Genomic DNA, 57,255 nt, shown 5'->3' with positions numbered 1-57,255 from the left:
CATCGCCGTCTGCGAGCGGTAGCCCGGACAGATGCGCAGCATCGCCTCCGGGAAATCATATCCAATGCGCCCTGTGGTGAGCTCCCCGGGGGCGGCGCAAAGCGCCTTGCCCGGGCTACGGGCCAGCAGACTGCTGTATACCTGTAGCCCGGCTAAGCGTAGCGCGAGCCGGGGGGAGGCCGCCATCCGGAGCGAGTTAAATGGTGACCATCCCGCGGACCCCTTCGGCTTCCATATCGCCGCCGTTGCCCTGCTGGATAATCGCGCCGCGCGACATCACCAGATAGCGATCCGCCAGACCGGCGGCAAAATCATAGAACTGCTCGACCAGCAGAATCGCCATATCCCCGCGGTTCGCCAGCTGACGAATCACCTCGCCAATCTCCTTAATCACCGACGGCTGAATGCCCTCCGTCGGTTCATCAAGAATCAACAGCTGCGGACGGCTGGCCAGCGCGCGGCCAATGGCCAGCTGCTGCTGCTGCCCGCCGGAAAGATCGCCCCCGCGCCGCTGCTTCATGGTTTTCAGCACCGGAAACAGCTGATAAATCTCTTCCGGTACCGCGCGCGCGTCGCGGGCGGGAAAGCGGGACAGCCCCATCAGCAGATTCTCCTCCACCGTCAGGCGCGGAAAAATCTCCCGCCCCTGGGGCACGTAGGCGATCCCCGACTGCACCCGCTGGTGCGGTTTACGGTGGGTGATATTCTTCTCCTGCCACAGCACCTCGCCGCTGCGCGCCGGGATCAGCCCCATCAGGCACTTCAGCAAGGTGGTTTTTCCCACCCCGTTGCGCCCGAGCAGGCAGGTGATCTCGCCCTGGCGAGCGGTAAAATCCACTCCACGCAGGATATGGCTGCCGCCATAATATTGATGTAGTTGATTAACCTGTAACATCCGCGCTCCTTAGCGTCCGAGATAAACTTCAATCACCTGTTCGTTGGCCTGCACCTCGCGCAGCGACCCTTCCGCCAGCACCTGTCCCTGATGCAGCACCGTCACCCTGTCGGCGATGGTCTCGACAAAGCCCATATCATGCTCGACCACCATCAGCGAATGCTGCCCGGCAAGGGTGCGGAACAGCTCGGCGGTATATTCTGTCTCCGCATCGGTCATCCCGGCGGCGGGTTCGTCCAGCAGCAGCAGATGCGGCTCCTGCACCAGCAGCATGCCGATTTCCAGAAACTGCTTTTGCCCGTGCGACAGCAGCCCCGCCGGCCGATAGCGTTCGCCCTCCAGCCGCAGCAGGCGCAGGGTTTCGCTGATTCTGTCGGCCTGGTCGCTGTTCAGGCGCGCACGCAGGCTGGCCCACACCGATTTATCACCTTTCATTGCCAGTTCGAGATTCTCTGCCACCGTCAGCGCCTCAAAGACCGTCGGTTTCTGAAACTTGCGCCCGATGCCCTGGCGGGCGATGGCGATGGGATCGAGGGTTGTTAAGTCCACCGACTGATCGTAAAGCGCCCTGCCGCTCTGCGGCCGGGTTTTGCCGGTGATGACGTCCATCAGGGTAGTTTTACCGGCGCCGTTCGGCCCAATCACGCAGCGTAGCTCGCCCACGCCAATCTGCAGCGACAGGTTGGTCAACGCCTGAAAACCGTCAAAGTTGACGTTAATCTCTTCCAGCTGCAGTACCGGATCGGTCTGCTCGCGAAAACGGTCCGTCGGCAGCTGGCGGGTAAATAGCTCTTCATCCAATGGCATCAGCGATCTCCTTTACGCAGCAGGCCGATAACGCCACGCGGTAAAAACAGCGTCACGATAATAAAAATCAGCCCCAGAAAGAGCTGCCAGTACTCCGGCATCGCCACGGTAAAGTAGCTTTTCGCGCCGTTGACCAGCCCCGCGCCGAGCACCGGGCCGATTAAGGTTCCGCGACCGCCGAGCGCCACCCAGATGGCCGCTTCGATAGAGTTGGTCGGCGACATTTCGCTGGGGTTGATGATCCCGACCTGCGGCACGTACAGCGCCCCCGCCAGGCCGCACAGTACGGCTGAAAGGGTCCATACCAGCAGCTTAAAGCCGCGCGGGTCGTAGCCGCAGAACATCAGGCGGTTTTCAGCATCGCGCACCGCCGTCAGCACGCGGCCAAACTTGCTTTGCGCCAGCAAATAGCCAATCCACAGGGTGAGCAACAGCAGCAGTACCGTGGCCATAAACAGCGCCGCCCGCGTGCTGATGGCGGTGACGGAGAAACCGAGCAGCGTGGTAAAGCCGGTAAAACCGTTGTTACCGCCAAAGCCGGTTTCGTTACGGAAAAACAGCAGCATCCCGGCGTAGGTGAGCGCCTGGGTCATAATCGAAAAATAGACGCCTTTGATTTTCGAGCGGAAGGCAAACCAGCCGAAAACCAGCGCCAGCAGGCCGGGCACCAGCACCACCAGCAGCATAGCCCAGGCGAAATGCTGGGTGCCCCACCAGAACCACGGCAGCTCGCTCCACGACAAAAACGACATAAAGGCCGGCAATCCGTCGCCCGCCGCCTGGCGCATCAGGTACATGCCCATGGCGTAGCCGCCGAGAGCAAAAAAGATCCCATGGCCAAGCGAGAGCATCCCGGCATAGCCCCAGACCAAATCCAGCGCCACGGCGACAATGGCGTAGCAGAGTATCTTGCCGGTCAGCGTCAGCAGCCAGGTGGAGACCGCCAGCGGATGCGTGGCGGGCAGCAGCGCCAGAAACGGCATACTTAGCAGGCCCAGCAGTAGCAGCACGCCGAACCAGCGCAGCGGGCGCGGCGCTTTGCGCGCCAGCGTTAAGGTAATAGGTTGGCTCATCAGTCAATAACCCTCCCTTTGAGGGCGAACAGTCCCTGGGGACGTTTCTGGATAAACAGGATAATCAAGACCAGAATCAGGATCTTACCCAGCACGGCTCCCATCTGCGGTTCAAGGATTTTGTTAAAGATGCCAAGACCAAACGCCGCCGCCACGCTGCCCGCCAGCTGACCAACGCCGCCGAGCACCACCACGAGGAAGGAGTCGATAATGTAGCCCTGGCCCAGCTCGGGCCCGACGTTACCGAGCTGCGACAGCGCGACGCCGCCCAGCCCCGCGATCCCCGAACCGAGGCCAAACGCCAGCATATCGACCCGTCCGGTCGGCACGCCGCAGCAGGCCGCCATCGCGCGGTTTTGCGTCACCGCCCGCACGTTCATCCCTAGCCGGGTCTTGTTCAGCGTCAGCCAGGTAAAGAGCAGCACCAGCAGCACGAAAACCAGTACCGCCAGACGGTTCCACGGCAGGATGAGATTCGGCAGAACCTGCACGCCGCCGGAGAGCCATGCCGGATTGGCGACCTCAACGTTCTGCGCGCCAAACAGCATGCGCACCAGCTGGATCAGCATCAGGCTGATCCCCCATGTGGCGAGCAGCGTCTCAAGCGGGCGCCCGTACAGATGACGGATCACGGTGCGTTCCAGCGCCATACCGATACCGCCGGTGATCAGGAACGCCACCGGCAGCGCAATCAGCGGATAGAAGGCAAGCCACTGCGGCGCCAGCTGCGCCAGCGCCTGTTGAACCAGCCAGCAGCTGTAGGCGCCAATCATCAGCATCTCGCCGTGGGCCATATTGATCACCCCGAGCAGACCGTAGGTGATGGCCAGACCGAGCGCGGCGAGCAGCAGGACAGAACCGAGGGAGAGGCCCATAAAAGCCTGGCCGAGAAGATCGCCCAGCAGCAGGCGGTGCTGGATTTTACTCAGGCTCTCCTGGGCCGCCGCGCGAATCGCCGGGTCCGGCTCATGCCGGGCATCGGTATACGGCGTCAGCAGCGCCTGGGTTTCCGGGTCACCGGAGTGGCCGAGCAGCGCGATGGCCGCCAGCCGCTGTGCGGGCTGAGGACTGACAAGCTGTAAACGGGCCAGCGCAATTTCCAGCTGCGACTTCACCGCGCCGTCGGTTTCCGCCGTCAGACGCTGCTGTAACAGCCCCGCCATCTCAGGCGTCGCTTCGCGCTGCAGGGTTTTCGCCGCCGCGGCCCTTTCCGTGACGTTGTCACTAACCAGGAGATGCGTCGCCAGCGCGCCTGCCGCCAGGTTACGCAGGCGGTTGGTCAGACGCACCGGTTTTGTTGGGCCGACGGGCGCCGGAACCGCGCCCAGCGCCAGCAGGCTGTCGCCCTGTTTGCTGAACGCATGACCGCCGCTATCGGATTGCAATGTTTCACTTTTCAGCGCCCGCAGCAGCGGTAAACGCGGCGCTTCGGGCGCGGCGGCCCACTGTTCCAGCAGCTGAGCCTGCTGGCTGCGATTGGCCGCCACAAAATCGTCGGCGTCCGCTGCCTGCGCCCGCCACGGTATCAAGACCATCAGCAGCGCGAAGTAACACATGAGGCGTAATGCGTTCATGGTCGTTCTCCTTTTCGGGGAAACCCGGGCTTCGGGCCCGGAAGACTGAATCATTCCCCCCGGCGCAGCGCCGGGGTCTAACGCTTAGTTGCTGACGGTTTTAACCGGGTGATCCGGCTTTTTATCATTCCCGGCAATCCACGGGCTCCACGGCTGGGCGCGTACCGGCTCTTCGGTCTGCCAGACCACGTTAAACTGGCCGTTGCTTTCAATTTCGCCAATCATTACCGGCTTGTGCAGGTGATGGTTGGTGGCATCCATGGTCAGGGTAAAGCCTGACGGCGCCTTGAAGGTTTGGCCGGCCATGGCATCACGCACCTTGTCGACATCGGTCGATCCTGCTTTCGTCACCGCCTGCGCCCACATGTGCAGGCCAACCCAGGTCGCTTCCATCGGGTCATTGGTTACCACGGTATCGGCGTTTGGCAGCTTGTGGGCTTTGGCGTAAGCGCGATAGTCGGCAACAAACTGTTTGTTGGTTGGGTTATCGACGGACTCGAAGTAGTTCCACGCCGCGAGGTTGCCCACCAGCGGTTTAGTATCAATCCCGCGCAGCTCCTCCTCGCCCACGGAAAAGGCCACCACCGGCACGTCCGTCGCTTTCAGCCCCTGATTAGCCAGCTCTTTATAGAACGGAACGTTGGAATCACCGTTGATGGTAGAGACCACCGCGGTTTTACCGCCGGCGGAGAACTTCTTGATATTGGCGACGATAGTCTGATAGTCGCTATAGCCGAACGGGGTATAGACCTCTTCGATGTCTTTATCCTGAATGCCTTTGGCGTGCAGGAAAGCGCGGAGAATTTTGTTGGTGGTGCGCGGGTAGACGTAGTCGGTACCGAGCAGGAAGAAGCGTTTCGCCCCGCCGCCGTCTTCGCTCAGCAGGTATTCCACCGCCGGAATCGCCTGCTGGTTTGGCGCCGCGCCGGTGTAGAAGACGTTCGGCGACATCTCTTCGCCTTCATACTGTACCGGGTAGAAGAGCAGACCGTTCAGCTCTTCAAATACCGGCAGAACCGATTTGCGTGATACGGAGGTCCAGCAGCCGAACACCGCCGCCACCTTATCCTGCGTCAGCAGTTGACGCGCTTTTTCGGCGAACAGCGGCCAGTTTGATGCCGGATCCACCACGACCGGTTCCAGTTTTTTACCCAGCACGCCGCCTTTGGCGTTGATGTCATCGATAGCCATCAGGGCGACATCTTTCAGCGGGGTTTCAGAAATCGCCATCGTCCCGGAAAGCGAGTGCATAATGCCGACTTTAATGGTGTCGGCGGCATAAACCTGTAAGGAGAAGCCCATGCTAATAACAGAGGCGGAGAGAGCAAAAGCTTTTAATAGTGTTCGACGCTGCATGTGTGTCACTCCTGAATAGCGCAAAAACAAAAAAATGAATTAACGACTCACCGGAAGTGATAAGGCAAAAACGATGCCAGGTTGTGAAAGCGTCTGAAAGCGCGGCAGAATACGGGGAAAATAAAGGCGGGTGCACAGCGTTGCCTTAAAATAGTGCAACGCTGCGCTATGGAGAGATTACCAGACCTGCGCGGCGATGCCGGTGACCAGGCGGACTTTATCCCACTGCTGGGCTTCGGTCAGAGAGTTACCCTCTTCGGTGGAAGCAAAACCGCACTGCGGGCTGAGGCAAATTTGCGCCAGCGGGACGTACTGCGCCGCCTCCTGCAGACGAGCCTTCACCCCTTCCGGGTTTTCCAGCTCCCCGTTTTTAGTGGTGATCAGGCCCAGTACCACCTGCTGATGGCCGGGGCGAACGTAGCGCAGCGGCGCGAAGTCGCCGGAACGGTCATTGTCATATTCGAGGAAGAACGCGTCGATGTTAACGCCGCCGAACAGCACTTCCGCAACCGGCTCGTAGCCGCCCTCGGAGATCCAGGTCGAGCGGAAGTTACCGCGACACACGTGCAGGCCAACGGTCAGATCCTCCGGCTTCCCTTCCAGGGCCTTATTCAGAACGCGGGCATAAATGCGCGCCAGCTCATCCGGGTCTTCGCCGCGCTCGCGCACCTGCTGTCGCTGCTCATCGGAGCAGAGGTAGGCCCAGACGGTGTCATCAAGCTGTAAATAGCGGCAGCCCGCATCGTAGAAGGCGCGAATGGCATCGCGCCAGGTGGTTGCCAGGTCATCGAAATAGTCGGCGAGATCCGGATACACCGTCGCGTCGATATCTTTCCGGCCGCCGCGGAAGTGCAGCACGCTCGGGCTGGGAATGGTCATCTTCGGCTGAGCGCTGCCGCTGATGCTCTTCAGATAGCGAAAATCTTCCAGCATCGGGTGATTGCCAAAGGCCAGTTTACCGGTGACGCGAACGCCGTGCGCTTTGGTCTGTACCCCGTTGAACTGAATGCCCTTTTCTGAATCGTAGCGCTCAACGCCCTGTAGTCCGTCAAAGAAATCAAAGTGCCACCACGCGCGGCGGAACTCACCGTCGGTGACCACATGCAGCCCGCACTCGCACTGCTGCTGCACCAGAACGCGAATCGCCTCATTTTCTATCTGCCGCAGCTGCTGCGCGTCGATGGTGCCGGCGGCCAGCTGCTGACGGGCCTGTTTGATGGCGTCCGGACGTAAAAAGCTGCCGACAATATCTGCGCGGAACGGGGCCTGATGACGTTGCATGGTGTCTCCTTAGCGGCGGGCAAAGTTAATTACCCACCGTGATAGTTCATTATTTGAATTTATAGACTTCTGGATGGCTATATGTCCAGATACTGGCATGCAGAGGTTTCATCGGCAAACGACAATATTTCATGGCACATGAAATAAATTCACTTTGCGAAAGGCAACCCTTCATCTTCCCAGCCGGTCAGGCCGCCGAGCATCATTTTTACCGGGCGCCCCAGCAGAGCCAGCTTCATGGCGGCGACGTCCGCCCCGTTGCAGTGCGGCCCGGCGCAGTAGACCACAAACAGCGTGTCATCAGGCCACTGCGCCATTCTGGTTTCATCAATTTGTCGGTGCGGTAAATGCAGGGCGCCCGGGAGATGACGACGGGCAAAGGTTTCTTCACTGCCGACGACGTGCAGCAGAACAAAATCCGTTTCTCCTTCGCGCATCGCGCTGTAGACATCGGCGCAGTCGGTCTCGAGGCTTAGCTTATGACGAAACCAGGCGACGGCGTCGGTAGAACTGGCGGGGGCAATAGCGGTTACAACACTCATGGCATCTTCTCCTTGTCTGTGATACCACTACTTTAATTAACCGCCTGCGCGACATCTGCCGAGAACCATGACTGAAAACGCTGAAATCCTGACAATCTCATCCGTGACGTTGTCACGCCACCGGGTTGTTGCCCTCGCCTACGATGGCCTGTGTACCTTTGAATTTGGCGTCACCGTTGAGATCTTCGGCCTGCCGCGCCCGGAGATGGGCGAACGATGGTATCGCTTTGCCGTGGCCGCCGTCGACGACGGTGAGCTGCGGGCAACCGGCGGAATTCGGCTCATGACCGACGGCGGTATGGCGCTGTTAGGCGAAGCGGATACCATCGTGGTGCCCGGCTGGCGCGGTATTGACTCCCCCGTGCCGCCAGCGCTGTGCGAGGCGCTGGTCGCCGCCCATGCGCGAGGCTGCCGGATAATTTCTATCTGCTCCGGGGTTTTCGTTCTGGCCGCGGCCGGGCTGCTGAACGGCCGCCAGGCGACCACCCACTGGCGCTATACCGACCAGCTGCGGGCGCGGTTTCCGCGCATTGAGGTGATCGATGACGTGCTGTACGTCGGCGCCGAAGGCGTCATGACCTCCGCAGGCAGCGCCGCGGGTATCGATTTATGTTTGCACCTGGTGCGCGAGGACTTCGGCGTCGAAGCGGCGAATCTTGTCGCCCGACGGTTAGTGGTTTCCCCCCATCGCGACGGCGGGCAGGCGCAGCAGATTGTTCGCCCGGTGGCCAAAGCGCGGGAGAGCCAGCGGCTGGGGCAATTATTTGATTTTCTGCACCAGAATCTCGCCGCTGGCCACACCGTGGCCTCGCTGGCGGAAAGAGCCGGCATGGGGCAGCGCACGTTTTTACGCCGTTTCGAAGACGCTACCGGCAAAACCCCCGCCCGCTGGCTGCTTGACGAGCGCCTTCAGCGCGCCACGCAGCACTTAACCCACAGCCGGCTGAGCGTTGAGCAGATTGCCGAGCTTTGCGGTTTCTCAAATACCAGCACCCTGCGCCATCACTTCCGCCAGCAGTTTGCCCTTAGCCCGTTGCAGTACAGGAAAAGCGCGCTGGCGGGTAAAAAGGGAGAGTGATTCACATGGATAATAGTCACGCTGGGCAATTTGTTAATCGTTTGTTTAGATTAGTCGGGTTAAGATGTATCCAACAACCGTAAACCCGTTCAATGAGGACAACATAGCGCATAGCAAAACTAATGGAGGTTAATCATGCTGGGAAATATGCATGTATTTATGGCAGTTCTGGGAACCATTCTGTTCTTTGGATTTCTTGCCGCATACCTGAGCCACAAATGGGATGACTGATGAACGACGATAATCCCCATCCGTAAACGCCCCCTGCTGCCAATGCACCAGGGGGCGTTCTGCTTTTGGCTTGCCGATCGATGAACCACCTTATACACGATAATTTATCGTATCAGTCACCAGGAGAAACTCCGTCCGAACATCCCTCAACAGCCCACTCGATGCTGATCGTTGATAGGCTATGTTATGCTTTGTCATCATGAGCAAGGAGGCAGAATATGCATATCAATACCAAAATGAGGCTTGCGGCGCTTTTATACCTAATGGCGGCGTACGCGGTTGCTCTGCCGGGGCTTGCGCTGTTTACAGACCTGGTGATAAACGGTGGCATTATTGATATGTGGAAAGGCGCGTATTCATTTATGGACCTGCTTGCCCGACGTAAAATACTTTATCTGCAGTTTGCCGGGCTGGGCGCTACTCTGGGTTTTGTCTACTGGCTGTTTTCTTCCGAAAATACCGCCATCACGATCCCCTCGATAAATATTTTAAATAGCGCCCGAGCGCCCGGCACGACGTACTGATTATGCCCGGTCAGCGAATGATGAAATCTGAGCCAGAAGCATTTCGCATACCTTACATACCATTCGCTGGATATCCGTCAGCTGCGGCGAGGCTTCCAGCCCTTTGCCAGGGTTCTATTTAGCCTGCAGCTCCCTGCGGATAATTTCCGCCCCGGCGCTTAGCGCATTGAGCTTGCCGCTCGCCACCGGACGCGATAGCGGCGCCATGCCGCAGTTGGTTGAAGGATAAAGCTTATCGGCATCCACAAACTGCAGCGCTTTACGTAAGGTCGCGGCGACTTCCTCCGGCGTTTCGATCGCATTGGTCGCCACGTCGATGGCTCCAACCATCACTTTTTTTCCGCGAATCAGTTCAAGCAGATCCATGGGAACACGTGAGTTATGACATTCCAGCGAGATGATATCGATGCTGGAGGTTTGCAGCTTAGGAAACGCTTCTTCATATTGTCGCCACTCTGTTCCCAGGGTCTTTTTCCAGTCGGTATTCGCTTTGATGCCGTATCCATAGCAGATATGTACCGCAGTTTCGCATTTTAGCCCTTCAACGGCTCTTTCTAAGGCCGCGATGCCCCAATCATTAACCTCATCAAAAAACACATTAAAGGCTGGCTCATCAAACTGAATAATGTCGACGCCGGCGGCCTCCAGTTCCCTGGCTTCCTGATTAAGTATCTTCGCAAACTCCCAGGCCAGTTTTTCGCGGCTCTTATAGTGATTGTCATAGAGCGTATCAATCATGGTCATGGGACCCGGCAGCGCCCACTTAATCGGCTGGCTGGTGAGCTGACGTAAAAAACGCGCATCTTCGACAAAAACGGGTTTTTGACGCTCGACGGCGCCCACGACGGTCGGAACGCTCGCATCATAGCGATTACGGATTTTAACGACTTCGCGTTTTTCAAAATCGACGCCGCTGAGGTGCTCAATAAACGTAGTAACAAAGTGCTGACGGGTTTGCTCGCCATCGCTGACGATGTCGATACCGGCGCGCAGTTGGTCAAATAAGGACAGGCTCAGCGCGTCTTTTTTCCCGGCAATTAACTCTTCATTCTGCAGTTTCCATGGGGACCACAGTTTCTCCGGCTCTGCAAGCCAGGACGGTTTCGGTAAGCTGCCGGCTGTTGAAGTGGGTAATAATTTTGTCATTATCGATAGCCTTATATATGCGATGTCTTAAAGAGCGTAATGAGCAGACCATTGCTGCAGAATATTTTTATACGGTTTAATAAAGTGCTCTTCGGTAAACTTCCCCTGCTCTACCGCCAGCTGGCTGCGCTCTTCACGATCGTAAACAATTTTGGTTAATGAATGGTCCTGATGATGCAGATCGGGCTGATAGCAGAGTCCTGCGGCAGAGTTGGCGTTGTAGATCTCCGGGCGGTATATCTTCTGGAACGTCTCCATCGTGCTGATGGTGCTAATCAGCTCAAGGCTCGTGTAATCGCTCAGCAAATCCCCTGAGAAATAAAAGGCCAAAGGCGCAACGCTGTTTTTCGGCATAAAGTAGCGAACCTTCAGGCCCATTTTGCCAAAATATTGCTCAGTCAACGATGAACCCTCTGGCCGGTATTCGAGCCCCAGGACAGGATGTTGATTTCCGGTCTGGTGATAGGTGTCTTTACTGGAGACGCTAAGGCAAATGACCGGTGATTTTTTGAAATTGGCCTTGTACTCCGCTGAATTGACGAAATGTTTAAATATGTTGCCGTGCAAATCGCCGAATCCTTCCGGAAGGCTAAAACCTGCGCGTCCTTTATTATGGTCTAACAGCAATACGCTAAAGTCGTAGTCGCGAACGTACGAAGAGAAATTATTGCCAACGATACCCTCAATACGTTCATCGGTCTTTTTATCAATAATGCTGGTTTGCAATATTTCAATCACCGGAAAGGTATCGCCGGTGGCGCAGATATTCATTTCGGCTGAAATAATTTCCAGCGCAACGGCATAGCGATCGCCTTTGGGGTTATCCCAGTGCGCCAGCGTATTGAAACGATTGTCAATCATGACTAAGGTATTGCGCAGATTCTCCTGGCGATTTTCCCCTCTTGCTAAATTAGCAAAGTTGGTTGTAATACGCGTATTTTCTGAGGGGTTATAGTTTTCATCAAAGAGAGTGCGTTTAATAGTAAAGGTAAATTGTTGATTCATCGCAGATGTGCATCCTAAGTTCTGAGATAAAAACTGCAGTCCTTTCTGATGGTTGCAGGCTGGCGCAGGCTTCCATAAGCAGTCTTCATCTTCATATTATCTATATCGAATACAGCATGTTATGCCAGAGCCATTAGATGAGTGAAAGCGAGTTAATTTCATTACAACATGAGCCATATTCATGGTCTGGCGTCAGCCCATGCTGTATCTCGTTGGACAGAGCCAGCCGCTCTTGCCAACGAGCTTGTCCTGCCGGTTAAACATCCGCACATTTTCCTGTTCGCCTGTATGAGTTGATGCTGAAGCAAGAAATATCAGAGGTCGGCCAGGCTAAACACGACCTCAAGCCTGGCGTCTTTCTTTTCAACAACCGCACTCTTCATGCTCCTTTGCGCTCTGTCGGGCGCGATCGTTGGAGGAATATGGAAGTGGGACCGGCGCGTTTTCATGCTTTACTTTGGTGATGCCCAAAACCTGACTAACGCTACCGATATTTTTTCTGGCATATTTATGTTCTATGGTTAATTCGGATTATCAACAGCGAATATAGCCATCAACAACCCGCTCTAACTTATTGATTTGAGGGATACAATGAATAATGTCATTCTCAGCATAATTGCTAAAATTTCCGCCATGGATGCCGAAAGTAAGCAGCTTGCTGCCCAGGTCGAGGCGCAGTCTTTGCTCATTAGCGCGCTGATGCTCGCTATCGGCAAGGAAGGCGGCGTCGCGGAATTAGTTAGCAGCGTAACGAAAGCGATAAATTCGGTACTGGAATCATCTGAAGACGTTCTGAAGACGGACGCAGAACTGCTTCTGACCAAGTTTCAGGAACAAATAGCGCTCACGCAGTTGATAAGCACCCACGAAGATGAAATCAGTCATGACAGGCTCGATGATTAACAAGGGTCAGTCTGTTATAGATTGAGAATATGCAGGGCTTGCGGTTAGTCATGAGCTTACCGGCCATCAGCGACTATTGGCCGGTTCAGCTTCAGAAAATAGGGATACTCCAGGCGGAATACGCAATGTCTACTCGCCTGCGCTGCTGTTGGAGGCAAACCGCTCGGTACATTAAGGCAAATCAGGCTTCACTTTTCCCCAGGCCAACGTATGTCACCGACGCCGTTGACTTTCGGCATGGCAAATAAAAAGCCCTGGAAACGTTTAATACCCGCAGATTCGAGCCAGCACCACTCCTCTATCCGCTCTATGCCTTCAGCAACCACCGCAATCTCAAGTTCACGGCAGCAGTTGATAATCGATCTTACCACCGCTTGTTTAGGGCCGCTCTGATGGATATCGGTAATAATCTCGCGGTCGATTTTAACTTTATCAGGCTGAATTTTTGTCAACAACGAGAGTCCAGCATATCCGGCGCCAAAGTCATCAATTGCCAGCCCCATACCAGAGACGCGCAGTTTTTTTATCGCGCTGCTGAACTGGCTAAAACCGGAGATCATTTCATCTTCCGTCACCTCCACGATCACCTGTTCGGGTTCAAGACCCTGTTTTTTTATTTCCCGCAGCAGGTATTCAATGGCATCAGGAATAACAACCAGAGACATCGGAAGGATATTAATGGATATTTTATGGTCGCCAATATTGATTTCTTTCGCCAGGGCAAAGGCAACTGATTTCGCTTTGAGATCAACTTCATAACGTTGCTCTGGCGGAATCGAGGCAAAGAAATTGGCGGGACTACCGCCGTCTTTATCACGAATAAGCGCTTCAAGCGAAGTGATATTCCCGGCCAACGGTTCGATAATGGGCTGGAAAGCAAACTGACAGCATTGACCGGCAAAAAACGATTCTTGCGGCGCATGAAATGCATGTTTCCGCGAATGAAGCGACCATTTGTCAGGCCGTAAAAAGGGTGACGGCGCGGCAGCGCTTTTTTGACTGATAAAAGTATGGATAAATTTATAGACGCGCTCTTCGGTGGAAAGATAACCTTTCAGTTGGCTAAGCTGGCGAACCTTTGTCAGGACGTCAGCGGTTTGCAGTTTATTCAGCTCAAAAAACATCATCCCTACGTTTTCAAAGCGCCGGCGCGGCGCGTAATCACGCATCAGCTCGACAACCTGATGGTGACGATCGTCTTGCTTGATCGTGCTGAATAGCTGCTCAAGCACGCACTCATCCCCCTCAAGTATCTGAAGGTAAACATTATCTTTTAAAAGAAGTATGCCCGTAATCCCGCGTGCTGCGTTCTCAGCATTCGCTTTTTCAACCAGCAGTATGAGATCGGTTTCTTGTGTTAAATGCATCTGACTTCTGTAAATCAGAGTTGTCAGCATAATCCCATCCAGATGTTTGCCAGGAGAATGGGACTGTGTAACACAGTTTACCCTTTTAACCCAGGCTATCTGTCATAATTAACTGGACCGGCTGTAGCCGACTAAGTTTATCCGATTATTTACGGCAGCAACCGGCAAGGGCCAGCGAAATAATCCTTAGCGGCGCGGGTAATGGTAGTGATTCATTCAGCAGCCATTTAAACCGTTTGGTAAATGCGTTTTTTTAAGCGGTATTTACTAGCCAACAAATCCCTGCTCGCGCATACGCGCTATCGCCTCTTCGCTGGCGCAGACCATGCCCGTGGTCAGCGTTTCAAAACCAAAGCGGCGATAAAAGCCGACTTTATCCACCACCGAGTAGATGAAGGTTTTGCCGAACGGCCGCAGCCGGTCGCTGACCGATTGCATCAGCTGCTGCCCGTACCCCTTTCCCTGACAGCGCGGGTGCACCGCGACATCTGCCAGATAGCTGCACCAGGTCAGGTCGCTAATCGCCCGGGCAACGGCAATAAGCTGCCCGTTTTCATAGCCAAACCAGCAAAAGGTACTATGGCGAAACGCGCGCTCCACCAGCGCGACGTCCCGCTGATTGAGACCTGCGGCGGCGATAATCTCCGCCACCGTCAGCCAGTCAACCGAGTCCACGTGCTCTTTATCTTTTAATATCATCATGACGTTGCCTTTCACTCGCCTGCTTTGGCTTTCAGCATAGCCGAATGGCGCTAAAAAAAGCGCGCCCTGCCGCCCCCGGTCAACAGCATTTTATGCTGGATAAAAAAGTATAAGCCGGGGAAATTTTCTGACACCGCGGCGTGAAAACAGCGCATTTATGCTTAACAGCGGCGAGTAATCGACCAGGAGGCAGAATTAAATAAAATAACGCCATATTCTAACGACCGAAAACGGGCAAAAAAAAACCGCCATGTGACTGGCGGTGAATGAATGCTTGCATGGATAGATTGTGTTTTGCATTTTTACGTTCAGGGCATAACCCCCTGAGTACGCTTGTCCGATAAGCTATCACGCGCAACATCAATGAAAGCTAAACGGACCGTTGCTTACAGCTTTTCCACCAGCGCTTTAATCTGCGCGACAAGGCCCTCTTTCTCCTCCTGCCTGGCGCCCGCGCAGGGCCAGGTGGATTGGCGGATAATCAGGCGCGTCGGCAGCAGCTCGCGGATCTTCATCTGCGGGGCAGCCATTAGCTGGATGAGCAGCTCAACCGCCCTTTTCCCCAGAACGTTAAAATCCTGGGCGACGGTGGTCAGCGGCGGCTGGAAGTAGAGGCTGTCCGCGGTATCGTCATAACCGGTGACCGAGATCGCCTGGCTGCCGGTGCGATTCAACTGCGCCAGCGCGCTCAGTACCCCGAGCGCCATCTGATCGTTAGCCACCACGATGGCGCTAATGCGCGGATGATGATGCAGGAGCTCAAACGTTTTGTTCCAGCCGCTGGCGGCGCTCCAGTCGCCAAACACCGTCACCGCATTACTGACGCCCAGCCGATGCAGCGCCTCGCGCCAGCTGCTCAATCGCATGCGCGCGGAGACCGAGCTCTCCGGCCCGGCCAGCAGGCCGAACTCCCGGTGCCCGGCGTCCCAGAGATGCCGCACGCACGCGCCGCAGCCGTCGCGATGATCGAAACGCACGCAGCACACGTCGGTCTCCGGCGAAACATCAAGAAACATGCAGGCGATATCGGGGTTTTCCACCACCAGCCGCTCCGCGAGGCTGCTTTCGAGCGGCAGGCTGATAATCGCGCCGCGAATATGCTGGGCGCGAAACTCATTAAGCCGCGCCTGCAGCGACGAATAGTCGACCTGCACCGGCATCGCAATCGAGACCTCAAGCTGATGCAGACCGGCGTAGCTTTTCACCGCCGCGGCGATTTGTGAAGGCGCGTGCAGCGTCAGCGAAGCGGTTATCAGCCCAATCGACGGCGCGGATTTCCCCGCCAGCAGCTGAGCGGAACGGTTCGGTACGTAGCGCAGCGCCTGCATCGCGCGAATGACCTTATCGCGGGTTCGTTCAGACACCACGTCCGGATTATTCAGCACCCGGGAGACCGTCTGCTGAGACACGCCGGCCTCGCGGGCCACATCGTCAAGCGTTGCCAGTCGACGCTGCATAGTGCACTCCTTCTGAATTAAAACCTCAATGTCGTCCGCTAACATTTTATGTTTAAAAGACGACAAAAATCAGCTGTTTTTCCAGCTTTTCGTGATCGCCAGTGGGTTTCATTTTCGCCAATATTGCGGCTATAGCGAAAATAACTGATAACAAAATTATATTGTCTAGCGAATGACATTTTTATCACTTATCCGTCAGGAATACGTATGCAACAACACGACTCTCATTCCGCCGCAGGAGAAACGTTCCATCAGATTCTCACCCGCGAAGACTGGCAGAACCAGACCATTACCCATCTCAACCGTTTACCGGCCCACCCGACTTTCGCCAGCTGGCGCGATACCGACGCGGCGCGAAAAAACCAGCCCTCAGCGTTCCGCCGCCGGCTTGACGGCCAGTGGCAGTTCTCCTGGGCCCGCAGCCCGTTTGACGTGGATGCCCGCTGGCTGGAAGACGATCTGCCGGACAGCCGCAGTACGCCGGTGCCGTCAAACTGGCAAATGGAAGGCTACGACGCTCCGATCTATACCAACGTCCGCTACCCGATCGACACTACGCCGCCGCGCGTACCTGAGGAGAATCCGACCGGCTGCTACTCGCTGACGTTCAGCGTCGATGAGAGCTGGCGAGCCGACGGCCAGACGCAGATTATCTTCGACGGCGTTAATTCGGCTTTTCATCTGTGGTGCAACGGCGAATGGGTCGGTTATTCGCAGGACAGTCGCCTGCCCGCGGCCTTCGATCTCTCGCCCTACCTTCAGCCGGGCGATAACCGCATCTGCGTGATGGTGATGCGCTGGAGCGCGGGTACCTGGCTTGAAGACCAGGATATGTGGCGCATGAGCGGCATCTTCCGTTCGGTCTGGCTGCTGAACAAACCGACCCTGCACCTCTGCGACGTTCAGCTCACGCCGCAGCTCGATGCGCTCTACCGGGATGCCGAGCTGCTGGTGAACTTAAGCGTCGCCGCGCCGGTCGCGCTGCTGGAGGCGCTGACGGTGAAGATCGAACTGTGGGATGACGATCGTCTGGTCGCCAGCCACCAGCAGTCGCCGGGTTCGCCGATTATCGATGAGCGCGGAAGCTATGCCGAACGCGCGGCGATTCGTCTGCCGGTAGAGCGACCGGCGCTGTGGAGCGCGGAAACGCCAAACTGCTATCGGGCGGTGGTGTCCCTGTGCCGCGGCGATGAAACGATCGAGGCTGAAGCCTGGGATATCGGCTTTCGCCGGGTTGAAATCAAAAACGGCCTGCTGCTGTTAAACGGCAAACCGCTGCTGATCCGCGGCGTCAACCGTCACGAGCACCATCACCAGCGCGGCCAGGTGGTGACCGAAGAGGATATGGTGCAGGACATCCTGCTGATGAAGCAGAACAACTTTAACGCCGTGCGCTGCTCGCATTATCCAAACACCCCGCGCTGGTACGAGCTGTGCAATCGCTATGGCCTGTACGTCGTTGACGAAGCCAATATTGAAACCCACGGCATGGTGCCGATGAATCGTCTTTCCGACGATCCAGCCTGGCTGCCGGCCTTCAGCGCCCGCGTCAGCCGGATGTTGCAAAGCAATCGCAACCACCCGTCGATTATTATCTGGTCGCTGGGGAACGAATCCGGCGGCGGCGGCAACCATGAAGCGATGTATCACTGGCTGAAGCGCAACGATCCCTCCCGCCCGGTGCAGTACGAGGGTGGAGGCGCCGACAGCACCACCACCGATATTATCTGCCCGATGTACGCCCGCGTTGAGCGCGATCAGCGGATTCCGACGGTGCCGAAATGGGGGATCAAAAAGTGGATCAGTCTGCCGGGCGAGCAGCGCCCGCTGATCCTCTGCGAATACGCCCACGCGATGGGCAACAGCCTCGGCAACTTTGCTGATTACTGGCAGGCCTTCCGCGACTATCCGCGCCTGCAGGGCGGGTTTATCTGGGACTGGGCCGATCAGGCCATCAGCAAAACCTTCGACGACGGCAGCGTCGGCTGGGCCTACGGCGGTGATTTTGGCGATACGCGGAACGATCGCCAGTTCTGTATGAACGGCCTGGTCTTCCCCGACCGCCGCCCGCACCCTTCATTAATTGAAGCGAAACACGCGCAGCAGTACTTCCAGTTTACCCTGCTTGCGCAATCCCCGCTGCGTATCAGCATCAGCAGTGAATATCTGTTCCGCGCCACCGATAACGAAGCGCTGCGCTGGCAGGTCCAGGCCGCCGGAGAAACCTTTGCCGAGGGTCAAGTGAAGCTTGAGCTGAGCCCTGAAGGCCAGGGCGAGCTGACGCTGTGCGATGCGCTGACGCTGCCCGTGGGCGCCGAAGCGGTGTGGCTGACGCTGGAGGTTGTCCAGCCGCAGGCCACCGCCTGGTCCGACGCCGGGCATCGCGTCGCCTGGCAGCAGTTCCCGCTCGCCGCCCCGCTGGCGCTGCGCCGGCCTTCCCCCGTCGGCACGGCGCCAGCGCTGGAGAGCAGCGACGCGGCCTGGACCGTACGCAGCGGCTCGCAGCAATGGACTATCGACCGGGAGAGCGGCCTGCTGACCCACTGGCAGGTAGAGGGTGTGGAACAGCTGCTGACGCCGCTGCGCGACCAGTTTGTGCGCGCCCCGCTGGATAACGATATCGGCGTCAGCGAAGTGGAGCGCATCGACCCCAACGCCTGGGTTGAACGCTGGAAGAGCGCCGGGCTCTACGGCCTCAGCGCCCGCTGCGTACAGTGCGACGCCCAGCGCCTGGCCCATGAAGTGGTTATCGATAGCCGCTGGCACTATCTGCGCGGCGACGAAGTGGTGATTGTCAGCCACTGGCGGATGACGTTTGATGGCGAAGGCAAGCTGCATCTGGCGGTCAATGGCGAACGCGCCGGCACCCTGCCGCCGCTGCCGCGCATCGGGCTGAATTTCCAGGTTCCGGACCAGCATCAACCGGTTTCCTGGCTCGGCTACGGCCCGCATGAAAACTATCCGGACCGCCGCACCAGCGCCTGTTTCTCCCGCTGGCAGCTGCCGCTGGAAGAGATGACCACACCGTACATTTTCCCGACGGAAAACGGCCTGCGCTGCGATAACAAAGCGCTGGACTGGGGGCGCTGGCACGTCGCGGGCGATTTCCACTTCTCCGTACAGCCCTACAGCACCGCGCAGTTAATGGAGACCGATCACTGGCACAGGATGAAGCCGGAAAACGGCGTCTGGATCGCGCTTGATGCTCAACACATGGGTATCGGCGGCGATGACTCCTGGACACCCAGCGTACTACAGCAATGGCTGCTGCTTGAGACACAATGGCAATATCAGTTAACGATTCATTTCCAATAATAATCGGGGGCGCCAGCCCCCAACCTTACAGGCATAATAATATGGAATATTCACAATGAAACTCTCTGAACTCGCGCCACGAGAACGGCATAATTTTATATATTTCATGCTGTTCTTTTTCTTCTACTATTTCATTATGTCAGCCTACTTCCCCTTCTTCCCGGTGTGGCTGGCGGAAGTAAACCATTTAACCAAAACCGAAACGGGGATTGTCTTCTCCTCCATTTCGCTATTCGCGATAATTTTCCAGCCGGTGTTTGGCCTGATTTCCGATAAGCTCGGCCTGCGCAAACATCTGCTGTGGACGATTACGATTTTATTAATCCTGTTTGCCCCCTTCTTTATTTTTGTTTTCTCTCCGCTGCTGCAGATGAATATCATCGCGGGCGCGCTGGTGGGCGGGATCTATCTGGGGATCGTCTTCTCCAGCGGCTCCGGGGCGGTAGAAGCCTATATTGAACGCGTCAGCCGCGCCAACCGTTTTGAATACGGTAAAGTGCGCGTCTCCGGCTGCGTCGGCTGGGCGCTGTGCGCCTCGATCACCGGCATTCTGTTTAGTATCGACCCCAATATCACCTTCTGGATCGCCTCCGGCTTCGCGCTGATCCTCGGCGTGCTGCTGTGGGTCTCGAAGCCGGAAAGCAGCAATAGCGCCGAGGTTATCGACGCCCTGGGCGTCAACCGTCAGGCTTTCTCCATGCGCACCGCCGCCGAGCTCTTGCGGATGCCGCGCTTCTGGGGCTTTATTATTTATGTCGTTGGCGTCGCCAGCGTCTATGACGTTTTCGACCAGCAGTTCGCCAACTTTTTTAAAGGCTTCTTCACCAGCCCGCAGCGCGGCACCGAAGTGTTTGGCTTCGTGACCACCGGTGGGGAATTACTCAATGCGCTGATCATGTTCTGCGCGCCGGCAATTATTAACCGAATTGGCGCCAAGAATGCCCTGTTAATTGCCGGGGTAATTATGTCAGTCCGAATTTTAGGCTCCTCTTTCGCGACCTCGGCGGTGGAAGTGATTATATTAAAAATGCTGCATATGTTTGAGATCCCCTTCCTGCTGGTTGGCACCTTTAAATATATCTCGTCGGCATTTAACCCAAAACTTTCGGCGACGCTGTTCCTGATCGGCTTTAATTTATCGAAACAGCTGTCGGGCGTTGTGCTCTCGGCTTGGGTAGGACGGATGTATGATACCGTCGGCTTCCATCAGGCTTATCTGATCCTGGGCTGTATTACCCTGAGCTTTACCGTCATTTCGCTGTTTACCCTGAAAGGCAGCAAAACCCTGCTCCCGGCGGCAGCATAACGCCAGGCCGCCGGAAACCCTCCGGCGGCGCGTCGGCAATACACCGTTAAGATGCCGCGTAAGGCAGTTGCCGCTAGCCGGCGATCCGCGTTTCCCCGTCGCTATTTTCCAGCCCGTAAAGGCGCGCTTCCGCCATCGATGAAATCAGCTCAGCCAGCTCGGCGGAGTGGCTGGTTAACCAGATTTGGCTATAGCGGGACGCTTCGACAATCAGCCGGGCCAGCGCCGGGAACATCTGGCGATGCAGGCTGTTTTCCGGCTCGTTAATGGCCAGAAATGCCGGAGGGCGCGGGCTTAATAGCGCCACCGCCAGGCACAGGAAGCGCAGCGTGCCGTCGGACATTTCCGCCGCCAGTAAAGGCCGCCAGACGCCGTTACGGCGCATCTTCATCGAGAAACGCGAGTTTTCGTTTTCACAATAAAAGGTACACGCCGGAAACGCTTCGCCGAGGATCTCATGCAGCAGCTCTTCGGCGCCGATTTCCACGATGGTCTGAAAGGCGGCGGCGAGGTTGTGCCCATCGCTGTCGAGCACCGGCGAGCGGTAGCCTACCGTCGGGTGTCGCAGCGGTGAGAGTCTGCCAATATTGAATTCGTGATAAAAGCGCCAGTGGCGCATGGTTTCCCTGACCCGCGAGACCTCAGGAAAACGGTGCGGCTCGCCCAGTTGGCCAAAAATCGATTCATTCTCGTAAATGGCGTCGGTAAAAGTACTCTTTTCGCCATTCACATCCACCAGGAACGCCGCCTGGTTTTTACGCTCCAGCACGCGCGATGAAGGACGTCGGGAAAATCCCGCCAGCCAGATCGACTCCTCTTTAACGATCGGATCCAGCTGAAACTGGGTAGGGTAAGGCAGCTTTTCCGGAAAACCCACCTGCAGCTGGTAGTCAAACTCGTCGGTCAGACAGCCAATCTGCAGCCGCCGCGGAAAGCGGTCGGTCGGCGCGCCTGGCCCGGACCACATAATGTTTTCCAGCCCGCCCTCATCGCTGATATAGCCGGAAAACTTCCCGTCGGCGCAGGCGGTTAACAGGTGGATGGCTTTATAGATATTGGATTTACCGCAGCCGTTGGGGCCAAAGACGATATTCAGCGCACCGAGTTCCAGCTCAATATCCCTGACCGATCTGAAATTTTTTATCCGGATATGGTTAATCATAGATTCCCGAAACTGATAAAAGCGTTTGGCGCTACTGTATCGGAGGCGAAAGGAAAACAAAACAGGCGCGGACCGGACGACGGCTTGCCGCCCGGCTCCGGCTTAGCTGAAGAGTTTTTTCATGCCGCGGGTCAGCGCGACTCTTTTGAGTTTGTCCGTATCCTCATGGCTCTCGTTGAAAACGCCGAAAAAATAGCGTTCATCGTCAATGGTCTGCGATACGATTCTGTAGCTCAGCGGCTGGCCGGATTTCGCGCCGTACTGCGCAGGCGTCACGGAAATCTCCGTCGCGTTATCGGCAACGCTAACCATCAGGCCGTCGCCTTTCCCTCCAACCAGCATCACCTTAATTAACGGGTGCACCATGTCCCTCCCGGGTTGAGGTCAATGATTAATTTTCGATGGCCGCAGGCTGACAGTTGGCCGTTGCACCGCCGTGGCCGGACTTGTCTTTAGCGGAGGCCGGCTGAGCGCCCTCTTTACCAACAACGGGCGGTAACGGCACGCCTTCTTTGTCCACCGCAGGCGACGCCTTCTGGCAGGTCGCCGTTTTCGTGGCCTCTGCGCCCCAGACAGGGGGTTGCAGACTCAGGATCGCCACGGGAGCAAGCAGCAACGTGTTCTTCAGTACTTTCTTATAGTTCATACCGGCCTTGAGTAAAAAAATTTCTTTCTTATGCTGAGCTAAGCGCTGATTATTAGGAGTAAAAGCTGACAAATGATGAAGGAAAAAAGAGGAATTGTGAACATCAATAGTTCTTATTTATGAATTGCTGCCTTTCCTGCCCCCGCGCCCGACGGATCTTATATCCAGGAATTACCTTAATCAATTGAAATGACGGCAATCCCCCCATTCTGGCGACGTTTCTTTTCGCCAGAGTGTAGCGCTTTTGTGGCAGAAACAGCGACCTGGTTTATATCCCGGACGTTGTGGAAAATTCCTGGAGTGAGGCTCACCGACGGCTGAGCATTTGTACTTCGCTTGTTAGCCACTAGACTTAAATAAGTCAAACGAAAGGAGACTCCCATGTCATCACAAGAGTATGAAAACGACGCGCAGAATCTGGCGGACAAAGTGAGCAACAAAGTCAATGAATTCGCCGGGGAAGCCCAGCAGCAATTTGGTGATGCGGTTGATTCGCCTAAACATCAGCTAAAAGGCGCGGCCCGTAAGTATGCCGCTCAGGCGTCGGATGCCGTCTCAGAGGTCTCCGAGCGCGTAAGGGAAAATCCGCTGACCGGACTGCTGGCGGCCGGCGCTATCGGGCTGGTGATTGGTTTACTGGCGGGACGGAAATAACCCATTATAAGGCCCTTTGGGCCTTAATTTTTTTGCCTGCGGCGCGCTTATGCTAACGCTGACTCAAATCGCCACGACTTCAGCTACGTTAAACTGAAAAACGTAAGGGTCGGACAACAGGTGGAATTGCTCATCATCCGCATAGGTCACTGCGACATGATACGCTTCACCGGCAAAGGCGATGACCGCATCCAGATTGTGCCAGTACGTTGCCAGGAAGAAGTGTTCCCACTCCCCCTGCGTTTCCCGTCTGACAAACGCCCCCGCGTTGCCGCTGATGCCCTGGGAATGCTGTACGCCTGTCGCCTGCAAATGAACCGCAAACGCATCGCCAAACTCAACGGGAACACAACCATGCCAGGTTCTGACAATCATCTTTACACCTCATAAAAAATCAATAAAGATGCATTTATAGCAAATAAATGGCGATAATAGTGATTTTTTATGCAATTGCTTTGTGCGAATCATACCGCCTGGTACATCCCGGACATTTGCAGGTATAATCTCACTCATTATTCAGCGGATTCAGACACGAAGATGACAAAACTCACCTTACAAGAACAAATGCTTAAAGCCGGGTTAGTGACCAGCAAAAAAATGGCCAAAGTTCAGAGAACGGCGAAAAAGTCCCGCGTTCAGGCTCGTGAAGCCAGAGAAGCAGTGGAAGAGAATAAAAAAGCGCAGCTTGAGCGAGATAAGCAGCTTAGCGAGCAGCAAAAGCAGGCGGCGCTCTCGAAAGAGTATAAAGCGCAGGTTAAGCAGCTTATTGAAATGAATAAAATCGATATTTCAAAAGGCAATATTGATTTTAACTTCACGGATAACAACTTCATTAAAAAAATCGCCGTGGATAAACTCACCCAGGCACAGCTGATTAGCGGCCGTCTCGCCATTGCGCGTCTGGCCGGCGATAACGACGGCGAGAGCAAATACGCGATTATCCCGGCGAGCGTCGCCGATAAAATCGCCCAGCGCGACGCCAGCAGCATTGTCTTAAACAGCGCGCTAAGTGCGGAAGAGCAGGACGAAGACGATCCGTATGCTGATTTTAAAGTTCCCGATGATTTGATGTGGTAAGCAATGCGGGCCTGCGCAGACCGGCGATTCAGACCTGGTCTGCGCAGGCGTTGTGCTTTACACTGCGCGCGGCAAAAATTGAGTAGATAAACGATTAACCAGGCGGTAACGGCGATGAACGGAACGATCACAACGTGGTTTAAAGATAAAGGTTTTGGATTTATCAAAGATGAAAACGGCGATAATCGCTATTTTCATGTGATTAAGGTTGCCAACCCTGAACTCATTAAAAAAGATGCAGCAGTCACTTTCGAACCCACCACCAATAACAAGGGTTTGTCAGCCTATGCGGTAAAAGTCCTGCCGGAAAGCAAATATATCTATATTGCAGGCGAGCGGATTAAGCTTACATCGATCAAATCTTTCCTGGTGTACAGCGAGGAAGAGCCCGCCGATGCCCGCATCGACAAAGAGAATGCGGTCCTTTCCGTAGGCCTGTTGATGGGAAATATCAGGCCAAAATCCACCGCTAAGCCTGGCGAAATGCGCTCGGTGAAAAAGCTGGCTATTACCACCTTCCAGGGAACCACCCTCATCTTCTCGGAAGATGAGATAGACATTGAGGCCACGGTAAAGCTGCTTAAGGTGTGAAAGCGTACGGCTCAACAAACCGGGCTCTGTGCCCGGTTTGGGAGTGATGACAAATCTGTTTAAACATCTTCCCCGGTTCTTCACCGGGTGGCGGTTGACGCCTTACCCGGCCTGCCAATACCAGAGTCACAACCTGCCGCGCAATTTCTTCGGACTCGTGCAAGCGAAGCGCTGTTAGGTAATTCCAGCCGTTCTGTTTTTTATCCGCAATGGGACGCCGGGCTCTGCGTCCTTTATTAACCAGATAATTTTTCTCCTCCCTCAGCCAATATCCGCCTGCCTCTCGGTTATTCCAGTCGCGCGCGCGTTATGCCCGTAAAAACATGACGCAAAATACGCTAATCCGCATTAGCTGTTAAAAAGATTATTACTACCCTAAATAATTCGAGTTGCAGGACAAGGCACTCCTGCCTTGAACAGCGCTTACGCTGGCCTCGAAGGGGCGAGGCCGCAGGCAGACATCATATTGAGCCCTGCTGATACCCTATTTTCATTTGCCTTGCGCACGGTGATGAGTAAGGTAAGTCCTAAAATGTTCCCGGCGGTAAACGGTTTGTTGGTTTTGCCCGCAGCGCGAGGCTAAAATTTTGCCGCTATGGTACTGCCTCCATAGCACATTGCTCACCTGCAGCTCTTGCATACGGTTTGCAGGTGAGCAGCCTTATCCGCAGTAAAATTTACTTATTCACATTTTATCCGCTGATTTCTTGATATATCGGCGATCCGTTCCATAATGAAGTCTACGCACATCGCGCCCTTCTTTAGGGGATACGCCAGTAGCAGCGCTTTTGGACATAACCGCTTCTGCAGCTAGCCCCCATCCGGCTTGATCATCGACATCTCTCAGTAACAGAGTTTTTGGATGTTATTCAATAGCTTATTCCTGTGAAGTCAGAAACGCGTTTTCTCAAAAAAATCTTGAAATGAGGATTTAAGCCCATGAAATATGTATAGTTACCTTGATATAGAAAAAATCAAAGCCAATCTTGAGTGGATTGTTAATCAATCTTCAGCAAACTCTGAGATGCCCTCAGTTTCCGATCGCAAAACAATCTACAGCCTTCTGGAGCTCATACAGACCTATGACGGACTGCTGGAGTTAATTGTCCAATACGGAATTACCGTAGTCGATAAGGAAATCATCGAAGGCTTGTCGCTTACAGAAGAGTTTATCGCTAAGGTCAAATCGAATGCGAATGCATTTTAACCATGCCCTGGCACCTCTACAGTATCACTTCCCCATCTTGATGAATGTAAGGCTTCAGTTTGGGAAGGAAAAACGGACCCGACGCTCGGTCCTCGTTACGTGACAATCGCCGGACTAACCCAGTCCGCGGTTTTCCAGCCTCAGCTCAATCTTAAGCGCGCGCTCGCGCCACTGGCGATAAAGCGCAGTTAAATCAAAACCCGTGCCGCGAGACAAAATGGCCTCGCGGAAGCGCTGCCCCTGTTCGCGGATTAAACCGCCCTGCTCAACGCGTCCCGGATAGCTACGCGGTGGAAGTATCAAATCAACGGCATGCATGCCGTTAAATAACGAATAGCTTCTCGCCCTATGATTCAATGGACGCCGCTAAAGATTAGCTTTGGATGCTATATTTATAATGATTTTATGAATAATTGCCGTTAATTAATAAAACCCATGAATACAAATTAAGACTGGCATAACAAATCTTGGCATTTAGTGCGATTAAAAACGCTGAAAAATAAGCAAATCACCTACGCAAGCCACTGATTTAGCAGCGATCTTTAATTAAAAGTAAAGCCACCCTTTCTTTAAACCTATTGCCATTATATTCAATAGGAAATATCCTAATCTCATCAGGCGTTACTTAAATAAAACATCATACGACGGTCGAAATTTTTTCCACCGCCTTTTTTAAAAATAAGAAAATCATGCTAAAAATCGCCATCATCACCAAAAATATTTATTTAGAAAAGGCCATAGAGGAACTTACCCAAGAAATTGCGAGCACCAAAGGTATAAGCGACCTTTGTTTTCAAAGCAATAACATAAAAGATCACTTCAAAAAACCAGACATAATTTTTACTGAGATGGAAGTTGGCGAGTATTTATTATGCCAGGAAATGAAAAGATATAAATCAGAGTGTCCAGCGGTGGTAATTTTCACCAAAAAAGAAATTACGTTTAATTCTTCCCTGCTGCCTTTATGCGTTCAAAATGCTGTCATTTTATTTCATAAAAGCAGCCTTGAAACGATCAAAAAAAACCTGTCCATTCTCTTTGATGAATTTGTCGCGGGCGATAAGAAACGTATAACGATAGAGAAGAATCGCTGTTTAAAATGCCCGCATCAGTCATTGAGTCGTTCGCAACTAAAAATCATTAATGCCATAAACCTTGGCCTTAACAATAATGAAACAGCAAAAAACCTTGGCATCGATCACAGAACCGTATACTCCCATAAATTGCGCATAATGAAGAAATTCCAGTTAGAAAACAACCAGGAGCTTATCAGATTCTCTTCCATCGTTATGCGAAGAACATCTCTCTATTTTAATTAGAATTTCATACGCTTGCTTTTAAAACTCAACTTTTGCTTTTTTCTGTCTTTAAAATACGAAAATCCAGAAATCAGTGAAACCAGCAATAAAAAAACCGCGAATACCAGAAGCAATATATTAGCCATACTTAATCCGTTCAATAAAAGATATGCAAGAGATAAGACAGATGATAGAGTGAAGAACATTCACAGAGCAAGTTCGCTTATTAAATTTAAGAAATCCATGCAACAATGTAAGTAAACTCCTAATATTGCCAGGAAGCTATATTTAATATATTAATATTATTTTTCGCTAAAAAACACTTTATGCCGGGCTTCATGTTTTTAAGCAAAAGTGGCCAGCGCGTCGATGCACGGGATTACCATAGCAGGACAAACCCTTCCGAGGGCGCTAAATTGGGCAGAGACGTTTTGCAGGGATTTTGGAGAAGGAAAAATTGGATAAAAAACCGGGCGCTGCGCCCGGTCCTGTTACGTGTCAACCGCGCTACTCACTCAGTCCGCGGTTTTCCAGCATCGGCTCAATCTGCGGATCGTGTCCGCGCCACTGGCGATAAAGTTCTGCTAAATCAGAACTATTGCCGCGAGACAAAATCGCTTCGCGGAAGCATCACGTGTATCTTTTTATCAGATCAGTGAGGATTCATCGGATTGAGCTGCCCCCTCTAGTCTCTTAACCGTCCACGGCAACGATAAATAAATCTCTACTAGCTACTGCCCTTGAGCTTTTCATGACCAATAGGTCCCCTTATTCAATGCCCGCATCATTCATGCTGTCGCCAGCATCTTTGACAAAGTCCGTCGCTTAGCGGGATTCGTTAAGATCCAATATGCTGCTCTACATAACCCTGTGCGCGGCTCAGAAAATTTCACTGAACGAGATAGCTGAAGTAAAAAAATCCCCGTATCTCTTTGATGTTAAAGTTTTTTATAGCCACTTACAGAAATAGTGTATTGATAATGCAGTAAATTTAGCCCAATGACCTATCAACATAGGCTTCGCCTATACATTCCCATTACATTTGCAAGCAATTGATTAACATAGATCAACAGAAGAAATTGCCAATTCGTTGGCTGGATTAATAATCCGAACTTTGCCGACAAGCATAATCTACGATAATAGAGGCCCCTGCCCTGTAAAAGCTCAAAAAACAACCTTGACACTGTGTTTATATACAGTATAACTAAGCTACTACTAACAAGAAAGGGGTACGGTATGAGGGTTTTATCTACAGATGACAATTTACGTGAGGATTTAAGTTCCAGCGAAGAAGGTAAGGGATCTTCGTTGGTAGCCCATCGTATTCGAACAATCCGAGAGCGATTTTACGATGAGGTAAGTGTGCTGGACTTCGGGACGGCCGATAAATATGGTACAGCCATGATGGCTGCCATCGATTTTGTGATGGAACAAGGAGGTGGGACTATTTTCGTTCCTGGTCGTTCTTACATACTTGATACAACTATAGAAAAAACACTCACTGCAGATATCCATATCAGAATGTCGAATGGTGCGAATGTAAATATCAAAAAAGCTATGGACGTGTATTCAATTACAAGTGGTAATAATCAATTCATAATAGAAAATGGAAAAACAACAGTCGCTATACTTGAAACGGACTATACTCATGCTGTAGTGAGAATGTCAGGTAAGACTCTGCAGCAAAATATTAAGGTAGTGGGTCATACTTTCCGTCGTTTAAATAATTTCAATCTTGGTTTTTTTGTTTACGGCGAAGGATTAAATGCTGCAGAATTCCTTCAAAACCATATCAGTGCTGCAGTTGTACCCTACCATCTTGAATCCTCGTCGGAAAATAGTAACTCAAGGCTTATTGCAAATGCAATGGAAGCTGAAATAACAGGCAACAAAATATATAATGCCGCTAATGCAATTGAAGTTATAAATAAAGGTTACTATGGTTGTGAAGGAGTGAGAATTAAAAATAACATAATGGTCTGTTCTAAAAATGCTATTACAGTCATAGCCGATTCATCTCTTAGAGCTGCATACATGCCCCCGTTATTCCAAATTACGGGCAACCATATTAATGCATATAGAGCGTTATATGCAGAAAAAATATCACGACTTTTTTTCACCCAAAATGACATACAAGCTAAATTCAAGGAAAATGACGAAATCCTTGGTGTTATTGAAATCTATTCAACTCAAGGATGGACTATAACTAACAATATATTCTCTGCTGTTTCACAGGATACATCTGCCAAGTCTAACATTAACCCTCCAATATATTTAGGCAAGCTTGATCCTGCGCTCCCTAATGCTTATGGAACGATCGATACGAACACATTTTGGCTTGACGGCATGGTCGAAAAAGCGATCAGTTTTGAGTCATTAGATGCATATACAGGTCAGAGCATAAAATACGGCATAAATATTATCCAATCATTGAGTGCTATAATTTCAAGAGCATACAGAAGTAAAATTATTATAGCAGAGATGAATAGTCTTACTGCGTATGATGCCGCAGAAGGTCTGGCGTATTCCTCATCTGACTCAAATTATACCTACGATGTTAACCAAGGAATTCTTTACATTAAAGGAAGATCGCCTGCGCGAAACGTTCATATTATTAGTAAAAACGTGTTGCCTGATGGTTCTATTATTAATCAGATTGTAGCTGAAAATACCTATGGCAAACAACTGATAATTAGGCTGACCGCCTCTGAGATTACCATAGTTCATGGAGCAAACTTAATTGCACCAGATCAGAAAACTACTAAACTTTGGTTGCCGACATATATTATTGTGGAGTTTTTAAACAACCAACAATGCCAAATAGTTGCTACTAGTGGTATTTCCTCACGACCAGTCGTATCTTCTAATCCTACAACTGGTGCCAGAGGTTCAACAGGAGATGAATATTATGACTCACAGTCGGGGTTATGGAAAAAATATTTCCCAGGGGTTGGCTGGCGTGTAATTTCCACTATGGAAAACAAATAAAACCTCGCTCACCAATAAATAGCTAAAGATATATTTAAGAAGAAATATATCTTATCGCTATTTCACCAATATTGTTACTAATGTGTTAGACATGAGTTATTATAAAATAAGGAGTAATTTTCAAAATGAATAAAATCCCTGAAGATAATTTTTCATATGTAAAGATGAGTTCTGAATACGCCGATAACATTGAAGCATTACGTGATATAATACCTAATAATGGAACACAAGTTCAAGTTAAAGGAGCATTATCCGTTGGCGACGGAGGGGGAGGCTTATGGATATTTAACGCCAATAATTTATCATATGAGGTTTCAAAATACCCTCATCTTTTCATAGCCCCAAATGATGATAAAACTGGCAAATCAGGTGCGTGGCGGCTAGCTACTACAGATCGCATAAATGCCATCCAATATGGTGTAGGCTTAAAGCCCCTAGATACTTCAGTGGACATCTCTGACATTATCAAGCCAAAGGCACCAGAAGATCCAGCTGATGTAAATGAAATTAATGCATATAACTTGTCATTAGGTAGATATAATTCTGCCATTTTCACACGACAAGCAACAGAAGCAGCTGCTTTTAACAAATCCGTATTAGACGAACTAGTATATTTTGCGAACAGTAAATATTACATTCACCTCCCCCCAAAGCCTATATACATTTCACATTTAAAATATGAGGGAGTGGTACCTAAGTTCAAAGGAACTTTTGCGACAAACAGACAACAAGGCACTATGTTTGTTACTACTGATGCGCTAAGCACCGAACCTGTTATCAAAGTAACTTCCAAAATGGATCTTTCTGTAAACAGAGTTACAGGTTTGTTTATGGAGGATATATCCACTGTTTCTATGGACTTCTTTTCAGTTCCCAACTACAACACTTTCACAGATAATCGATCAAAACGAACATGTTATGATTTCAATTTCGCCGGAGCACAAATACATTTAAACAGACTTTACGCAGGTGGGTTTAAACAAGGATTTATCGCTAATGAACTCTGGGATGGATACATTGGAGAAATACGTATTCTTTATTGCTCCGACCCAATAGGTTCTGTACCAGCTGTTTTCTTTGGTTCAAAAAACAATGACAACACTAATAACCTTCAAATTGATCACTTACATGTTGAATTCTCCCCTTGGTCGCTTGAGTTAGGTTTTTGCGAACACGTTACATTTAATGTAGTGAAATGTGAGAGCTATCGTATTCTTGATGCAACTAATTACATTGTAAAAATAAATGCAGAAGCAACCAAGTTAAAAATAAATTCACTTCATGTCACCACGCAAAATGCAACTAAAACACATGCAATATATGATGCTGGACAGTTTACTGAAATTAATACATTGTGGTGTTCTGGTGGACAAAGTTTAGAATTCCCATACTCAGGCATTCATTGGTATTATGGTGTATCTTTAACTAATTCAAAAAAAGTTATAAGGAACGCTCATATGAATCAAATGTATGCGGCTGATGGCACTGATCCGTCTGATTACCCCATCATTTTAGCAAATTATCAACGTTTCGATGGAACTCTGCGTGTATCTGATACGTATAGTTCATCAAAGGGTACATTTGTTAACATAAACACAGGACTAATAGCAGTGGGTACACAGTGTGAAATATCAGACATACATTTAATAGTAGGCTCCGGAGTCAAATATGCTGGACCTATATTATTTTTTAAGGGGGATGGTTCTAATGTAGCACGGATAACACAGACTGCAGGCAATAAAATATTTAGGCTTGCCGGCGGAAGTAGCTTTAATAATCACATTGGTATCTTTGGTTCACAATTTCAAAATTCTGGCAATGAAATCATATATACTTATGGTAAGCGTATTGTTTTTATTACCTCACCAACCATGGTGTCCCAACTTTTTGGTATGGTTGGAGACTTAGTGACTATCATTTCTAAAGTCGAAGGAAGCTTTCTAGCATATAGTTCAGATAAAATCATCACTACCAATGGTTCCACCTTAGCAATGATAAAAGGAGTGCCTTATACATTTATTATGATTGCAAATGGAACGGCAGCACAAAAATGAAATTAACACTTCAAGGGGAAAGTATTTCACAACATTTAAAAGCGACTTAATGCAATTTCTCTCGACCAGGTAAATTTGTCAATTTAAGTTCCATTACGAGAAAATTTTCATATATTATCTTGATTGCTATCTCTAGTATCTGTGTTATCATCTGTGGGAAAATGTATTTGAGAACTGAAGTCCGAATCCAGTCTATTTGGGCCAGAATCAAGCACTACCAATAATGGCTCAATACCATCGAGCATTACAATTTATATTGGCGCAGCGTAAAAAACCACCTGCATAGCAGGTGGCATTGATTTCGCCCCATAGGGGCGCACTAAGTCCAGACTCAGAGAGCCTTCCCTTCACACTTCTTTCAGTGGAAGCTGGCTCTCTTCAACTTCATGTTTTTCCTGATACTTCACGTACTTTCTTATCATTTCTTCGTTTATACCTACGGTGTCGACACAATAACCTCTTGCCCAAAAATGATTCCCCCACAGCTTGTTCTTACGCAAGTAGGGAAATTTACTGAACAATCGAAGGGCTGTTTTACCCTTTAAGTGGCCTATTACATGGGAAATCGAAAGCCGTGGAGGCACTTTTACCAGCAAATGGACATGGTCTATCTGGACATTCAGCTCCACTACTTCTATCCCGAGCTGCTCACTTGAGATCCTTATCTGCTTATAGACCTCTTTACCAGCATTGTTCCTAAGGATGCGAAATCGGTACTTGGGTGTCCATACGATATGATATTGACAACACCAGAGCACATGAGATGCTTTCTGGAATCTACTCATGGTTAAATCCTTATCAGTTATGGGGATAACAGATTCGGATTTTCCCATGAGTAGCATTACTGGCAGAGCCAACTTATTGCTGACCACCTCCATAGGAGGTGGTGTTCATGCAGGGATAAAAAAGGCGGGTTAACATACCCGCCTTAAATCACTCTTTCATGTTCTACTCTGCCATTTCGACGGAACCGGGTGCATGTGTGAGCTGAAAGCTCTGCTCATGGTAGTGTTTATTCGCTTCAAAAAAGTCGCGCCGATACTCTACTCATGAGCAGCGCTCGCTGTCCGAACGTCTGTACGAGGCACAGGGAATCAACACCCAACAGCTGTTAGGGCACTCATCGGAAAAAATGACCGCGCAGTATCATAACGATCGAGGTCTCGACTGGGTGAAAGTGAAGGTGTAGCTACGTGAAAAATTGGGCCGTACCCCCATGCAAATTTAGCAAAATTTAAAGATTTATTTTGGGGAAAAGTTTTGCAGGGATTTTGGGGAAGAAAAAATTGGATAAAAACCGGGCGCTGCTGCGCCCGGTCTTCTTCTGCTCGTCAAAACGCTCGACTAACTCAGCCCGCGGTTTTCCAGCATCGGCTCAATCTGCGGATCGTGTCCGCGCCACTGGCGATAAAGTTCTGCTAAATCAGTACTATTGCCGCGAGACAAAATCGCTTCGCGGAAGCGCTGGCCGTTTTCACGAGTTAAACCACCCTGCTCAACGAACCACTGGTAGCCGTCGTCCGCCAGCATCTGCGTCCACAGATAAGCATAATAGCCCGCGGCGTAACCGCCGCCGAAAATATGCGAAAAGTAGCTGCTGCGATAGCGCGGCGGCACGGCGGCCAGATCCATATTCTCCGCACGCAGGGACGCGGCTTCAAACGCATCGACATCATCCGGGAGTTTATCCTCCCTCACGCTATGCCAGTGCATATCCAGCAGCGCCGCTGCGAGCAGTTCGCTCATGTCGTAGCCTTTATTAAACTTCGCCGCGCGGAACATGCTGTCGCGCAGCGCGGCCGGCATGATTTCCCCGGTTTGATGATGCCGCGCATAGTGGGCAAATACCTGCGGCTCGCTGGCCCAGTGTTCATAAATCTGTGAAGGAAACTCAACAAAATCGCGCGGCGTATTGGTTCCCGACAGGCTGGCATACTTCTGGCTGGCAAACAGGCCGTGCAGGGTATGCCCAAATTCGTGAAATAAGGTGATGACCTCATCCCAGGAAAGCAGCGCGCTATGTCCGGCCTTGGGTTTCTGGTAGTTACAGACGTTATAAATTACCGGATGCTGCGCACGCAGGGTGGATTGTTCAACAAATACGCCCATCCACGCCCCGCCGCTTTTGCTGTCCCGCGAGAAGTAGTCGCCGTAGAACAGCGCAATGCCCTCTCCGTTAGCGTCGATAATTTCCCATACCTGCACGTCCGGATGATAAACCGGAATATCGAATCGCTCGACAAAGCGAATACCGAACAGCTGTGTCGCCGTCCAGAACACGCCGTCGCGCAGGACGCGGTCGAGGGCAAAATAGGGCTTGAGCTGCGCTTCATCGATGGCAAATTTCGCCCTGCGCACCTGCTCGGCGTAATAGAGCCAGTCCCACGCCGCCGCGCGGAAATCACCGCCTTCATTATCAATAACTTGCTGAATATCCGCCAGCTCCTGCTCGGCCCGCGCCTTCGCCGCCGGAGCGATTCGCCGCATAAAGGCAAACGCCTCTGCCGGATCGCCCGCCATCTGATCGGCCATTGACCAGCTGGCGAAGTCATCAGCGCCCAGCAGCTGCGCTTTGCGCGCGCGGAGCTCCGCTAGCCGCAGTACCAGCTCGCGAGTGTCATTCGCATCGCCCTTCTGATTTCGCGTCCAGCCTGCTGCAAACAAATTCTCTCGCGTCTGCCGGTCCTGCAGCGAAAGCAGCGCGGGCTGCTGGGTCGTATTGAGTAAAGGCAGCAGCCAGCGACCACCTAATCCCTTCTCCTGCGCGGCTTCTGCCGCTGCGCTTATCTCATCGTCGCTAAGCCCTGCGAGCTGATGAGCGTAATCCACCACCAGACCACCAGATTTTACCGCCGCCAGCAGGCGCTGCTGAAACTGGCTTTGCAGCGCTGCCGCCTCGGTATTCAGCGCGCGAAGCGCCGCTTTTTGATCGTCCGCAAGCGTGGCTCCCGCAAGGGTAAAGCGTTGCCAGGTCACCTCCAGCAGACGTCGGGATTCGGCGTCAAGGGAGAGCGACTCTCGCCGCTCCCACACCTGCTTCACGCGTTGAAAAAGGGCATCGTTGAGCCAGATATCATTCGCCAGTTCCGCCAGCTCAGAGGAAAACTGCTCATCAAGCGCCTGAATGGCCGGATTGGTCTCCGCGCCCGCCATAGCGAAGAAGACGTTGGTTACCCGAGCCAGCAGCTGGCCGCTCTGTTCCAGGGCTTCCAGCGTGTTGGCAAAATCAGCCGGCTGCGGGTTATTCGCGATAGCGGCAATCTCTGCGCGCTGGCGACGAACGCCCTCGTCGAAGGCCGGACGGTAATGACTCACGTCAATCAAATCGAAACGCGGCGCCTGATAAGGCAGCAGACTGACGCTAAAAAAAGGATTGTTCTCCGACATCTTCATCTCCTGAACACGATTATTCTGTAAGATTAGGCAACTCATTGATTGACCGCAATGATTACTCTGTTCACCGCCGCGTTCGGCGGGGAGGTCTGGTGATTTCCATTACCCGTCGCCGGGATCGCGTGCTATGGTATGAAGACACAAAAATCGTTGAGGAACAGTAAGATGATTATCCTGGTTACCGGAGCAACAGCGGGTTTTGGTGAAAGCATAACTCGCCGTTTTATCGCTAACGGTCACAAAGTGATTGCCACCGGGCGTCGCGAAGAACGCCTGAAAACGCTTAAAGATGAGCTGGGCGAGAACCTTTATACCGCCCAGCTGGACGTGCGCAACCGTGCAGCCATTGAAGAGCTGATTGCCGGACTGCCGGCAGACTGGCAGGCGATTGATGTTCTCGTCAATAATGCCGGGCTGGCGCTGGGACTGGAGCCCGCGCATAAAGCCAACATTGAAGACTGGGAAGACATGATTGACACCAATAACAAAGGGCTGGTGTATATGACCCGCGCCGTTCTGCCGGGAATGGTTGAGCGTAATCGCGGCCACGTAATCAATATCGGTTCGGTCGCCGGCGCCTGGCCTTATGCTGGCGGTAACGTCTACGGCGCGACCAAAGCGTTTGTGCGTCAGTTCAGCCTCAATCTTCGTACCGATCTTCACGGTACCGCCCTTCGCGTGACCGATATTGAGCCCGGTCTGGTCGGTGGCACCGAATTCTCTAACGTGCGCTTTAAAGGTGATGACGCTAAAGCCGAGAAAGCTTACGAAAATACCCAGGCTCTGACTCCGGAAGACGTCACCGAAGCGGTCTGGTGGGTCGCAACCCTGCCAAAACACGTCAACATTAATACCCTGGAAATCATGCCGGTCAGCCAAAGTTTTGCCGGACTGAACGTGCACCGCCAGGGCTAAGCTCTGTAACCCGGCCCGCGGGCCGGGTCTGGGCTGGAAGACAAAAAACGCGTAAAATAGCGCAAATACCTCATATAAAAGTAATCATCCATGGCCGCAGAAGCACAACTGAATCCGACACAGCCCGTTAATCAGCAAATTTATCGTATCCTGCGTCGGGATATCGTCCATTGTCTGATCCCGCCAGGCACCCCTCTTTCGGAAAAAGAAGTCTCCGTGCGCTTTGACGTTTCCCGGCAACCTGTACGCGAAGCTTTTATCAAACTGGCTGAAAATGGCTTAATTCAGATCCGTCCGCAGCGCGGCAGCTATGTGAATAAAATCTCGCTCTCGCAGGTGCGTAACGGCTGTTTTGTCCGCCAGGCCATCGAATGCGCCGTGGTGCGACGCGCCGCCGGAATGGTGAATGATGAACAGCTCTACCAGCTTGAGCAAAATCTCAATCAGCAGCGTACGGCGGTGGAGCGGCAGCAGTTAACGGATTTTTTCCAGCTGGATGACGAATTTCACCAGAAGCTCTCGCAAATCGCCGACTGCCAGCTCGCCTGGGATACCGTCGAGAATATTAAAGCCACCATTGACCGGGTGCGCTATATGAGCCTCGATCATGTGACCCCACCCGATATGATGCTGCGTCAGCACTATGATATTTTCCAGCCGCTGGTCGCCCGCAATCCGGATGCGGTTGAAAAAGCCATGCGCCTGCATCTGCAAGAAATTAGCGAGTCCGTGCTGCTTGTTCGTCAGGAAAACAGCGACTGGTTCAGCGAGGAATAAAACGAGTTGCGGCAGAACAGGTTATCTGCCGCGAGAAATTGACTTACCTGACAACCAGAACCGGTATTTTAGCGTGACGTAAAATCGACTCAGCGTTTGAACCAAGAAGATGAGTGGATATACCCGGCTTGCGGGAACCAATAACGATAACGTCAAAATCCTCATTGCCGCTCACCGCCAGAATTTCATCGCGCACGTTGCCAAAGACCACTCTTGAATGAATCCGCTCGGCGGGAATGGAGAACAGACGGGATATCGTCTTCATCTTTTTCTCAGATTCCTCACGCATATAGGCCTCAAACTTACGTATATCGGCCGCAAAACCGCGTAAAATTGAGCTGCTGCTGTTCGGCAGAACGTTGAGCAGCGTAATCTCCCCTTCATCCGCTGATGCTAAAAACTCAGCATGGCGAACCGCTTTGTCACTTAAATCCATTTCAAAAACGTCTACGGGCAGCAAAATTTTTTTGTACATAGTCCGTTCTCCTTTTTTCTGAGGAAACTTAGTAAGTTAACTCATCATGCCATATTTACTTCACCAGGAGAATGAATAATCACCCAGATAAATATTTAATTCATTAAAATAAACATCAGTTATTTATACTTAACTGTTGTTAGATAAAGTTATGTATATTCAACGATCTGGATCAAAGATTGCGCCTGACGGGAAATATATTTCTGGCGGGAAAAGCGTTCAGGGATAAAGCATGAGGGCAATGCCGCCGGGACCGGCGGCACGCGGGTGAAATAAATTAGTTTGCCTGAGCCCAGGCCGCTACGGTCGCTTTTGCGCCGTGCTGCTGCAGGGATAAATAAGCGCGAACCACCGCGTTCACGAAACGGCTCTCCTGGGGCAGGCTGGCACCGAAAATAGCCTCAATACCCAGCAGCGCGCGCACGCGTTCTTCGCCGTCTGCGCTATTCTGTACGGTTTGCGCAATTACCGGCAGTAAAGGATCGGAGATTTCAATCGCCTGCCCCTGGTCATCCACCCCGCTGACATAGCGCATCCAGGCCGCGACGCCCATTGCCAACAGCGTAAAGTCGCCGCCATGCGCCAGGTGCCAGCGAATCGAATCCAGCATCCGCTGCGGTAGTTTCTGACTGCCGTCCATCGCTATCTGCCAGGTGCGGTGCTTCAGCGCCGGGTTGCTATAGCGCTCGATCAGCAGACCGGCATAGCGTGCCAGATCCACACCCTGTACGTTCAGCGTCGGCGCCTGCTCCTCCAGCATCAGCGCACGCGCGGCGCGACGGTAGTTTTCGTCCTGCATACAGTCATTAATATGCTGGTATCCCGCCAGATAGCCCAGCCAGGCAAGAAACGAGTGGCTGCCGTTCAGCATGCGCAGCTTCATCTCTTCAAAGGGCAGCACGTCCGACACCAGCTCAGCGCCGGCTTTTTCCCACTGCGGACGACCGGCGACAAAGTTGTCTTCAATGACCCACTGACGAAACGGTTCGCAGGCGACGCCGGCCGGGTCGCGAACGCCGGTGAGCTGTTCAATTTTCTCCAGCGTTTCGGCCGTCACCGCCGGTACGATGCGGTCAACCATGGTAGAAGGGAAAGTGACACTGCGCGCAATCCACTCGGCTAATTCGGCATCGACGGCGCGGGCATAGGCGCAGACGACATTACGCATGACGTGACCGTTTTCCGGCATATTGTCGCAGGACATCACGCTGAAAGCCGGCAGACCTGCCGCCTTGCGGCGTGCCAGCGCTTCTACCACCACGCCCGGCGCGGATTTCGGTTGATGAGGGTTTTGCAAATCGGCAACAATCAACGGGTGATCTAACTGCAGTTCACCGCTGGCCGGCGAGTGGCAGTAGCCTTTTTCGGTAATGGTCAATGACACAATAGCGACCTGAGGCTCGCACATTTTTGCCAGCACGCTTTCCAGACCATCGACCTGGGCATGCATCGCCTCTTTGACCACGCCAACAATGCGGGCGGTCCAGGCATCCGCCGACATTTCGGCGACGGTGTAAAGTAAATCCTGCTGTTGCAGATCGGCGATTTGCTGCTCGCCACCGATCAGGTTCACTTCTGTATAGCCCCAGTCGCTGCCGTGTTCTGTCGCCAGAATATCGGCATATACCGCCTGGTGAGCGCGATGAAATGCGCCAAAGCCCAAATGAACGATGCGCGGAATAAGACGGTTGCGATCGTAAGCTGGCAGCGTGGCGTTCGCTGTTAATAGCATATGTTCCATGGTGGCTCTCATACTTATGATTTCTGGATCCCCACGGTAAGTGGGAACCGGCTGGTGAAATAAACCATCTCATGCAATTGGTATGATATCTTTGACTTTTATCAACTACCATACAAGAAGACGGGCGAGTTATACTTTCGGTATTTCTGAGTATAAAAGAGTGAAAATGCCGGGCTAATGGCCCGGCATAATGTTATTTACGGCGATCATCATTCGGTGCGGAGTTTGTGTTTTTTAAATATATTGCCCGTTACCCACCGCTTTATTCTGCGGCGCGCAGTCTGCGGCGTCATTCAGCAAGCTCAGATCGCGGTCGCGCACTTCAGGCATCAGAATGGCGGAAATTAAGCCAATGATGGAGTAGCACACCAGCATCACAACAATGGGCATCCAGGAACCGGTCATATTGCAGAAAATACCGGCCAGCACCGGGCCAAAGCCTACGGCGACTAATCCCCCCGCCTCTTTTGAAATTGCCATGCGGGTAAAGCGATTACGTGAACCGAACATTTCCGCCATGGTGATGTTTTCCAGCGCAAACAGACCCAATACCGCGATATTATGAATGACGATCAGTGACGCCATGATGGTGCTCGCGCTATAGCTCTTATCCACAATAATCGACAGCATGGGGTACGCCAGAATAATGGCTGAAATATTAATGATAATATAGGGTAAGCGACGCCCCACTTTATCTGACAGCCACCCAAGAAATGGGATGGTAATAAAGCCGATAACAGAGCTAATCATTAACGCATCGGTAGGGATAGCTTTATCAAACAGTAATGTTTGTACCAGATAGCCCGCGAGGAAAGTTTGCAACAATCCTGAATTTCCCGCCTGTCCGAAGCGCAGACCCGTCGCCAGCCAGAAGGACTTACTTTTCAGCATGGCGCTAAAGGTACCTTCCTGGGTTGCTATCTCTTTCTGCAGGACGCTGTCTTCGCTCACTTTCTCAAAAACCGGGCTCTCTTTCAGATTGAGACGCAGCCAGATGGCAAAGATCATCACCACTACGCTTGCCAGGAACGGCACTCGCCATCCCCACGCGACGAGCTGTTCACGGTCCAGCACGAAGAACATCACCGCCCAGATAGCCGTGGCGCTTAACGTGCCGCAGTTGGTGCCCATAGCCACCAGCGAAGAAATAATTCCACGCTTACCTTTCGGCGCATATTCCGCCAGCATGGTACCCGCACCTGATATTTCAGCCCCGGCGCCCAACCCCTGAATAATACGTAAAGTCACAAGCAACACCGGCGCTAAAATACCGACCTGGGCATAGGTTGGCAGCACGCCAATAAGCGTGGTACAGATCCCCATCATGGTGATGGTAATAAACAGAACCTTCTTGCGCCCGATACTGTCGCCCATTTTACCAAAAATAAAGGCGCCGACGATCCGCGCAATATAGCCCGCACCGTAGGTTCCCATTGCCAGAATCAGCGCCATGGCGGCGGATTGCTCCGGGAAAAAAATCTCATGGAATACCAGCGCTGCGCCAAGGGAATAGAGTTGGAAATCCATAAACTCCAGTGCCGTGCCTAACCAACCAGATACGGCTGCACGAATGAGATCGGAAGTGGTTCTCTCATTTTTTACGGTAGTCATAATGATTATCTCTAATTGTAGAATACAGAGTCCGCACCTGTTGTTATTGGCTGAAGGTTAATAAAACCTTACAGCAACGTTTCCTGTCATTTTCAAAAAGCTCCAGTGCATCGATAACATGTTGATAAGCAAATTGATGAGTAATCAGCTCCTCCGGGTTAATTAAGCCTTGTTCCAGCCACTTTATGACCACCGGGAATTTATTGGCGTTAAGACGCGACGAGAAAATAGAGAGCTCTTTGCCAGTAATACCCTGCTGTGCAACCTGCGAAGGCTCCGTCGAGAATCCCATCAAAACAATTCTCGCCGCCGGAGAAGCCAGGGTGACCGCCTCTTGTAGAATCGAGGGATGACAGGCCGCATCGATAATCAGCGTCGGTAGTACCCCCTCCGCCTTCAGCGTATCCGTCAGAGGCACGACGCTGTTATTAATCACCCAATCCGCGCCGTTACGCTGGGCCATCTCCAGGCGTTCATCAATGCGATCGACCACGATAACCTGCTTAACGCGATACACCCGCTTCAGCACCTGAATGGTCGTCAGGCCCATTGGCCCGGCGCCGTAGACCAGCGCGATATCCTGATCGGTTGGCGAAACGTGCCCGGTAACGTTGGCCGCGATAGTGAAAGGCTCAATCATCACCGCATGTCTGTCCGTCACGTTGTCCGGAACCTGCCAGGCATTTTTCGCCGGCACCACCGCGTACTCGCTAAAGCCGCCATCCCGATGCACGCCGAGCACCACCAAAGAGGTGCAAACGTTTGGTTTGCCCACCGAGCAAGGATAGCAATGGCCGCAGCTGATGACCGGATCAACGCTGACCCGCTGGCCGATGGCTTTGTCGGTAACCCCTTCTCCGATGGCGTCGATAACGCCAAAAAATTCATGGCCAATAACGCGCGGGTATTTGGCAAACGGATTGTGGCCGCGATAAATATGGCTATCGGAACCGCATATCCCCGCCAGCTTAATTTTTACCCGCACTTCGCCCGCGGCAGGCTGCGGGATAGGACGATCTTCAATCACCAGTTCGTTGGGCTGGCGAATCACGATACTTTTCATTTTGACTTCCTTCTTTACCAGTTCCACAACGTGCCGTCTTCCAGACGCGCTACAGGCAAATAGGCCGGTTCATAGGGGTATTTCGCGGCCAGTTTTTCATCGAACTCAATTCCCAGCCCCGGTTTTTCACCCGGATGCATATAGCCGTTATCAAACGTCCAGCTGTGCGGGAAGACTTCCAGCATCTGTTCGGAATATCCCATATATTCCTGGACGCCAAAATTCGGCACCCACAGGTCGAAGTGCAGCGCGGCCGCCATGCAGACCGGAGAAAGATCGGACGGCCCGTGTGAACCGGTGCGTACCTGATAAAGCGAGGCAAAATCGGCGATCCGACGCATCCCCGTAATCCCGCCTGCGTGGGTAATGGTGGTGCGGATATAGTCAATCAGCTGCTCTTCGATCAGCTGTTTACAATCCCAGATGCTGTTGAAGACTTCTCCGACGGCAATCGGCGTGACGGTATGCTGGCGAATTAAACGGAAACACGCCTGATTCTCCGCCGGGGTCGGATCCTCCATCCAGAACAGGCGGTAATCTTCAATACTTTTGCCAAAACGCGCCGCTTCAATCGGCGTCAGGCGATGATGCATGTCGTGCAGCAGATGCTCGTTAAAGCCAAATTTTTCGCGTACCGCAGCAAACAGCTGTGGCGTAAAATCGAGATACTTCTCGGTAGACCACAGCTGCTCTTCCGGCCACTGGCCTTTGGTTGCCGGCTCGTAGGCCTGTCCTTTACCTTTCGCCATCCCGTAGGTGGTTTTCATCCCCGGCACGCCGCACTGCACGCGAATCGCTTTAAACCCCATCTCTTTGTGGCGCGCGTAGTCATCCAGCACTTCATCGATGGAGTGACCCGTAGTGTGGCAGTAGACCATCACTCCTTCGCGCGAAGCCCCGCCCAGCAGCTGGTATAGCGGCATGCCTGCGGCTTTCGCCTTGATATCCCAGAGCGCCATATCGATAGCGGAAATCGCCGACATCGTGACCGGACCACGACGCCAGTAGGCGCCCTTGTAGAAAAACTGCCAGATATCTTCGATGCGATGCGCGTCGCGGCCAATCAGCTGCGGACAGAGATGATCCCGCAGATAGGACGCAACGGACAGTTCGCGACCGTTTAGCGTCGCGTCACCTAACCCGACGATCCCGTCATCAGTGGTGACTTTAAGGGTGACGAAGTTGCGCCCCGGACAGGTGACGAAAACTTCAGCGGCAACGATCTTCATTTCTCATTCCTTACTTCTGTGCGGTTAGTGGGTAAAAGTAAACCATCAGACCTACTACCATACAAGTATAATGATCGAAAAAGACGCGGCAGATCACAGTATCCCATCGGGGATAAAAGCGGCGTGAACAGAGAAAGCGAGCGAGAAGGCAGGAAGAGATGGGCCGGGACAGCATCACCTGGCCCGGATCACTCAGTAAAAGAGGCTATGCGCGTCCCCAGCCGGCCACAATAATCAGCATGCCGCACAGCGCAACCAGCGCGCCGGCCCAATCATAGTGGCTGAGTCTGACACCATCGATAAAGCGCAGCCACAGCAGCGCAGTACACACGTACACCCCACCGTAAGCGGCATAAACCCGTCCGCTGGCCTCGGGGTGCAGCGTCAGAAGCCAGACAAAAAGCGCCAGCGCCAGGGCCGTCGGCATCAGCAGCCAGGGCGTCGCCCCGCGTTTTAACCAGAGCCAGGGTAAATAGCAGCCAATGATTTCGCACAGGGCGGTAGCAAAGAAAAGCAGCGTGGTTTTTAACATGCAAAGCGTCGTAAGTTGAACAAGCGTTAACGCATTCTACGCAATAATGGCCGTCGTTTACTCTGTTTTGTCGGGTATGCCGTCGAAAGGAGATGTAGTAAACTCAATCCAAGGGAATCGCTTAAAGGAAATCGTGATGAACACAACACTGAACAAACGCTGGTGCCTGACTGCCCTACTGGCGCTGAGCGCGGTGGTCTTTACCGCATCGTCATTCGCCAAAACGGACAAGCTGGTCATCGAATCCGGCGACAGCGCCCAGAGCCGCCAGCAGGCCGCCATGGAAAAAGAGCAGTGGAATGACACCCGCACTTTACGCCAGAAGGTCAACAAGCGCGCCGAAAAAGAGTGGGATAAAGCCGACGTGGCTTTTGACGCCCAGGACAACTGCCAGAAGAGCGCGAACGTCAACGCGTACTGGGAGCCTAACACCCTGCGCTGCCTTGACCGCCGCACCGGTCGCACCATTACCCCGTAATGAATGGCGCCCGCACGGGCGCCACAATCACCAAAACTTCGCTATAACACACAGGTACTCCCATGACTGACGCTTATCACGTCAAACTCCGCCCGCTTGAGCGCGAAGATCTTCGCTTTGTCCACCAGCTCGACAACAACGCCAGCGTTATGCGCTACTGGTTTGAAGAGCCCTATGAAGCCTTTGTTGAGCTTTCCGACCTGTACGACAAACACATTCACGATCAGAGCGAACGCCGCTTTGTCATTGAATGCGACGGCGAAAAGGCCGGACTGGTTGAGCTGGTTGAAATCAACCACGTGCACCGCCGCGCCGAGTTTCAGATCATTATCTCTCCCGATTATCAGGGAAAAGGTCTGGCCACCCGCGCCGCTAAGCTCGCGATGGACTACGGCTTTATGGTGCTCAACCTGTATAAGCTCTACCTCATCGTCGATAAAGAAAATGAAAAAGCGATCCACATCTACCGCAAGCTCGGATTTATGGTGGAAGGCGAGCTGATTCATGAATTCTTTATTAACGGCGAATACCGCAATACCATCCGCATGTGCCTGTTCCAGCACCAGTATCTGGCCGAGCATAAACCGCAGGGCCAGACGCTGCTGAAACCGACGGCTCAGTAATAGTCAATAGTGCTTTTGATGGTGTAGTGGCGGGTTAACGCAGGCTGCACGCTGTCGTCGACAACCTTAAGCTCGCAGCTTACCGGGTTGTCGTGACTGTCGTAATCGCAGGTCTGGCTTACGTTGCCCAGCGCGCGGTCATTGAAGGTGCTCACTGCGGTGTAGTCCATTTTTTTGCGCGGATCGGATGACGGCGTTGAGGCCACCGTAAATTGTTCACCTTTGGCTATGGTGGTTTTGCCCAGCGGATAGCCTTCTCTATCGTAGCGGTACGTCGCTGTACTCTCCTTGCCGCGAGCGGTGACGACAAACCCGTTATCATCGGTTTCCCAGGAGACCCCCGCCGAGGGCATTTCCGCCAGCTGACATTTGCCTTGTAAACGCAGGCGCTTTTCGTGGCTTTGCGCATCCAGGTAGTAGTTAGCGTCCAGCACCAACGCCGCGCCGGTTTTATTCTCCCGATCCTCAAATGCCAGCAGGTCAAAGCACCCTTCGCTGGATAAACGCCCTTTAACCCACTTCACCACCTGATCGTGTTCGTCATACAGCGTCTGGCTAAACGCTTTCACCGGCCCGCGCAGCGGATCGAACTCAAATTCGTTAGAAAAGCTGGCCATTTCCGGGGTGAAGGCCTGCGGCGCGCCCTTTTCATCGCAGGCGCTAAGCGCCCCGACAGCCAGTAACAGCAACAACCGTTTTTTCACGCGCGATTCCTTTTGTGCATAGTACAATCATATTAGCAAATACAATTGTTTACACCACTTCTGCTATGCTTAAGTCTGGATAACGTTAATAAGGAGTTTATGATGAAACTATCACCCTGGCTATGTGCGGCTCTGCTGCTGGGTTCGACGACTGCTTTCGCGGCGCCGGATTCCTGCGAGCGGGTAAAAAGCGATATTCAGCAGAAAATCATCAACAACGGCGTCCCGGAATCGGGCTTCAGCCTGACGATAGTCCCGAACGACCAGCCCGATCAGCCCGGCGCACAGGTTGTCGGCCACTGCGCCAACGACACCTTTAAAATCATCTATACCCGCGACAGCGGTGCGCAGTAACCTCGCCAAATGTCTGGAGAAGTCTTATCCCTCGGTTGACCAGGGATAAGATCTCTCTACTCCATTTTAAGTATCATTCCTCACTCTCCACGCCGACCTTACGAAGGCGTTGGCATTACGCCATTATAACAAAATCATGGAGTGAGCAATGTCTAACCAGGAACATACCGACGGCCTTACCCGTCGAACGCTAATCAAATCAACTGCCCTTGGCTCGCTGGCTCTCGCCGCCGGCGGTTTATCGCTGCCTTTCAGCCTGAGTCACGCCGCTGCCGCGGTGCAAGACGCCGCTCACGGCGAGGAGCGTATCGTCTGGGGCGCCTGTTCGGTCAACTGCGGCAGCCGCTGCGCCCTGCGTTCACACGTGCGTGACGATGAAGTCGTCTGGGTCGAAACCGACAATACCGGCGCGGATATTTATGGCGATCACCAGGTGCGCGCCTGCCTGCGCGGCCGATCCATCCGCCGCCGCATTAATCATCCCGACCGCCTTAACTATCCCATGAAGCGCGTCGGCAAACGCGGCGAAGGCAAGTTTGTCCGCATTAGCTGGGAGGAGGCGCTGGATACGATCGCCGACAATCTCAAACGCATCGTCAAAGAGTATGGCAACGAAGCGGTTTATATTAACTACTCCTCCGGGATTGTCGGCGGCAATATGACGCGATCGTCGCCCACCGCCTCACCGGTTATGCGCCTGATGAACTGCTACGGCGGTTCGTTAAACCAGTACGGGACCTACAGTACCGCGCAAATTGCCTGCGCCATGCCCTACACCTACGGCAGCAATGACGGCAACAGCACCTCCGATATCGAAAACAGCAAGCTGGTGGTGATGTTCGGCAATAACCCGGCGGAAACCCGCATGAGCGGCGGCGGTATCACTTATTATTTAGAACAGGCGCGCGAGCGCTCCAGTGCGCGGATGATCGTTATCGACCCGCGCTACACGGACACCGCCGCCGGGCGGGAGGATGAGTGGATCCCGATTCGCCCCGGCACCGACGCAGCGCTGGTGGCAGGTATCGCCTGGGTGCTGATTAATGAAAATCTGGTCGATCAGGCGTTCCTCGATACGTACTGCGTCGGCTACGATGAAAAAACGCTGCCAGCAGATGCCCCGAAGAACGGGCATTACAAAGCGTATATTCTTGGACAGGGCGATGACGGCGTGGCGAAAACGCCGCAATGGGCCTCGCGGATCACCGGCATTCCCGTCGACCGCATCATCAAGCTGGCCCGGGAAATCGGCAGCACCAGGCCGGCTTACATTTGCCAGGGATGGGGACCACAGCGCCAGGCTAACGGCGAGCTGACCTCCCGGGCGATCGCCATGCTGCCTATTTTGACCGGCAACGTCGGCATTAACGGCGGCAACAGCGGCGCCCGCGAATCCACCTATACCATCACCATTGAACGCCTGCCGGTACTGACCAACCCGGTCAAAACCGCCATCTCCTGCTTTAGCTGGACCGACGCCATCGACCGCGGCCCGGAGATGACCGCCACCCGCGACGGCGTTCGTGGGAAAGAGAAGCTGGACGTGCCGATTAAATTCATCTGGAACTACGCCGGCAATACCATCATTAACCAGCACTCCGATATCAATAAGACCCACGAGATCCTGCAGGACGAAAGCAAGTGCGAGACGATCGTGGTTATCGAAAACTTTATGACCTCCTCGGCCAAATACGCCGATATCCTGCTGCCGGATCTGATGACCGTCGAGCAGGAAGACATTATTCCCAACGACTACGCCGGCAATATGGGCTATCTCATCTTTATTCAGCCGGTCACCTCCGCTAAATTCGAGCGCAAACCTATCTACTGGATCCTCAGCGAAGTGGCAAAACGGCTTGGCGAGGATGTCCACCAGAAGTTTACCGAAGGCCGTACCCAGGAGCAGTGGCTGCAGCATTTGTACGCGAAGATGCTGGCGAAAGACCCGGCGCTCCCGAGCTACGATGAACTGAAAAAGATGGGAATTTACAAACGTAAAGACCCCAACGGTCACTTTGTGGCCTACCGCGACTTCCGCAAAGACCCGGTCGCCAATCCGCTAAAAACCCCGTCGGGTAAAATCGAGATCTACTCCAGCCGTCTGGCGGATATCGCCGCCAAATGGCAGCTGGAAAAAGACGAAACCATCAGTCCATTACCGGTATATGCTTCTACTTTCGAAGGCTGGGACGATCCTCTGCGCGAGAAATTCCCGCTGCAAATGTTCGGCTTCCACTATAAAGCGCGTACCCACTCCAGCTACGGCAACGTGGATGTCCTGCAGGCGGCCTGTCGTCAGGAGGTGTGGCTAAATCCGCTGGACGCCGAAAAGCGCGGGATTAAGAACGGCGATATGGTGCGCGTATTCAACGCCCGCGGCGAGCTGCGCATTCCGGCTAAGGTGACCCCGCGCATCATGCCCGGCGTGTCGGCGATGGGCCAGGGCGCCTGGCATGACGCCAACATGAATGGCGACCGTATCGATCGCGGATCCTGTATTAATACGCTGACGACGCACCGCCCTTCGCCGCTGGCTAAAGGCAATCCGCAGCACACCAATTTGGTCGAAATCGAGAAGGTTTAAGGAGTAAACCATGAGCGCTCAGTATGGATTTTTTATCGATTCCGCCCGCTGCACCGGCTGTAAAACCTGCGAGCTGGCCTGCAAGGATTATAAAAACCTCACGCCTGACGTGAGCTTTCGCCGTATCTACGAATATGCGGGCGGCGACTGGCAGGAGGACAACGGCGTGTGGCAGCAAAACGTCTTCGCCTATTACCTGTCCATCGCCTGTAACCACTGCGAAGACCCGGCCTGCACGAAAGTGTGCCCCAGCGGCGCCATGCACAAGCGCGATGACGGCTTTGTGGTGGTGAACGAAGCGGTGTGCATCGGCTGTCGTTACTGCCACATGGCCTGCCCGTACGGCGCGCCGCAGTACAACGCGGCAAAGGGCCATATGACCAAATGCGACGGCTGCTATGACCGGGTCGCCGAGGGTAAGAAGCCGATTTGCGTCGAGTCCTGCCCGCTGCGGGCGCTCGACTTTGGCCCCATCGAAGAACTGCGCGAAAAGCACGGTCAGCTTGCCGCCGTCGCCCCGCTGCCGTCCGCGCACTTCACCAGGCCGAGTATCGCGATCAAACCGAACGCCAACGCGCGTCCGTGCGGCGATACCACCGGCTATCTGGCCAATCCGAAGGAGGTGTAAAATGGGAAATGGATGGCATGAATGGCCGCTGGTGCTGTTTACGGTGCTGGGGCAAAGCGTTGCAGGGGCGATAATCGTCAGCGGGCTCGGCTGGCTTTCGCTGAATAATAACTCTGAAGCCCGGCAGCGCCTGGTGCGCTGCATGTTTTTTATCTGGCTGGTCATGGGGATTGGCTTTCTGGCGTCGATTATCCACCTCGGCTCGCCGCTGCGGGCATTTAACTCTCTTACCCGGGTCGGCGCATCGGCGTTAAGTAATGAAATCGCCAGCGGCGCGCTGTTTTTCGCCGTCGGAGGAGTCTGGTGGCTGCTGACGTTTCTCGGCAAAATGCCGGCAATCCTGGCCAAGGCCTGGCTTCTGCTCACCATGCTGCTCGGCTGCCTGTTCGTCCTGGAGATGACCCTGGTCTATCAAATTAATACCGTGCCGACCTGGTATAATGCCTACACCACCGCCGCCTTCTTCCTGACGATGGTGCTGTGCGGGCCGCTTTTCGCCGCCCTGCTGCTGCGGGTAGCCAACGTGCCTTTTAACGGCACGGTCTTCGCGTCGATGAGCGTCCTCGCGCTGCTGGCAAGCCTGGCCGTGGTCATTTTGCAGAACAGCGAACTGGCGGAGATCCGTAGTTCCGTGCAGCAGGCCAGCGCCCTGCTGCCAAACTACGGCTGGCTACAAATCCTGCGTTTAGCATTTTTGGCGCTGGGCCTTGGCTGCTGGATCTGCCCGCTGGCAAGAAAGAAAAACCCGCGCGTCGCCAGCCTGCTGCTCGGACTGATACTGGTATTACTCGGCGAGTTTATCGGTCGCGGCCTGTTTTATGGCCTACATATGACCGTCGGTACGGCGATTGCCGGTTAATGAATGGGGTGCCGCGGCACCCTCTGCAGTAAGGAATAGATATGATGCAATCGCAAGACCGCGATGCCGTCGCACTCACCGCCCGTACGCTGGGGGCGTTGTTCTCTTATGCTCCGGGCAGCGAGCAGGCTGCTCCGCTGGTTGCCGCCCTGCGCGACGGCAGCTGGCAAAGCCAGTGGCCCTGGCCGGTCGCGAACGGCCTGGCGGAGCAGTTCGCTATCGAAGACGATGAACCGCTGGCGGACGCCTGGCAGCGGCTGTTCATCGGCCCGTGGGCGCTGCCTGCGCCGCCGTGGGGCTCCGTCTGGCTGGATAAAGAAAGCGTGCTGTTTGGCGACTCTACGCTGGCGCTGCGCGAGTGGATGCGGGCTAACGGCATCGGTTTGTCTGAGCAACGCGCTGAACCGGAAGACCACTTCGGTACGCTGATGCTGCTGGCGGCCTGGCTTTGTGAATCCGGTCAGGATGAGGCATTTAACCAGCTTCTGGCCTGGCATCTTCTTCCGTGGTCGGGCCGCTTTCTGAGCGTGTTTATTGCCGGGGCGGGAAACCCTTTTTATCAGGCTCTTGGTCAGCTGGCGCAAGAAACGCTGACGCGATGGCGGGCGCGGCTGCCCTGCGCGGTCGCGGATAAGCCGCTCTACCGCTAATGCCCTGACGTTATGCCCGCCCGCCGGGCATAACGCACTTCGTGACAACGTCACCTTTAGTCTCTTTCGCACTTATCGCTTTTGCGTCTATGCTTATTCCCGGTAAAAATAAGCCCCATTCCCCGTTAACCGAATTCGCTGATGCATCGTCTTCACGCTTATCCTGATGTTCAGGTTATGTTTCGCCGCATGGTTATCGCCATGCTGGTCGGCGTCCTCGCCGCGCTCGCGGTTGCCCTGTTTCGCCATGCGATGACCGGTCTGGAAAGCCTGTTTCTGAGCAATGACAGCGGAAGCCTGGTGAACGCCGCCGAGTCGTTGCCACCATGGCGTCGGTTGCTGACGCCCGCGCTTGGCGGCCTTGCGGCTGGCGCCCTGCTCTGGCTCTGGCAGCGCCGCACCCTTGCGCGGCCCCGTGCGCCAACCGACTATATGGAAGCGCTCGAGACCGGCGACGGTGTGTTTGATACGCCAGCCAGCCTGGTAAAATCGCTGGCCTCTCTGCTGGTGGTGACGACCGGCAGCGCCATCGGTCGCGAGGGGGCGATGATCCTGCTGGCGGCGCTGGCCGCGTCGCTGTTCGCCCGCCGCTTTACGCCAAAAGAAGAGTGGAAGCTATGGGTAGCCTGCGGCGCCGCCGCCGGGATGGCCAGCGCTTACCACGCTCCGCTGGCCGGGAGCCTGTTTATCGCCGAGATCTTATTCGGCACTCTGATGCTGGCGTCGCTTGGCCCGGTGGTGATTGCCGCGGTGGTGGCCCTGCTGCTGACCAATCTGCTGAACGGCGATTCGGCTCCGCTGTATCACGTTGAATTCCACGAAACCCTGAGCGCGACGCACTATGCGCTGATGCTGGCGACGGCTCTGCTGGCCGGGCTTTGCGGGCCGCTGTTTATCTGGCTGATGAGCTATAGCCACCGGTGCTTTGTCCGGCTTCGCCTGTCACCCCCGTGGCAGCTGGCGCTGGGCGGCCTTATCGTCGGTCTGCTGTCGCTGCTCGCGCCGGCCGTCTGGGGAAATGGCTATAGCGTTGTGCAAAGCTATCTTCTTTCGCCGCCGCTCTTCAGCGCCATGATTGTGGTGTTTGTCTGCAAGCTGCTCGCCGTGCTGGCCAGCAGCGGTTCCGGCGCGCCGGGCGGCGTTTTTACCCCAACGCTGTTTGTTGGGCTGGGGATCGGCATGCTGTTCGCCAGCCTGACCGGGCTGTGGCTACCTGATTACCAGGCTATCGCGATAGTGGTTGGCTTAACCGGCATGGCGGCGTTTCTGGCAGCCACCACCCACGCGCCGATTATGTCCACGCTGATGATTTGTGAAATGACCGGACAATACGTTTTACTGCCCGGTTTACTGATTGCCAGCGTACTGGCGTCGGTGCTGTCGCGGACGTTACGCCGGGATTCTATCTACCGCCATCACCTCGCCGAGTATCGATAAGTCGATATACTGGCTCAGTTCACGCTGCTCCGCGCGCGGTAAGTAAGGCAGTTCACCGATCAGCGGCGCCGGCAGCTTTTTGCTCAGCACCTCGATGATTTCAGCATAATGCGCCAGGCCTGGGTTAATCCGGTTGGCCACCCAGCCGATCAGCGGCAGGCCGTCGTTGGCAATCGCCTGCGCGGTCAGCAGAGCATGATTGATACAGCCTTCCTGAATGCCGACGACCATTAACACCGGCAGCTGTTCCTGCACCACCCATTCCGAAAGCGGACGCAGGTCGTTCATCAGGCTGCGCCAGCCGCCGGTACCTTCAACCACCACATGTTCAACCTGGCCGCTGAGGCGCTGGAGACCATCCGACAGCAGTCCGTAGTTGATCGGGCAACTGTGCGCCACGCTGCTTTCATCTTCGCTTAACGCGATGGGATTGACAGCTTCATACGGTAACACCAGCGATGACACGCTCTGTAAGACCAGCGCATCTTTGTTCCGCAGTCCGTCCGGCGTCTCTTTACTGCCCTTCGCCACAGGCTTGTACCCGGCGACGCTTTTGCCGCTGGCAGCCAGTGCCTGCAACAGCGCACGGGAAACCACCGTCTTGCCGACAGCGGTGTCAGTACCTGTTATGAAGAAACGCTTAAACATCACTAACCCCACAGTTATGTTGATGAAATATACGGGAGAGAAATAATCAACTGTGGAAAAAGTCTACGCGATGCTGCCGGAAGCCAGCTTGAGATAGCGCAATTTTTGGTGTGAATATGAAAAAATGTTAACCCTGTAACAGTCGTATCAGCAGCGATCCGTTATAGAGGGCATCCTTTACCAGGGCCGCGCCAGCCATCGTTCCCCGGTTAGAAAACTGGGTGCTTTCCACGGCAATATGTCGGCTGTAGGCTGGTAACGATTGTTGTCGAATACAATCAGATATTGCCGGAAACAGAATATCCGCGGCGAGATTGAAGGGAGAGCCGATAAGGATTTTCTGCGGGTTAAAGAGGTTAACCATAATCGCCAGAATCCGTCCAACGTGGTTCCCGACGCCGCTGATAATGTCCCGCGCCAGTAAATCCCCCTGCAGCGCGGCCTGACATAGCCATTCAACGCTCAGCGGCTGCTGATGCAACATTGAGCTCATCGACTTCGCCATGCGGATCTGCGCCAGTTCCAGCACGCTCTCCACGCTGGCAATGGTTTCCAGACAGCCATGGTTACCGCAATAGCAGCGTTTACCATACGGATCGACCTGGGTGTGGCCGATTTCGACCAGACTGCTGCTGCCCGCGTGCAGCAGACGACCGTCGGTGATCACGCCCGCGCCAACGTTATGGTCGATCACCACCTGAATCACATCTCGCGCTCCCCGGGAGGCGCCAAACAGCGATTCGGCCATGGTCCAGGCGCTGATATCGTGCTGAATGTAAACCGATACGCCGGTATGATTGGCTAAGATTTCGCCCAGCGGCATGTCCTTAACGTCTTCATAAAACGGCATCCGGTGGATGATACCGTGCTCGGTATCGATGATCCCCGGCATGGTGACGGCGATGGCGGTTAAACGCTCCAGCTTCTTTTGGTGACGAATAAAGAACTGGTCAACCTGATCGAGCAGCCGGCTCGCGAAGGGCTGAACGTGCTGTAACGCCAGTTCCAGCTGCTCTTCCACCACCAGCGCGCTGCTTAAATCCCGTAGCGCGAGGTGGATCTCGCCGCGGCTGATGCGGATAGAGAGGTAGTGCCAGGCTTCGGTTTCCACCATCAAGCCAACGGCAGGCCTTCCCCGGCTCCCTGGCTCCTGGATTTCCGTCTCCTGGACCAGATGCGCTTCCAGCATTTCGCGGACGATTTTGGTGATGCTGGCAGGGGCCAGCTGCGCGAAGCGCGAGAGGTCGATGCGCGACACCGGGCCAAGCTGATCAATCAGGCGATAAACCGCGCCCGCGTTGGTCTGCTTAATTTGATCGATATGGCCTGGCTGACTGTCCGCTACCACCGTTGACTCCCTTTATTTTCGCGCTTCGAAATAAACTGATGGCTATGGTGAAGCACTTCAACGGTACTCGTCAAATTTTTGCTTAGCCTTGTGATTTACCGCACATTTTTAGCCGTTATTTGTCCTAAATGTCTCATGTGGCGCTGGCAAGCAGCGATTCACGAAAACGCCGGGCCGCTTGCCCCTGTTCGTGATGCTTCGACCACACCAGCCACATTTCCGACACCGCGTCCTGCTCTTCGATCGGCAGCCAGCACATTTCCAACAGCTGGACCCGCCTGAAGGACGCCGGTAAAATCGACACGCCAAGCCCGGCGGCCACCAGGCCGATAATCGTCATTGCCTCCCCCACCTCCTGGGTGATGGCTGGCGTCAGGTCGTAGCGGCGCATCAAGCCCAGAATGTCGTCATACAGCCCGGTACCCACATGGGGATCGAAAAACACGAACGGCTCCCGCGCCAGTTCCCGCAGGCTTACGCGCGGCTTGCTGGCCAGCGGATGATCGCGGGGCACCATCGCCAGCAGCGGTTCGCGCAGCACTCTTTCCCAGACCAGGGTATCCGGCAGCTGGGTATTACGCATCAGTCCCAGATCCAGCGCGCCCTCGTTCAGCGGCACAATCTGCTCGCGCGTGTTGGTTTCCCGCGTCTGAATATGTACATCGGGATAGCGGCGGCGAAAGGTCGACAGCGTGTCGGAAACCGCCTTGATAAAGGGGGCCGATGAGGTAAATCCAATGCGCAGCTCGCCGGTTTCGCCGTGGTGAAGCCGAGCCGCGCGCGCGGCAGCATCATCGACCTGCGAGAGGATCTGCCGGCTATCGGCGAGAAACTGCCTTCCGGCTTCGGTCAGGCTGACGCTGCGATTAGTACGAGCAAACAGACGCGCGCCAATTTGCTGTTCAAGGATTTGAATCTGCTGGCTAAGCGGCGGCTGAGAGATATTTAACCGCGCCGCCGCATGGCCAAAATGGAGCTCTTCCGCCACGGCAATAAAATAGCGCAGATGGCGCAGTTCAATATTCATATTTAAAACGTCTTATTTGAGATTATTAATATATTAGACAGAATATTTACATTTTCATACCCTGAATAAGTGGCCATTGCGGTCACTTAACTCTCTGTATATCAGCAAGGATTTTTCCGTGAGTCGTACAACTACCGTTGACACCGCCCCGGCAAACGACGTCAGCGACATCATCGCTCCTCAGCCAAACCAGTTTATCAAACGCGGTACTCCGCAATTTATTCGCGTCACTCTCGCCCTCTTTTCTGCCGGACTGGCGACGTTCGCGCTGCTTTATTGCGTCCAGCCGATCCTCCCGGTGCTCTCCAGTGAATTCGGCGTCTCACCGGCCAGCAGCAGTATCTCGCTGTCGATTTCCACGGCGATGCTGGCGGTCGGCCTGCTGTTTACCGGTCCGCTGTCCGACGCCATTGGCCGCAAACAGGTGATGGTTACCGCGCTGGTGCTAGCCTCCTGCTGCTCACTGCTGTCGACGATGATGTCCAGCTGGCATGGGATCCTGATGATGCGCGCCCTGATCGGCCTGTCGCTGAGCGGCGTGGCGGCGGTCGGCATGACCTATCTGAGCGAAGAGATTCACCCCAGCGTGGTGGCGTTCTCAATGGGTCTTTATATCAGCGGAAACTCCATTGGCGGCATGAGCGGCCGTCTGCTGACGGGGGTATTTACCGATTTCTTCGGCTGGCGGATAGCGCTGGCGGTCATTAGCGGCTTCGCGCTGGCGGCCGCGCTGATGTTCTGGCGCATCCTGCCGGAATCGCGCCACTTCCGTCCAACCTCGCTGCGGCCAAAATCGCTGCTGATCAACTTCCGCCTGCACTGGCGCGATCGCGGGCTGCCGCTGCTGTTTCTTGAGGGTTTCTTGTTAATGGGGTCATTCGTGACGCTGTTTAACTATATCGGCTACCGCCTGATGCTTTCGCCGTGGTCCCTCAGCCAGGCGGTCGTTGGCCTGCTATCGGTGGCCTATTTGACCGGTACCTGGAGTTCGCCGAAAGCCGGAGCCATGACAGTTCGCTACGGCCGCGGCCCGGTGCTGCTGTTCTCGACTGCGGTGATGCTCGGTGGCCTGCTGCTGACCCTGTTCTCGTCGCTGTGGCTGATTTTTATCGGTATGCTGCTGTTTTCCGCGGGTTTCTTCGCGGCCCACTCGGTGGCCAGCAGCTGGATTGGCCCGCGCGCGCGTCGTGCCCGCGGCCAGGCGTCATCGCTCTATTTATTCAGCTACTATCTGGGTTCCAGCATGGCGGGGACGTTAGGCGGCGTATTCTGGCATAACTACGGCTGGAACGGCGTAGGTGGGTTTATCGCGCTGATGCTGCTGGCGGCGCTGCTCACCGGCGCGTGTTTACACAAGCGACTGAAATAAGGCAGATTAACGTGGCCTGAAACGGGCCACGCTCTTCACCACATCCCCAGTACCGACGACATTCCCAACAGTTCTCTAACGGCATCGACGGAAAGCAGTGCTATAAACAGCCAGGTAAACGGATTCATAATCCACCTCGCATCGGCGGCCTGTGCCTGCATTAAGTTTAGCTGTAGTTCAGAGAAAGCGTCTGCTACTTTACGCACATCTGGATTATTTCGAGCCAAACATAAAATACGCAATCGATTAATCACTACATTATGCTGATGAACCGTTCGGGCAATCACACACCAGCCTGCACCACCTTACTCCACCAGGGTAACTCGTCTACCCTGAAACGGTGGCCAGCTGGTTCACTCCAGCGCCGCCTGAAGTCCGTTTCCAGAGAGCCCTGTTGGCCAGAAATGGCGCTGGCTTTCCGCCAGTATCGGCTTCCCCTCCAGCTCCTGTGAAATGTCTATTGTCAGGGTTTGTGGTTTGCCTTGCCCGGGCGGACATCAGGATATCAACAGAGATCATTATTCACTCCCTTCCACAACGTCAGATTCATATTCATCCGTGCGGCCTGGCG

54 protein-coding genes and 2 pseudogenes are annotated in these 57,255 nt (G+C 53.6%); 25 read left to right on the top strand and 31 right to left on the bottom strand.

The annotated features are described in order from the left end of the window. The 8 genes from ABLU67_RS25750 to ABLU67_RS25715 all read right to left on the bottom strand — a co-directional run. Window positions 1-186: hypothetical protein (locus ABLU67_RS25750; RefSeq protein ID WP_348852589.1), on the bottom strand; the 186-nt coding region annotated here is incomplete at its 3' end. Between the two features lie 10 nt (window positions 187-196). Further along, a complete protein-coding gene (gene urtE, locus ABLU67_RS25745) occupies window positions 197-895 on the bottom strand; it encodes an urea ABC transporter ATP-binding subunit UrtE (protein ID WP_064374636.1) in 699 nt (232 codons plus the stop codon). 9 nt (window positions 896-904) lie between these two features. Continuing rightward, entirely contained in the window at window positions 905-1,702 is a 798-nt protein-coding gene (gene urtD / locus ABLU67_RS25740; protein ID WP_064374635.1) for an urea ABC transporter ATP-binding protein UrtD, read from the bottom strand. Next, window positions 1,702-2,775: an urea ABC transporter permease subunit UrtC gene (gene urtC / locus ABLU67_RS25735; RefSeq protein WP_014229497.1), complete on the bottom strand. Its 1,074-nt coding sequence runs from the start codon at window positions 2,773-2,775 to the stop codon at window positions 1,702-1,704. The genes urtD and urtC overlap by 1 nt, the downstream gene beginning before the upstream one ends. Then, window positions 2,775-4,349, bottom strand: a complete 1,575-nt coding sequence (gene urtB, locus ABLU67_RS25730) for an urea ABC transporter permease subunit UrtB (RefSeq protein ID WP_025105757.1) — start codon at window positions 4,347-4,349, stop codon at window positions 2,775-2,777. The genes urtC and urtB overlap by 1 nt, the downstream gene beginning before the upstream one ends. A gap of 84 nt (window positions 4,350-4,433) precedes the next feature. Then, window positions 4,434-5,705 carry an urea ABC transporter substrate-binding protein gene (gene urtA, locus ABLU67_RS25725; protein ID WP_014229499.1) on the bottom strand — a complete coding sequence of 424 codons (1,272 nt, stop codon included), beginning with the start codon at window positions 5,703-5,705 and terminating at the stop codon, window positions 4,434-4,436. Window positions 5,706-5,882: 177 nt separating this feature from the next. Continuing rightward, on the bottom strand, window positions 5,883-6,986 hold the full coding sequence (locus ABLU67_RS25720) for a cobalamin-independent methionine synthase II family protein (RefSeq protein WP_049070776.1): 1,104 nt from the start codon (window positions 6,984-6,986) through the stop codon (window positions 5,883-5,885). Window positions 6,987-7,135: 149 nt separating this feature from the next. Continuing rightward, window positions 7,136-7,528 carry a rhodanese-like domain-containing protein gene (locus ABLU67_RS25715; protein WP_049070778.1) on the bottom strand — a complete coding sequence of 131 codons (393 nt, stop codon included), beginning with the start codon at window positions 7,526-7,528 and terminating at the stop codon, window positions 7,136-7,138. 67 nt (window positions 7,529-7,595) lie between these two features. Here ABLU67_RS25715 and ftrA point away from each other — a divergent pair, with 67 nt between their 5' ends. From ftrA to ABLU67_RS25700, 3 genes and pseudogenes are all read left to right on the top strand, one after another. Then, on the top strand, window positions 7,596-8,606 hold the full coding sequence (ftrA, locus tag ABLU67_RS25710; RefSeq protein ID WP_348852588.1) for a transcriptional regulator FtrA: 1,011 nt from the start codon (window positions 7,596-7,598) through the stop codon (window positions 8,604-8,606). A gap of 135 nt (window positions 8,607-8,741) precedes the next feature. Then, window positions 8,742-8,837 (top strand): protein MgtS, encoded by a 96-nt coding sequence (gene mgtS / locus ABLU67_RS25705; RefSeq protein WP_004102377.1) that lies wholly within the window; start codon window positions 8,742-8,744, stop codon window positions 8,835-8,837. 218 nt (window positions 8,838-9,055) lie between these two features. After that, a pseudogene (locus ABLU67_RS25700) lies at window positions 9,056-9,333 on the top strand (hypothetical protein). A gap of 142 nt (window positions 9,334-9,475) precedes the next feature. Here ABLU67_RS25700 and ABLU67_RS25695 read toward each other — a convergent pair. Both ABLU67_RS25695 and ABLU67_RS25690 read right to left on the bottom strand, forming a co-directional pair. Then, window positions 9,476-10,507: a methionine synthase gene (locus ABLU67_RS25695; protein ID WP_032694476.1), complete on the bottom strand. Its 1,032-nt coding sequence runs from the start codon at window positions 10,505-10,507 to the stop codon at window positions 9,476-9,478. A 27-nt stretch (window positions 10,508-10,534) separates the two neighbouring features. After that, complete coding sequence (locus tag ABLU67_RS25690; protein ID WP_048263388.1) at window positions 10,535-11,512, bottom strand: DUF1852 domain-containing protein; 978 nt, start codon at window positions 11,510-11,512, stop codon at window positions 10,535-10,537. Between the two features lie 591 nt (window positions 11,513-12,103). On the opposite strand from ABLU67_RS25690, the gene iraP reads away from it, so the two are divergent. Then, the gene (gene iraP / locus ABLU67_RS25685) at window positions 12,104-12,415 is read left to right on the top strand and encodes an anti-adapter protein IraP (protein WP_004851215.1); all 312 of its coding nucleotides are present in this window, start codon (window positions 12,104-12,106) and stop codon (window positions 12,413-12,415) included. A 188-nt stretch (window positions 12,416-12,603) separates the two neighbouring features. Here iraP and ABLU67_RS25680 read toward each other — a convergent pair whose 3' ends face one another. The 3 genes from ABLU67_RS25680 to ABLU67_RS25670 all read right to left on the bottom strand — a co-directional run bounded on the left by ABLU67_RS25680 (window position 12,604) and on the right by ABLU67_RS25670 (window position 15,941). Further along, window positions 12,604-13,812 carry a diguanylate phosphodiesterase gene (locus ABLU67_RS25680; RefSeq protein ID WP_348852587.1) on the bottom strand — a complete coding sequence of 403 codons (1,209 nt, stop codon included), beginning with the start codon at window positions 13,810-13,812 and terminating at the stop codon, window positions 12,604-12,606. A gap of 237 nt (window positions 13,813-14,049) precedes the next feature. Then, the gene (locus ABLU67_RS25675; RefSeq protein WP_004851221.1) at window positions 14,050-14,484 is read right to left on the bottom strand and encodes a GNAT family N-acetyltransferase; all 435 of its coding nucleotides are present in this window, start codon (window positions 14,482-14,484) and stop codon (window positions 14,050-14,052) included. A gap of 386 nt (window positions 14,485-14,870) precedes the next feature. Then, a complete protein-coding gene (locus ABLU67_RS25670) occupies window positions 14,871-15,941 on the bottom strand; it encodes a LacI family DNA-binding transcriptional regulator (RefSeq protein ID WP_049104095.1) in 1,071 nt (356 codons plus the stop codon). 207 nt (window positions 15,942-16,148) lie between these two features. Here ABLU67_RS25670 and ABLU67_RS25665 point away from each other — a divergent pair, with 207 nt between their 5' ends. Then, on the top strand, window positions 16,149-19,256 hold the full coding sequence (locus ABLU67_RS25665; protein ID WP_348852586.1) for a beta-galactosidase: 3,108 nt from the start codon (window positions 16,149-16,151) through the stop codon (window positions 19,254-19,256). Between the two features lie 55 nt (window positions 19,257-19,311). Then, entirely contained in the window at window positions 19,312-20,562 is a 1,251-nt protein-coding gene (locus ABLU67_RS25660; RefSeq protein ID WP_048263383.1) for an MFS transporter, read from the top strand. Between the two features lie 73 nt (window positions 20,563-20,635). On the opposite strand, the gene ABLU67_RS25655 is transcribed toward ABLU67_RS25660, so the two are convergent. The 3 genes from ABLU67_RS25655 to ABLU67_RS25645 form a co-directional block, all read right to left on the bottom strand. Next, on the bottom strand, window positions 20,636-21,724 hold the full coding sequence (locus ABLU67_RS25655; protein WP_014838607.1) for an AAA family ATPase: 1,089 nt from the start codon (window positions 21,722-21,724) through the stop codon (window positions 20,636-20,638). A gap of 102 nt (window positions 21,725-21,826) precedes the next feature. Continuing rightward, entirely contained in the window at window positions 21,827-22,087 is a 261-nt protein-coding gene (locus tag ABLU67_RS25650; protein WP_014229513.1) for a hypothetical protein, read from the bottom strand. Between the two features lie 28 nt (window positions 22,088-22,115). Beyond that, on the bottom strand, window positions 22,116-22,370 hold the full coding sequence (locus ABLU67_RS25645) for a hypothetical protein (protein ID WP_064374625.1): 255 nt from the start codon (window positions 22,368-22,370) through the stop codon (window positions 22,116-22,118). Between the two features lie 381 nt (window positions 22,371-22,751). Between ABLU67_RS25645 and ABLU67_RS25640 the strand changes: the two genes are divergently transcribed. Beyond that, on the top strand, window positions 22,752-23,024 hold the full coding sequence (locus ABLU67_RS25640; protein ID WP_004851233.1) for a CsbD family protein: 273 nt from the start codon (window positions 22,752-22,754) through the stop codon (window positions 23,022-23,024). A gap of 63 nt (window positions 23,025-23,087) precedes the next feature. On the opposite strand, the gene ABLU67_RS25635 is transcribed toward ABLU67_RS25640, so the two are convergent. Then, entirely contained in the window at window positions 23,088-23,399 is a 312-nt protein-coding gene (locus tag ABLU67_RS25635) for a hypothetical protein (protein WP_025105771.1), read from the bottom strand. Between the two features lie 162 nt (window positions 23,400-23,561). On the opposite strand from ABLU67_RS25635, the gene ABLU67_RS25630 reads away from it, so the two are divergent. The 3 genes from ABLU67_RS25630 (at window position 23,562) to ABLU67_RS25620 (ending at window position 25,899) form a co-directional block, all read left to right on the top strand. Then, window positions 23,562-24,101, top strand: a complete 540-nt coding sequence (locus ABLU67_RS25630) for a DUF2058 domain-containing protein (protein ID WP_025105772.1) — start codon at window positions 23,562-23,564, stop codon at window positions 24,099-24,101. Window positions 24,102-24,215: 114 nt separating this feature from the next. Beyond that, window positions 24,216-24,692: a cold shock domain-containing protein gene (locus ABLU67_RS25625; RefSeq protein ID WP_004851238.1), complete on the top strand. Its 477-nt coding sequence runs from the start codon at window positions 24,216-24,218 to the stop codon at window positions 24,690-24,692. Window positions 24,693-25,638: 946 nt separating this feature from the next. Then, window positions 25,639-25,899: a hypothetical protein gene (locus ABLU67_RS25620; protein ID WP_025105773.1), complete on the top strand. Its 261-nt coding sequence runs from the start codon at window positions 25,639-25,641 to the stop codon at window positions 25,897-25,899. A 114-nt stretch (window positions 25,900-26,013) separates the two neighbouring features. On the opposite strand, the gene ABLU67_RS25615 is transcribed toward ABLU67_RS25620, so the two are convergent. Beyond that, complete coding sequence (locus tag ABLU67_RS25615; protein WP_142385462.1) at window positions 26,014-26,202, bottom strand: hypothetical protein; 189 nt, start codon at window positions 26,200-26,202, stop codon at window positions 26,014-26,016. A 386-nt stretch (window positions 26,203-26,588) separates the two neighbouring features. Here ABLU67_RS25615 and ABLU67_RS25610 point away from each other — a divergent pair, with 386 nt between their 5' ends. The 3 genes from ABLU67_RS25610 (at window position 26,589) to ABLU67_RS25600 (ending at window position 32,239) form a co-directional block, all read left to right on the top strand. Beyond that, complete coding sequence (locus tag ABLU67_RS25610; RefSeq protein ID WP_218568563.1) at window positions 26,589-27,218, top strand: LuxR C-terminal-related transcriptional regulator; 630 nt, start codon at window positions 26,589-26,591, stop codon at window positions 27,216-27,218. A 1,215-nt stretch (window positions 27,219-28,433) separates the two neighbouring features. Beyond that, a complete protein-coding gene (locus ABLU67_RS25605; protein ID WP_064374623.1) occupies window positions 28,434-30,185 on the top strand; it encodes a hypothetical protein in 1,752 nt (583 codons plus the stop codon). 125 nt (window positions 30,186-30,310) lie between these two features. Then, window positions 30,311-32,239, top strand: a complete 1,929-nt coding sequence (locus tag ABLU67_RS25600; protein WP_134897320.1) for a hypothetical protein — start codon at window positions 30,311-30,313, stop codon at window positions 32,237-32,239. Between the two features lie 347 nt (window positions 32,240-32,586). Here the strand turns inward: ABLU67_RS25600 and tnpA are convergent, their stop codons facing one another. Next, window positions 32,587-33,024, bottom strand: coding sequence for an IS200/IS605 family transposase (gene tnpA, locus ABLU67_RS25595; protein WP_064374696.1), 438 nt, complete (start codon window positions 33,022-33,024; stop codon window positions 32,587-32,589). Window positions 33,025-33,281: 257 nt separating this feature from the next. Here tnpA and ABLU67_RS25590 point away from each other — a divergent pair. Beyond that, a pseudogene (locus ABLU67_RS25590) lies at window positions 33,282-33,428 on the top strand (integrase); the annotation flags it as partial. 155 nt (window positions 33,429-33,583) lie between these two features. On the opposite strand, the gene dcp reads toward ABLU67_RS25590, so the two are convergent. Further along, entirely contained in the window at window positions 33,584-35,626 is a 2,043-nt protein-coding gene (gene dcp, locus ABLU67_RS25585; protein ID WP_348852585.1) for a peptidyl-dipeptidase Dcp, read from the bottom strand. Between the two features lie 171 nt (window positions 35,627-35,797). Between dcp and ydfG the strand changes: the two genes are divergently transcribed. Further along, a complete protein-coding gene (gene ydfG, locus ABLU67_RS25580; RefSeq protein WP_004851244.1) occupies window positions 35,798-36,547 on the top strand; it encodes a bifunctional NADP-dependent 3-hydroxy acid dehydrogenase/3-hydroxypropionate dehydrogenase YdfG in 750 nt (249 codons plus the stop codon). A 90-nt stretch (window positions 36,548-36,637) separates the two neighbouring features. After that, on the top strand, window positions 36,638-37,324 hold the full coding sequence (locus tag ABLU67_RS25575) for a GntR family transcriptional regulator (RefSeq protein ID WP_004851246.1): 687 nt from the start codon (window positions 36,638-36,640) through the stop codon (window positions 37,322-37,324). A 43-nt stretch (window positions 37,325-37,367) separates the two neighbouring features. Here the strand turns inward: ABLU67_RS25575 and ABLU67_RS25570 are convergent, their stop codons facing one another. The 6 genes from ABLU67_RS25570 to ABLU67_RS25545 form a co-directional block, all read right to left on the bottom strand. After that, on the bottom strand, window positions 37,368-37,799 hold the full coding sequence (locus tag ABLU67_RS25570) for a universal stress protein (RefSeq protein WP_025105778.1): 432 nt from the start codon (window positions 37,797-37,799) through the stop codon (window positions 37,368-37,370). A 277-nt stretch (window positions 37,800-38,076) separates the two neighbouring features. Further along, window positions 38,077-39,540: a mannitol dehydrogenase family protein gene (locus ABLU67_RS25565; RefSeq protein ID WP_004851251.1), complete on the bottom strand. Its 1,464-nt coding sequence runs from the start codon at window positions 39,538-39,540 to the stop codon at window positions 38,077-38,079. 234 nt (window positions 39,541-39,774) lie between these two features. Beyond that, window positions 39,775-41,151, bottom strand: coding sequence for an MFS transporter (locus ABLU67_RS25560; RefSeq protein WP_029946863.1), 1,377 nt, complete (start codon window positions 41,149-41,151; stop codon window positions 39,775-39,777). Between the two features lie 43 nt (window positions 41,152-41,194). Further along, on the bottom strand, window positions 41,195-42,214 hold the full coding sequence (locus ABLU67_RS25555; protein ID WP_038424569.1) for a Zn-dependent oxidoreductase: 1,020 nt from the start codon (window positions 42,212-42,214) through the stop codon (window positions 41,195-41,197). A gap of 14 nt (window positions 42,215-42,228) precedes the next feature. Then, entirely contained in the window at window positions 42,229-43,443 is a 1,215-nt protein-coding gene (gene rspA / locus ABLU67_RS25550) for a starvation-sensing protein RspA (RefSeq protein ID WP_004851257.1), read from the bottom strand. 205 nt (window positions 43,444-43,648) lie between these two features. Further along, window positions 43,649-43,975: a YnfA family protein gene (locus ABLU67_RS25545; RefSeq protein WP_014229526.1), complete on the bottom strand. Its 327-nt coding sequence runs from the start codon at window positions 43,973-43,975 to the stop codon at window positions 43,649-43,651. 136 nt (window positions 43,976-44,111) lie between these two features. Between ABLU67_RS25545 and ABLU67_RS25540 the strand changes: the two genes are divergently transcribed. Next, entirely contained in the window at window positions 44,112-44,453 is a 342-nt protein-coding gene (locus ABLU67_RS25540; RefSeq protein WP_004851259.1) for a DUF1283 family protein, read from the top strand. A gap of 62 nt (window positions 44,454-44,515) precedes the next feature. Then, window positions 44,516-45,076, top strand: a complete 561-nt coding sequence (speG, locus tag ABLU67_RS25535) for a spermidine N1-acetyltransferase (RefSeq protein WP_004102449.1) — start codon at window positions 44,516-44,518, stop codon at window positions 45,074-45,076. Here the strand turns inward: speG and ABLU67_RS25530 are convergent. Next, window positions 45,070-45,780 carry a YnfC family lipoprotein gene (locus ABLU67_RS25530; RefSeq protein ID WP_014229527.1) on the bottom strand — a complete coding sequence of 237 codons (711 nt, stop codon included), beginning with the start codon at window positions 45,778-45,780 and terminating at the stop codon, window positions 45,070-45,072. The two genes, speG and ABLU67_RS25530, sit on opposite strands and share 7 nt — an antisense overlap. Before the next feature lie 102 nt (window positions 45,781-45,882). On the opposite strand from ABLU67_RS25530, the gene ABLU67_RS25525 reads away from it, so the two are divergent. From ABLU67_RS25525 to clcB, 6 genes are all read left to right on the top strand, one after another. Beyond that, window positions 45,883-46,134 (top strand): DUF1161 domain-containing protein, encoded by a 252-nt coding sequence (locus ABLU67_RS25525; RefSeq protein ID WP_064357336.1) that lies wholly within the window; start codon window positions 45,883-45,885, stop codon window positions 46,132-46,134. 148 nt (window positions 46,135-46,282) lie between these two features. Further along, window positions 46,283-48,718 (top strand): selenate/tellurate reductase subunit YnfE, encoded by a 2,436-nt coding sequence (gene ynfE / locus ABLU67_RS25520; protein WP_064357334.1) that lies wholly within the window; start codon window positions 46,283-46,285, stop codon window positions 48,716-48,718. Between the two features lie 10 nt (window positions 48,719-48,728). Continuing rightward, the gene (locus tag ABLU67_RS25515; protein WP_014229529.1) at window positions 48,729-49,346 is read left to right on the top strand and encodes a DMSO/selenate family reductase complex B subunit; all 618 of its coding nucleotides are present in this window, start codon (window positions 48,729-48,731) and stop codon (window positions 49,344-49,346) included. Between the two features lies 1 nt (window position 49,347). After that, a complete protein-coding gene (locus ABLU67_RS25510) occupies window positions 49,348-50,205 on the top strand; it encodes a DmsC/YnfH family molybdoenzyme membrane anchor subunit (protein WP_064357332.1) in 858 nt (285 codons plus the stop codon). Window positions 50,206-50,246: 41 nt separating this feature from the next. After that, window positions 50,247-50,855 (top strand): Tat proofreading chaperone DmsD, encoded by a 609-nt coding sequence (gene dmsD, locus ABLU67_RS25505; RefSeq protein ID WP_064357331.1) that lies wholly within the window; start codon window positions 50,247-50,249, stop codon window positions 50,853-50,855. A 141-nt stretch (window positions 50,856-50,996) separates the two neighbouring features. After that, window positions 50,997-52,292 carry a voltage-gated ClC-type chloride channel ClcB gene (gene clcB / locus ABLU67_RS25500; RefSeq protein ID WP_064357329.1) on the top strand — a complete coding sequence of 432 codons (1,296 nt, stop codon included), beginning with the start codon at window positions 50,997-50,999 and terminating at the stop codon, window positions 52,290-52,292. On the opposite strand, the gene bioD is transcribed toward clcB, so the two are convergent. From bioD to ABLU67_RS25485, 3 genes are all read right to left on the bottom strand, one after another. Beyond that, complete coding sequence (bioD, locus tag ABLU67_RS25495) at window positions 52,245-52,940, bottom strand: dethiobiotin synthase (RefSeq protein WP_004851267.1); 696 nt, start codon at window positions 52,938-52,940, stop codon at window positions 52,245-52,247. The two genes, clcB and bioD, sit on opposite strands and share 48 nt — an antisense overlap. Before the next feature lie 127 nt (window positions 52,941-53,067). After that, window positions 53,068-54,288, bottom strand: a complete 1,221-nt coding sequence (gene mlc, locus ABLU67_RS25490; RefSeq protein ID WP_014229533.1) for a sugar metabolism global transcriptional regulator Mlc — start codon at window positions 54,286-54,288, stop codon at window positions 53,068-53,070. 133 nt (window positions 54,289-54,421) lie between these two features. After that, window positions 54,422-55,315: a LysR family transcriptional regulator gene (locus ABLU67_RS25485; protein ID WP_025105786.1), complete on the bottom strand. Its 894-nt coding sequence runs from the start codon at window positions 55,313-55,315 to the stop codon at window positions 54,422-54,424. A gap of 118 nt (window positions 55,316-55,433) precedes the next feature. Between ABLU67_RS25485 and ABLU67_RS25480 the strand changes: the two genes are divergently transcribed. Further along, on the top strand, window positions 55,434-56,684 hold the full coding sequence (locus tag ABLU67_RS25480; protein ID WP_014229535.1) for an MFS transporter: 1,251 nt from the start codon (window positions 55,434-55,436) through the stop codon (window positions 56,682-56,684). Between the two features lie 35 nt (window positions 56,685-56,719). Here ABLU67_RS25480 and ABLU67_RS25475 read toward each other — a convergent pair whose 3' ends face one another. Further along, window positions 56,720-56,812, bottom strand: coding sequence for a hypothetical protein (locus ABLU67_RS25475; RefSeq protein ID WP_004851273.1), 93 nt, complete (start codon window positions 56,810-56,812; stop codon window positions 56,720-56,722). Window positions 56,813-57,255 lie beyond the last annotated feature (443 nt).

It is taken from the genome of Klebsiella sp. GN_Kp190 (assembly GCF_040061795.1).
GTDB lineage: Bacteria > Pseudomonadota > Gammaproteobacteria > Enterobacterales > Enterobacteriaceae > Klebsiella > Klebsiella michiganensis.
This window is presented reverse-complemented; position numbering and strand designations above follow the sequence as displayed.

Coding starts and splice junctions, on each gene's coding strand:
- ABLU67_RS25565 (WP_004851251.1), bottom strand. CDS start 39,540: ATGGAACATATGCTATTAACAGCGAACGCCACGCTGCCAGCTTACGAT.
- ABLU67_RS25485 (WP_025105786.1), bottom strand. CDS start 55,315: ATGAATATTGAACTGCGCCATCTGCGCTATTTTATTGCCGTGGCGGAA.
- ABLU67_RS25625 (WP_004851238.1), top strand. CDS start 24,216: ATGAACGGAACGATCACAACGTGGTTTAAAGATAAAGGTTTTGGATTT.
- clcB (WP_064357329.1), top strand. CDS start 50,997: ATGCATCGTCTTCACGCTTATCCTGATGTTCAGGTTATGTTTCGCCGC.
- ABLU67_RS25475 (WP_004851273.1), bottom strand. CDS start 56,812: ATGAATCCGTTTACCTGGCTGTTTATAGCACTGCTTTCCGTCGATGCC.
- ABLU67_RS25570 (WP_025105778.1), bottom strand. CDS start 37,799: ATGTACAAAAAAATTTTGCTGCCCGTAGACGTTTTTGAAATGGATTTA.
- ftrA (WP_348852588.1), top strand. CDS start 7,596: ATGACTGAAAACGCTGAAATCCTGACAATCTCATCCGTGACGTTGTCA.
- speG (WP_004102449.1), top strand. CDS start 44,516: ATGACTGACGCTTATCACGTCAAACTCCGCCCGCTTGAGCGCGAAGAT.
- ABLU67_RS25555 (WP_038424569.1), bottom strand. CDS start 42,214: ATGAAAAGTATCGTGATTCGCCAGCCCAACGAACTGGTGATTGAAGAT.
- urtA (WP_014229499.1), bottom strand. CDS start 5,705: ATGCAGCGTCGAACACTATTAAAAGCTTTTGCTCTCTCCGCCTCTGTT.
- ABLU67_RS25665 (WP_348852586.1), top strand. CDS start 16,149: ATGCAACAACACGACTCTCATTCCGCCGCAGGAGAAACGTTCCATCAG.
- ABLU67_RS25670 (WP_049104095.1), bottom strand. CDS start 15,941: ATGCAGCGTCGACTGGCAACGCTTGACGATGTGGCCCGCGAGGCCGGC.
- ABLU67_RS25545 (WP_014229526.1), bottom strand. CDS start 43,975: ATGTTAAAAACCACGCTGCTTTTCTTTGCTACCGCCCTGTGCGAAATC.
- dcp (WP_348852585.1), bottom strand. CDS start 35,626: ATGTCGGAGAACAATCCTTTTTTTAGCGTCAGTCTGCTGCCTTATCAG.
- ABLU67_RS25600 (WP_134897320.1), top strand. CDS start 30,311: ATGAATAAAATCCCTGAAGATAATTTTTCATATGTAAAGATGAGTTCT.
- tnpA (WP_064374696.1), bottom strand. CDS start 33,024: ATGAGTAGATTCCAGAAAGCATCTCATGTGCTCTGGTGTTGTCAATAT.
- ABLU67_RS25675 (WP_004851221.1), bottom strand. CDS start 14,484: ATGATGATATTAAAAGATAAAGAGCACGTGGACTCGGTTGACTGGCTG.
- rspA (WP_004851257.1), bottom strand. CDS start 43,443: ATGAAGATCGTTGCCGCTGAAGTTTTCGTCACCTGTCCGGGGCGCAAC.
- ABLU67_RS25680 (WP_348852587.1), bottom strand. CDS start 13,812: ATGCTGACAACTCTGATTTACAGAAGTCAGATGCATTTAACACAAGAA.
- ABLU67_RS25690 (WP_048263388.1), bottom strand. CDS start 11,512: ATGAATCAACAATTTACCTTTACTATTAAACGCACTCTCTTTGATGAA.
- mgtS (WP_004102377.1), top strand. CDS start 8,742: ATGCTGGGAAATATGCATGTATTTATGGCAGTTCTGGGAACCATTCTG.
- iraP (WP_004851215.1), top strand. CDS start 12,104: ATGAATAATGTCATTCTCAGCATAATTGCTAAAATTTCCGCCATGGAT.
- ABLU67_RS25605 (WP_064374623.1), top strand. CDS start 28,434: ATGAGGGTTTTATCTACAGATGACAATTTACGTGAGGATTTAAGTTCC.
- urtC (WP_014229497.1), bottom strand. CDS start 2,775: ATGAGCCAACCTATTACCTTAACGCTGGCGCGCAAAGCGCCGCGCCCG.
- ABLU67_RS25645 (WP_064374625.1), bottom strand. CDS start 22,370: ATGAACTATAAGAAAGTACTGAAGAACACGTTGCTGCTTGCTCCCGTG.
- ABLU67_RS25540 (WP_004851259.1), top strand. CDS start 44,112: ATGAACACAACACTGAACAAACGCTGGTGCCTGACTGCCCTACTGGCG.
- bioD (WP_004851267.1), bottom strand. CDS start 52,940: ATGTTTAAGCGTTTCTTCATAACAGGTACTGACACCGCTGTCGGCAAG.
- ydfG (WP_004851244.1), top strand. CDS start 35,798: ATGATTATCCTGGTTACCGGAGCAACAGCGGGTTTTGGTGAAAGCATA.
- ynfE (WP_064357334.1), top strand. CDS start 46,283: ATGTCTAACCAGGAACATACCGACGGCCTTACCCGTCGAACGCTAATC.
- ABLU67_RS25560 (WP_029946863.1), bottom strand. CDS start 41,151: ATGACTACCGTAAAAAATGAGAGAACCACTTCCGATCTCATTCGTGCA.
- ABLU67_RS25525 (WP_064357336.1), top strand. CDS start 45,883: ATGAAACTATCACCCTGGCTATGTGCGGCTCTGCTGCTGGGTTCGACG.
- ABLU67_RS25515 (WP_014229529.1), top strand. CDS start 48,729: ATGAGCGCTCAGTATGGATTTTTTATCGATTCCGCCCGCTGCACCGGC.
- ABLU67_RS25660 (WP_048263383.1), top strand. CDS start 19,312: ATGAAACTCTCTGAACTCGCGCCACGAGAACGGCATAATTTTATATAT.
- urtE (WP_064374636.1), bottom strand. CDS start 895: ATGTTACAGGTTAATCAACTACATCAATATTATGGCGGCAGCCATATC.
- ABLU67_RS25635 (WP_025105771.1), bottom strand. CDS start 23,399: ATGATTGTCAGAACCTGGCATGGTTGTGTTCCCGTTGAGTTTGGCGAT.
- ABLU67_RS25510 (WP_064357332.1), top strand. CDS start 49,348: ATGGGAAATGGATGGCATGAATGGCCGCTGGTGCTGTTTACGGTGCTG.
- ABLU67_RS25720 (WP_049070776.1), bottom strand. CDS start 6,986: ATGCAACGTCATCAGGCCCCGTTCCGCGCAGATATTGTCGGCAGCTTT.
- ABLU67_RS25630 (WP_025105772.1), top strand. CDS start 23,562: ATGACAAAACTCACCTTACAAGAACAAATGCTTAAAGCCGGGTTAGTG.
- dmsD (WP_064357331.1), top strand. CDS start 50,247: ATGATGCAATCGCAAGACCGCGATGCCGTCGCACTCACCGCCCGTACG.
- ABLU67_RS25620 (WP_025105773.1), top strand. CDS start 25,639: ATGTATAGTTACCTTGATATAGAAAAAATCAAAGCCAATCTTGAGTGG.
- ABLU67_RS25610 (WP_218568563.1), top strand. CDS start 26,589: ATGCTAAAAATCGCCATCATCACCAAAAATATTTATTTAGAAAAGGCC.
- ABLU67_RS25575 (WP_004851246.1), top strand. CDS start 36,638: ATGGCCGCAGAAGCACAACTGAATCCGACACAGCCCGTTAATCAGCAA.
- ABLU67_RS25655 (WP_014838607.1), bottom strand. CDS start 21,724: ATGATTAACCATATCCGGATAAAAAATTTCAGATCGGTCAGGGATATT.
- urtD (WP_064374635.1), bottom strand. CDS start 1,702: ATGCCATTGGATGAAGAGCTATTTACCCGCCAGCTGCCGACGGACCGT.
- ABLU67_RS25715 (WP_049070778.1), bottom strand. CDS start 7,528: ATGAGTGTTGTAACCGCTATTGCCCCCGCCAGTTCTACCGACGCCGTC.
- ABLU67_RS25640 (WP_004851233.1), top strand. CDS start 22,752: ATGTCATCACAAGAGTATGAAAACGACGCGCAGAATCTGGCGGACAAA.
- ABLU67_RS25695 (WP_032694476.1), bottom strand. CDS start 10,507: ATGACAAAATTATTACCCACTTCAACAGCCGGCAGCTTACCGAAACCG.
- urtB (WP_025105757.1), bottom strand. CDS start 4,349: ATGAACGCATTACGCCTCATGTGTTACTTCGCGCTGCTGATGGTCTTG.